This window comes from Bradyrhizobium sp. CCBAU 45394 (genome assembly GCF_028128655.1).
GTDB lineage: Bacteria > Pseudomonadota > Alphaproteobacteria > Rhizobiales > Xanthobacteraceae > Bradyrhizobium > Bradyrhizobium diazoefficiens.
The window spans coordinates 56,556-114,226 of record NZ_LBIX01000163.1; the positions used below are offsets into that span (position 1 = coordinate 56,556).

At 64.4% G+C, this 57,671-nt stretch carries 50 protein-coding genes, 3 tRNA genes and 1 pseudogene (2 of these 54 cut by a window edge); 24 read left to right on the top strand and 30 right to left on the bottom strand.

The window, feature by feature from the left end; genetic code table 11:
* The 9 genes in view from nuoG to WN73_RS21000 are tightly spaced (at most 15 nt apart) and all read right to left on the bottom strand, a layout consistent with a single transcriptional unit that may run on beyond the window.
* Positions 1-1,695: the 5' portion of an NADH-quinone oxidoreductase subunit NuoG gene (gene nuoG, locus WN73_RS20960; protein WP_028171713.1), read on the bottom strand. Its footprint begins 381 nt before the window's first position; only the first 1,695 of its 2,076 coding nucleotides appear in the window; it begins with the start codon at positions 1,693-1,695; its stop codon lies beyond the left edge, outside the window.
* 5 nt (positions 1,696-1,700) lie between these two features.
* The gene (nuoF, locus tag WN73_RS20965; protein WP_011087678.1) at positions 1,701-3,026 is read right to left on the bottom strand and encodes an NADH-quinone oxidoreductase subunit NuoF; all 1,326 of its coding nucleotides are present in this window, start codon (positions 3,024-3,026) and stop codon (positions 1,701-1,703) included.
* A gap of 15 nt (positions 3,027-3,041) precedes the next feature.
* Positions 3,042-3,248 (bottom strand): hypothetical protein, encoded by a 207-nt coding sequence (locus WN73_RS20970; RefSeq protein WP_011087679.1) that lies wholly within the window; start codon positions 3,246-3,248, stop codon positions 3,042-3,044.
* Positions 3,248-3,859: an NADH-quinone oxidoreductase subunit NuoE gene (gene nuoE / locus WN73_RS20975; RefSeq protein WP_011087680.1), complete on the bottom strand. Its 612-nt coding sequence runs from the start codon at positions 3,857-3,859 to the stop codon at positions 3,248-3,250. Before nuoE ends, WN73_RS20970 begins: the two co-directional genes overlap by 1 nt.
* Before the next feature lie 10 nt (positions 3,860-3,869).
* Entirely contained in the window at positions 3,870-4,862 is a 993-nt protein-coding gene (locus tag WN73_RS20980) for an FkbM family methyltransferase (RefSeq protein ID WP_028171712.1), read from the bottom strand.
* The gene (locus tag WN73_RS20985) at positions 4,862-6,058 is read right to left on the bottom strand and encodes an NADH-quinone oxidoreductase subunit D (protein ID WP_011087682.1); all 1,197 of its coding nucleotides are present in this window, start codon (positions 6,056-6,058) and stop codon (positions 4,862-4,864) included. Before WN73_RS20985 ends, WN73_RS20980 begins: the two co-directional genes overlap by 1 nt.
* A 2-nt stretch (positions 6,059-6,060) precedes the next feature.
* Positions 6,061-6,672 (bottom strand): NADH-quinone oxidoreductase subunit C, encoded by a 612-nt coding sequence (locus WN73_RS20990; protein ID WP_011087683.1) that lies wholly within the window; start codon positions 6,670-6,672, stop codon positions 6,061-6,063.
* 11 nt (positions 6,673-6,683) lie between these two features.
* A complete protein-coding gene (locus tag WN73_RS20995) occupies positions 6,684-7,265 on the bottom strand; it encodes a NuoB/complex I 20 kDa subunit family protein (protein ID WP_370140497.1) in 582 nt (193 codons plus the stop codon).
* Entirely contained in the window at positions 7,262-7,627 is a 366-nt protein-coding gene (locus tag WN73_RS21000; RefSeq protein ID WP_008136158.1) for an NADH-quinone oxidoreductase subunit A, read from the bottom strand. Before WN73_RS21000 ends, WN73_RS20995 begins: the two co-directional genes overlap by 4 nt.
* Before the next feature lie 164 nt (positions 7,628-7,791).
* On the opposite strand from WN73_RS21000, the gene WN73_RS21005 reads away from it, so the two are divergent.
* Positions 7,792-7,986: a hypothetical protein gene (locus WN73_RS21005; protein WP_028171710.1), complete on the top strand. Its 195-nt coding sequence runs from the start codon at positions 7,792-7,794 to the stop codon at positions 7,984-7,986.
* Between the two features lie 344 nt (positions 7,987-8,330).
* Here the strand turns inward: WN73_RS21005 and WN73_RS21010 are convergent, their stop codons facing one another.
* Complete coding sequence (locus tag WN73_RS21010) at positions 8,331-10,586, bottom strand: TonB-dependent siderophore receptor (RefSeq protein ID WP_028171708.1); 2,256 nt, start codon at positions 10,584-10,586, stop codon at positions 8,331-8,333.
* Positions 10,587-10,763: 177 nt separating this feature from the next.
* A complete protein-coding gene (locus WN73_RS21015; protein WP_028171707.1) occupies positions 10,764-11,273 on the bottom strand; it encodes a MarR family winged helix-turn-helix transcriptional regulator in 510 nt (169 codons plus the stop codon).
* Between the two features lie 216 nt (positions 11,274-11,489).
* On the opposite strand from WN73_RS21015, the gene WN73_RS21020 reads away from it, so the two are divergent.
* The 3 genes from WN73_RS21020 (at position 11,490) to WN73_RS21030 (ending at position 14,387) form a co-directional block, all read left to right on the top strand.
* A complete protein-coding gene (locus tag WN73_RS21020) occupies positions 11,490-12,680 on the top strand; it encodes an aromatic ring-hydroxylating dioxygenase subunit alpha (RefSeq protein ID WP_028171706.1) in 1,191 nt (396 codons plus the stop codon).
* Between the two features lie 63 nt (positions 12,681-12,743).
* Positions 12,744-14,039 carry a spinster family MFS transporter gene (locus WN73_RS21025; RefSeq protein WP_028171705.1) on the top strand — a complete coding sequence of 432 codons (1,296 nt, stop codon included), beginning with the start codon at positions 12,744-12,746 and terminating at the stop codon, positions 14,037-14,039.
* Between the two features lie 144 nt (positions 14,040-14,183).
* Positions 14,184-14,387, top strand: coding sequence for a hypothetical protein (locus WN73_RS21030; RefSeq protein WP_028171704.1), 204 nt, complete (start codon positions 14,184-14,186; stop codon positions 14,385-14,387).
* 145 nt (positions 14,388-14,532) lie between these two features.
* Here the strand turns inward: WN73_RS21030 and WN73_RS21035 are convergent, their stop codons facing one another.
* Together WN73_RS21035 and WN73_RS21040 are read right to left on the bottom strand one after the other, a co-directional pair.
* Entirely contained in the window at positions 14,533-15,375 is an 843-nt protein-coding gene (locus WN73_RS21035; protein WP_231166492.1) for an FkbM family methyltransferase, read from the bottom strand.
* A 219-nt stretch (positions 15,376-15,594) separates the two neighbouring features.
* Positions 15,595-15,671, bottom strand: a tRNA-Asp gene (locus WN73_RS21040).
* Positions 15,672-15,905: 234 nt separating this feature from the next.
* Between WN73_RS21040 and WN73_RS21045 the strand changes: the two are divergent.
* Positions 15,906-16,191 (top strand): annotated as a pseudogene (locus WN73_RS21045) (HU family DNA-binding protein).
* Positions 16,192-16,295: 104 nt separating this feature from the next.
* Positions 16,296-17,546 (top strand): peptidase T, encoded by a 1,251-nt coding sequence (gene pepT, locus WN73_RS21050; RefSeq protein WP_028171701.1) that lies wholly within the window; start codon positions 16,296-16,298, stop codon positions 17,544-17,546.
* 176 nt (positions 17,547-17,722) lie between these two features.
* Here the strand turns inward: pepT and WN73_RS21055 are convergent, their stop codons facing one another.
* Positions 17,723-18,439: a cation transporter gene (locus WN73_RS21055; protein WP_370204440.1), complete on the bottom strand. Its 717-nt coding sequence runs from the start codon at positions 18,437-18,439 to the stop codon at positions 17,723-17,725.
* Positions 18,440-18,672: 233 nt separating this feature from the next.
* On the opposite strand from WN73_RS21055, the gene WN73_RS21060 reads away from it, so the two are divergent.
* The 11 genes from WN73_RS21060 (at position 18,673) to WN73_RS21110 (ending at position 32,819) form a co-directional block, all read left to right on the top strand.
* On the top strand, positions 18,673-19,230 hold the full coding sequence (locus tag WN73_RS21060) for a sigma-70 family RNA polymerase sigma factor (RefSeq protein WP_028171699.1): 558 nt from the start codon (positions 18,673-18,675) through the stop codon (positions 19,228-19,230).
* Positions 19,227-19,868: an NrsF family protein gene (locus tag WN73_RS21065; RefSeq protein WP_011087694.1), complete on the top strand. Its 642-nt coding sequence runs from the start codon at positions 19,227-19,229 to the stop codon at positions 19,866-19,868. The genes WN73_RS21060 and WN73_RS21065 overlap by 4 nt, the downstream gene beginning before the upstream one ends.
* 485 nt (positions 19,869-20,353) lie before the next feature.
* The gene (locus WN73_RS21070; RefSeq protein ID WP_028171698.1) at positions 20,354-20,713 is read left to right on the top strand and encodes a hypothetical protein; all 360 of its coding nucleotides are present in this window, start codon (positions 20,354-20,356) and stop codon (positions 20,711-20,713) included.
* A gap of 121 nt (positions 20,714-20,834) precedes the next feature.
* A complete protein-coding gene (locus WN73_RS21075; RefSeq protein WP_028171697.1) occupies positions 20,835-21,233 on the top strand; it encodes a FixH family protein in 399 nt (132 codons plus the stop codon).
* A complete protein-coding gene (locus WN73_RS21080; RefSeq protein WP_028171696.1) occupies positions 21,230-22,666 on the top strand; it encodes an efflux RND transporter periplasmic adaptor subunit in 1,437 nt (478 codons plus the stop codon). The genes WN73_RS21075 and WN73_RS21080 overlap by 4 nt, the downstream gene beginning before the upstream one ends.
* Positions 22,663-25,821: an efflux RND transporter permease subunit gene (locus tag WN73_RS21085; protein ID WP_028171695.1), complete on the top strand. Its 3,159-nt coding sequence runs from the start codon at positions 22,663-22,665 to the stop codon at positions 25,819-25,821. The genes WN73_RS21080 and WN73_RS21085 overlap by 4 nt, the downstream gene beginning before the upstream one ends.
* A gap of 151 nt (positions 25,822-25,972) precedes the next feature.
* Positions 25,973-26,338 (top strand): hypothetical protein, encoded by a 366-nt coding sequence (locus WN73_RS21090; RefSeq protein ID WP_028171694.1) that lies wholly within the window; start codon positions 25,973-25,975, stop codon positions 26,336-26,338.
* 56 nt (positions 26,339-26,394) lie between these two features.
* Entirely contained in the window at positions 26,395-27,669 is a 1,275-nt protein-coding gene (gene ihpA, locus WN73_RS21095) for a divalent metal ion exporter subunit IhpA (protein WP_028171693.1), read from the top strand.
* A complete protein-coding gene (gene ihpB / locus WN73_RS21100; protein WP_028171692.1) occupies positions 27,666-28,643 on the top strand; it encodes a divalent metal ion exporter adaptor subunit IhpB in 978 nt (325 codons plus the stop codon). Before ihpA ends, ihpB begins: the two co-directional genes overlap by 4 nt.
* On the top strand, positions 28,636-31,848 hold the full coding sequence (gene ihpC / locus WN73_RS21105) for a divalent metal ion exporter subunit IhpC (RefSeq protein ID WP_028171691.1): 3,213 nt from the start codon (positions 28,636-28,638) through the stop codon (positions 31,846-31,848). The genes ihpB and ihpC overlap by 8 nt, the downstream gene beginning before the upstream one ends.
* A gap of 2 nt (positions 31,849-31,850) precedes the next feature.
* Positions 31,851-32,819 carry a cation diffusion facilitator family transporter gene (locus tag WN73_RS21110; RefSeq protein WP_028171690.1) on the top strand — a complete coding sequence of 323 codons (969 nt, stop codon included), beginning with the start codon at positions 31,851-31,853 and terminating at the stop codon, positions 32,817-32,819.
* A 51-nt stretch (positions 32,820-32,870) separates the two neighbouring features.
* Here the strand turns inward: WN73_RS21110 and WN73_RS21115 are convergent, their stop codons facing one another.
* The 9 genes from WN73_RS21115 to WN73_RS21155 form a co-directional block, all read right to left on the bottom strand.
* Positions 32,871-33,731: a class I SAM-dependent methyltransferase gene (locus tag WN73_RS21115; RefSeq protein WP_028171689.1), complete on the bottom strand. Its 861-nt coding sequence runs from the start codon at positions 33,729-33,731 to the stop codon at positions 32,871-32,873.
* Between the two features lie 111 nt (positions 33,732-33,842).
* On the bottom strand, positions 33,843-35,798 hold the full coding sequence (locus WN73_RS21120) for an acyltransferase family protein (RefSeq protein WP_271554622.1): 1,956 nt from the start codon (positions 35,796-35,798) through the stop codon (positions 33,843-33,845).
* Positions 35,799-35,981: 183 nt separating this feature from the next.
* A tRNA-Val gene (locus WN73_RS21125) sits at positions 35,982-36,058 on the bottom strand.
* Between the two features lie 49 nt (positions 36,059-36,107).
* Positions 36,108-36,512 carry a GFA family protein gene (locus WN73_RS21130; protein ID WP_011087706.1) on the bottom strand — a complete coding sequence of 135 codons (405 nt, stop codon included), beginning with the start codon at positions 36,510-36,512 and terminating at the stop codon, positions 36,108-36,110.
* A gap of 70 nt (positions 36,513-36,582) precedes the next feature.
* Entirely contained in the window at positions 36,583-39,006 is a 2,424-nt protein-coding gene (gene lon / locus WN73_RS21135) for an endopeptidase La (protein WP_011087707.1), read from the bottom strand.
* Positions 39,007-39,330: 324 nt separating this feature from the next.
* Positions 39,331-40,602, bottom strand: a complete 1,272-nt coding sequence (gene clpX, locus WN73_RS21140; protein ID WP_008547851.1) for an ATP-dependent Clp protease ATP-binding subunit ClpX — start codon at positions 40,600-40,602, stop codon at positions 39,331-39,333.
* A 448-nt stretch (positions 40,603-41,050) separates the two neighbouring features.
* Positions 41,051-41,686 (bottom strand): ATP-dependent Clp protease proteolytic subunit, encoded by a 636-nt coding sequence (locus tag WN73_RS21145; protein WP_011087708.1) that lies wholly within the window; start codon positions 41,684-41,686, stop codon positions 41,051-41,053.
* Positions 41,687-41,976: 290 nt separating this feature from the next.
* Positions 41,977-43,338 carry a trigger factor gene (gene tig, locus WN73_RS21150; protein ID WP_028171688.1) on the bottom strand — a complete coding sequence of 454 codons (1,362 nt, stop codon included), beginning with the start codon at positions 43,336-43,338 and terminating at the stop codon, positions 41,977-41,979.
* A 177-nt stretch (positions 43,339-43,515) separates the two neighbouring features.
* Positions 43,516-43,600, bottom strand: a tRNA-Leu gene (locus tag WN73_RS21155).
* A 154-nt stretch (positions 43,601-43,754) separates the two neighbouring features.
* Here WN73_RS21155 and WN73_RS21160 point away from each other — a divergent pair.
* Complete coding sequence (locus tag WN73_RS21160) at positions 43,755-45,059, top strand: multicopper oxidase domain-containing protein (protein WP_271554624.1); 1,305 nt, start codon at positions 43,755-43,757, stop codon at positions 45,057-45,059.
* Positions 45,060-45,167: 108 nt separating this feature from the next.
* Here WN73_RS21160 and WN73_RS21165 read toward each other — a convergent pair whose 3' ends face one another.
* Complete coding sequence (locus tag WN73_RS21165) at positions 45,168-46,667, bottom strand: NAD(P)H-hydrate dehydratase (RefSeq protein ID WP_271554625.1); 1,500 nt, start codon at positions 46,665-46,667, stop codon at positions 45,168-45,170.
* Positions 46,668-47,047: 380 nt separating this feature from the next.
* On the opposite strand from WN73_RS21165, the gene WN73_RS21170 reads away from it, so the two are divergent.
* Together WN73_RS21170 and glnA are read left to right on the top strand one after the other, a co-directional pair.
* Complete coding sequence (locus tag WN73_RS21170; RefSeq protein ID WP_007603495.1) at positions 47,048-47,386, top strand: P-II family nitrogen regulator; 339 nt, start codon at positions 47,048-47,050, stop codon at positions 47,384-47,386.
* Between the two features lie 153 nt (positions 47,387-47,539).
* Positions 47,540-48,949 (top strand): type I glutamate--ammonia ligase, encoded by a 1,410-nt coding sequence (gene glnA, locus WN73_RS21175; protein ID WP_011087712.1) that lies wholly within the window; start codon positions 47,540-47,542, stop codon positions 48,947-48,949.
* 82 nt (positions 48,950-49,031) lie between these two features.
* Here glnA and WN73_RS21180 read toward each other — a convergent pair whose 3' ends face one another.
* The 4 genes from WN73_RS21180 to WN73_RS21195 all read right to left on the bottom strand — a co-directional run bounded on the left by WN73_RS21180 (position 49,032) and on the right by WN73_RS21195 (position 52,854).
* Positions 49,032-50,120, bottom strand: coding sequence for an asparaginase (locus WN73_RS21180; RefSeq protein WP_236842067.1), 1,089 nt, complete (start codon positions 50,118-50,120; stop codon positions 49,032-49,034).
* A gap of 131 nt (positions 50,121-50,251) precedes the next feature.
* Positions 50,252-51,013 (bottom strand): slipin family protein, encoded by a 762-nt coding sequence (locus WN73_RS21185; RefSeq protein ID WP_271554626.1) that lies wholly within the window; start codon positions 51,011-51,013, stop codon positions 50,252-50,254.
* The gene (locus WN73_RS21190) at positions 51,010-52,416 is read right to left on the bottom strand and encodes an NfeD family protein (RefSeq protein ID WP_271554628.1); all 1,407 of its coding nucleotides are present in this window, start codon (positions 52,414-52,416) and stop codon (positions 51,010-51,012) included. The genes WN73_RS21185 and WN73_RS21190 overlap by 4 nt, the downstream gene beginning before the upstream one ends.
* Positions 52,417-52,596: 180 nt before the next feature.
* A complete protein-coding gene (locus tag WN73_RS21195; RefSeq protein ID WP_011087716.1) occupies positions 52,597-52,854 on the bottom strand; it encodes a tautomerase family protein in 258 nt (85 codons plus the stop codon).
* Positions 52,855-53,006: 152 nt separating this feature from the next.
* Here WN73_RS21195 and WN73_RS21200 point away from each other — a divergent pair, with 152 nt between their 5' ends.
* The 3 genes from WN73_RS21200 to WN73_RS21210 all read left to right on the top strand — a co-directional run bounded on the left by WN73_RS21200 (position 53,007) and on the right by WN73_RS21210 (position 55,394).
* On the top strand, positions 53,007-53,984 hold the full coding sequence (locus WN73_RS21200) for a GlxA family transcriptional regulator (RefSeq protein WP_060912441.1): 978 nt from the start codon (positions 53,007-53,009) through the stop codon (positions 53,982-53,984).
* Between the two features lie 288 nt (positions 53,985-54,272).
* A complete protein-coding gene (locus WN73_RS21205) occupies positions 54,273-54,830 on the top strand; it encodes a cytochrome b (RefSeq protein WP_028171681.1) in 558 nt (185 codons plus the stop codon).
* Between the two features lie 153 nt (positions 54,831-54,983).
* Positions 54,984-55,394 (top strand): EF-hand domain-containing protein, encoded by a 411-nt coding sequence (locus WN73_RS21210; protein WP_271554634.1) that lies wholly within the window; start codon positions 54,984-54,986, stop codon positions 55,392-55,394.
* A gap of 92 nt (positions 55,395-55,486) precedes the next feature.
* Here the strand turns inward: WN73_RS21210 and WN73_RS21215 are convergent, their stop codons facing one another.
* Positions 55,487-56,260, bottom strand: coding sequence for a gamma-glutamyl-gamma-aminobutyrate hydrolase family protein (locus WN73_RS21215; protein ID WP_271554635.1), 774 nt, complete (start codon positions 56,258-56,260; stop codon positions 55,487-55,489).
* Between the two features lie 250 nt (positions 56,261-56,510).
* Here WN73_RS21215 and WN73_RS21220 point away from each other — a divergent pair, with 250 nt between their 5' ends.
* Positions 56,511-57,644, top strand: a complete 1,134-nt coding sequence (locus tag WN73_RS21220) for an AI-2E family transporter (protein ID WP_038966312.1) — start codon at positions 56,511-56,513, stop codon at positions 57,642-57,644.
* Positions 57,645-57,650: 6 nt separating this feature from the next.
* Here WN73_RS21220 and WN73_RS21225 read toward each other — a convergent pair whose 3' ends face one another.
* Positions 57,651-57,671, bottom strand: the 3' portion of a protein-coding gene (locus WN73_RS21225; protein ID WP_025036647.1) for an antibiotic biosynthesis monooxygenase family protein. 276 nt of this gene lie beyond the right edge of the window; 21 of the gene's 297 nt are visible here — the last part of the coding sequence; its start codon lies off the right edge, out of view; it ends in the stop codon at positions 57,651-57,653.

Consider the following 57,671-nt stretch of genomic DNA (forward strand, 5'->3'; position numbering starts at 1 on the left):
CTTCTCGGTGTAGGCGGCTGCCGGCAGGATCACGTCGGCGCGGTGCGCGCCGCGGTCGCCATGGGTGCCGATATAGACGACGAAGGTGCCGTCCGGCGCCTTGATCTCGTCGGCGCCGAGCAGGAACAGCAGGTCGAGCGTGCCGAAGGTCGTCATCTGCGCGGCGTTCAGGCCACCGGCCGCGGCGGAGAAGCCGATGTCGAGCGCGCCGACGCGCGAGGCGGTCTCGTGCAGCACGCCGAAACCGTTCCAGCCGTCCTTGACCGCGCCGACATCCATCGCGAGCTTGGCGGCGGCGGCCAGAATGGCGGCACCGTCGTGACGCGAGGCTGCGCCCGCGCCGACCAGGATGATCGGGTTCTTGGCGTTCTTCAGCACATCCATGAAGGAGTGCTTGCCGGCCGCGAGCTCGCCGAGCGTCTCGGTGCCTGCGCCGAGATGGTCGTAGTCATAGGTCAGGTCGGCCTTGGCGCCGATCACGCCGACCTTGAAGCCGCCGGAGCGCCAGCGCTTGCGGATGCGGGCGTTGAACACGGCCGCCTCCTTGCGCGGATTGGCGCCGATGATGAGCAGCGCATCCGCCTGCTCGACACCGACAAGCGTCGGATTGAAGATGTAGGAGCCGCGGCCGAGCGCGGGATCGAAGGCGTCGCCGCCCTGCACCGCGAGGTTGCTCGAGCCGTATTTGGCGAGCAGGTCCTTCAGCGCGAACATCTCCTCGACGCCGGCGAGGTCGCCGGCGATCGCGCCGATGCGCTTGCCGTCGCTGCGCGCCGCTTTCGCGGCGATCGCGGCAAAGGCCTCAGTCCAGCTCGCCGCGCGCAGCTTGCCGGCCTCGCGGATGTAGGGCCGGTCGAGGCGCTGGGTGCGCAGGCCATCGACGATGTGACGGGTCTTGTCGGAGATCCACTCCTCGTTCACGGCCTCGTTGATGCGCGGCAGCACGCGCATCACCTCGCGGCCGCGGGTGTCGACGCGGATCGCCGATCCGACACCGTCCATGACGTCGATCGACTGCGTCTTGCCGAGCTCCCACGGACGGGCCGCAAAGGCATAGGGCTTCGAGGTCAGCGCGCCGACCGGGCAGATGTCGACGAGGTTACCCTGCAATTCGGACGTCAGCGCGTGCTGGAGATAGGTCGTGATCTCCATGTCTTCGCCGCGGCCGGTGGCGCCCATCTCAGGCGCGCCGGCGACTTCCGCCGAGAAGCGGACGCAGCGCGTGCACTGGATGCAGCGGTTCATCGAGGTCTTGACCAGTGCGCCGAGATATTTGTCCTCGACGGCGCGCTTGTTCTCGGCGAAGCGGCTGGTGTCGACACCATAGCCCATCGCCTGGTCCTGCAGGTCGCACTCGCCGCCCTGGTCGCAGATCGGGCAGTCCAGCGGATGGTTGATGAGAAGGAATTCCATCACGCCTTCGCGTGCCTTCTTCACCATCGGCGAACGGGTGGAGATTTCCGGCGGCTCGCCCTTGGGGCCCGGACGGCAATCGCGCACGCCCCAGGCGCAGCTCGCGACCGGCTTCGGGCCGCCCTTCACTTCGACGAGGCACATCCGGCAATTGCCGGCGATCGACAGCCGCTCGTGATAGCAGAAGCGCGGAATCTCGGCGCCAGCCGCCTCGCACGCCTGAAGCAGCGTGTACTCGGCCGGAACATCGATCTCTTTGCCGTCGATGATGAGCTTGGTCATGTCTCTTACTCCGCCGCGACCATGTTCACGGGATCGCGGACGCCGATATCGTCGATGTCGGACTTATGCGAATACTGGTCGATGCGCGCTTCGATCTCATGACGGAAATGCGCGATCAGGCCCTGGATCGGCCAGGCGGCTGCGTCGCCGAGCGCGCAGATGGTGTGGCCTTCGACCTGCTTGGTGACTTCCAGCAGCATGTCGATCTCGCGCTTGTGGGCGCGGCCTTCGGCCATGCGGGTCAGGACGCGCCACATCCACCCCGTGCCCTCGCGGCACGGCGTGCACTGGCCACAGCTCTCATGCTTGTAGAAGTACGAGATGCGGGCGATGGCGCGGATCAAATCGGTGGACTTGTCCATCACGATCACGGCCGCGGTGCCGAGACCCGAGCGCAGCTTGCTCAGGCTGTCGAAATCCATCGGCGTATCGATGATCTGCTCGGCCGGCACCATGCGCACCGACGAGCCGCCGGGGATCACGGCCTTGAGGTTGTCCCAGCCGCCGCGGATGCCGCCGCAATGCTTCTCGATCAGCTCACGGAACGGAATGCCCATGGCTTCTTCGACGTTGCAGGGCCGCTCGACGTGGCCGGAGATGCAGAACAGCTTGGTGCCGACATTGTTCGGACGGCCGATGCCGGCGAACCACGCCGCGCCACGGCGCAGGATATCCGGCGCCACCGCGATCGACTCGACGTTGTTGACGGTGGTCGGGCAGCCGAACAGGCCGACATTCGCAGGGAACGGCGGCTTCAGCCGCGGCTGGCCCTTCTTGCCCTCGAGGCTTTCGAGCAGCGCGGTCTCCTCGCCGCAGATATAGGCGCCGGCGCCGTGCGCAACGTAGATGTCGAACGGCCAGCCGTTGACATTGTCCTTGCCGACCAGCTTGGCCTCATAGGCCTGGTCGATCGCGGCCTGGAGGTGCTCGCGTTCGCGGATGAACTCGCCGCGGACATAGATGTAGCAGGCATGCGCGTTCATTGCGCAGCTGGCGATCAGGCAGCCCTCGATCAGGAGATGCGGGTCGTGCCGCATGATCTCGCGATCCTTGCAGGTGCCGGGCTCGGATTCGTCGGCGTTGACGACGAGATAGCTCGGCCGGCCGTCGGTCGATTCCTTCGGCATGAAGGACCATTTCAGGCCGGTCGGGAAGCCCGCGCCGCCGCGGCCGCGCAGGCCCGAGGCCTTCATCTCGTTGATGATCCAGTCGCGGCCCTTGTCGATGATGTTCTTCGTACCATCCCAGGCGCCGCGGCGCCGCGCACCCTCGAGCCCCCAGTCATGGAGGCCGTAGAGGTTCTTGAAGATGCGGTCCTTGTCCTCGAGCATATCAGTGCTTTCCGATCAACGATTGGACTGCTTGTAGGCAAGTCCGGCGGCGCAGACGGCGAAGGTCAGCGCCCAGAGCAGGCTGGATTCTAGCGACGCGTTCAGGCTGAAACGCTGCAGCAGGAAGATGAAAATGGCCGCGACGGCGGCATGCATCGCGATGAAGCCCCACTTCTTCATGGCACCGCTCCCCTCCACTGCCGGCGACGAGAGATCACGCATCAGGTGATCTCCTTCAGCGTGGTCGGCCCGGTGATCGGCGCCGAGAACTGGCGGCCGTTCTGCGGACCGGGCTTCGGCGGATTGCCGGAGGCAAAGCCGTCGAGCACCTTGCCAAAGCTCTCCTTGGTCAGGTCCTCATAGGTGTCCTTGCCGATCAGCACCATCGGTGCATTGACGCAGGCGCCGAGACACTCGACCTCTTCCCAGCTGAAATTGCCGTCCTTGGAGAGATGGAAGGGCTCGTGATGGATGCGGTGCTCACAGACGTGGATCAGGTCCTCGGCGCCACGCAGGCGGCATGGCGTGGTGCCGCAGACCTGGACGTGGGCCTTCTTGCCGACGGGGGCGAGCTGGAACATCGTGTAGAAGGTCGCGACCTCGAGCACGCGGATATAGGGCATGTCGAGCATGTCGGCGATGACGCGGATGGCGGCTTCCGACACCCAGCCGTCGTGCTGCTCCTGCGCGCGCCAGAGGATCGCGATGACCGCGGAGGCCTGGCGCCCGGCCGGATATTTCGCGATCTGCTGCTTGGCGAACGCAAGGTTCTCCTCCGTGAACGCAAAGCTCGCGGGCTGGACTTCCTTCGGTGCTAATCGGCGGACGGACATCTCTTATCTCTCACTGCATGCGGCGCGCGGTGTTGGCACTCAGGGTCTTGGCATTCAGGGACTTGGCATTCAGGGCATCGATCCTGTCCTGCCAGAATGCGCTTGCGGTGCCGAAAACGTTGTAGCCGACGTGGGTCGAGACCTTGATGCGGTCGAGGATCGACAGCTCCTTCACGGTCTCCATCCGGTTGCTGCGCGGATCGAACACGATCAGCGTCAGCGGGGTCTGTTCGAGGATAAAGCGCGACACCGCGTGGCTGCGGTCGCTGCCGTGCTCCTCGCACATGATGACGCTGTCGGTCTCAAGCAGCCGGGCGCCGCCCTTGATCGCCTCGATCTCGACACCCTCGACGTCGAGCTTGATCAGGTACTTGCCGCTGGCCTCGACCTTGCCGTCGTCGATCAGATTGTCGAGCGCGATCACGGGCACGTCCTCGCCACCCGCCGACGGATCGCCGGCGATGCTGAAGGCTTCGTGCTTCGTGCCGGACAGCCGCGCAGTACCGCGGGCAGCGCCGATCGCGCATTTCATGGTTTCGAAGCGGCCACCGTTGATGCGGGCGTTGTTGGCAAGCTTCGGATAGTTCTGGCCCGACGGCTCGATCGCGATCGCCTTGTGCGAGCCGAACGGCCTGCTCGACACCAGCACCGACCAGTAGCCGTAGTTGGCACCGCAATCGAGCAGCGTGTAGTCGACGTCGATGGAGTCGGCGAACAGGAGCTCCAGCTCGTCCTCATAGATATAGGAACGGTTGAGCAGCTTGCTCCAATAGCCGTCGCCATACGGGAACTCGAACACGGCGTCGGGATTGAGCTTGATCGCGATATTGCGTTCGGGCAGCGTTTTCCGCAGCAGGTTCGCGCAGGCGATATAGCCCATATGCGAGAAGTGCGACGAGATCTTCGAGCCCGTCACCAGCGCCAAGGCAGCCGCCCGCTCCCACAGGTTGGCCCCTTCAAGGGCCCCCGAGGCGCGGTCAAACTGGATTGGCGCCTGCGCCATCACCGATCGACCTCTCCGAACACGATGTCGAGCGAACCCAGGATCGCCGAGACGTCGGCGAGCAGATGGCCGCGGCAGATGTGATCCATCGCCTGGAGATGGGCGAAGCCCGGCGCGCGGATCTTGCACTTGTAGGGCTTGTTGGTGCCGTCGGCGACGAGATAGACGCCGAACTCGCCCTTGGGCGCCTCGACCGCGGCATAGACCTCGCCGGCCGGCACGTGAACGCCTTCGGTGTAGAGCTTGAAGTGATGGATCAGCGCTTCCATCGAGCGCTTCATCTCGCCACGGCGCGGCGGCGCGACCTTGTTGTCCTCGACGACGACGGGGCCCTTGCCCTCAGGCGCGTTCAGCTTCTGGATGCACTGCCTCATGATGCGCACGGACTGGCGCATCTCTTCCATGCGGATCAGGTAGCGGTCGTAGCAGTCGCCGTTCTTGCCGATCGGAATGTCGAAATCCATCTCGGCGTAGCACTCATAGGGCTGCGACTTGCGCAGGTCCCAGGCCGCGCCGGAGCCGCGCACCATCACGCCCGAGAAACCCCACTCCCAGGCTTCCTTCAGCGGCACCACGCCGATATCGACATTGCGCTGCTTGAAGATGCGGTTGGCGGTGAGCAGGCGGTCGAGGTCGTCCACCACCTTCAGGAACGGATCGCACCAGGCCTCGATGTCGTCGACCAGCTTCTGCGGCAGGTCCTGATGCACGCCGCCGACGCGGAAGAAGGCCGCATGCATGCGGCTGCCCGAGGCGCGCTCGTAGAACACCATCAGCTTCTCGCGCTCTTCGAAACCCCACAGCGGCGGGGTCAGCGCGCCGACGTCCATCGCCTGCGTGGTGACGTTGAGCAGATGCGACAGGATGCGGCCGATCTCGCAATAGAGCACGCGGATCAGCTGGCCGCGGCGCGGCACCTCGATGCCGAGCAGCTTTTCCGCGGCGAGGCAGAAGGCGTGCTCCTGGTTCATCGGCGCGACATAGTCGAGACGGTCGAAGTACGGGATCGCCTGAAGATAGGTCTTCTGCTCGATCAGCTTCTCGGTGCCGCGGTGAAGCAGGCCGATATGCGGGTCGACGCGCGCGACGATTTCGCCGTCCAATTCGAGCACGAGACGCAACACACCGTGGGCCGCCGGATGCTGCGGCCCAAAGTTGATGGTGAAGTTGCGGAGATTTTCAGGTTGCTCGTTCATGATCAGGCCTTCGGTCCCGCCTTCTCGTCACCGGGAAGCGGATAGTCCGCCCCTTCCCACGGCGAGAGGAAATCGAACTTGCGGAATTCCTGGTTGAGCCTGACAGGCTCGTACACCACCCGCTTCTCCTGGTCGTCGTAGCGGACCTCGACGAAGCCGGTGGTCGGAAAGTCCTTGCGCAGCGGATGGCCCTCGAAACCGTAGTCGGTGAGGATGCGGCGCATGTCGGGATGGCCGACGAAGAACACGCCATAGAGGTCGTAGGCCTCGCGCTCGAACCAGTCGGCGCCGGGGAACACGTCGATCAGCGACGGCACCTGCGTGGTCTCGTCGGCCTGGGCCTTGAGCCGGATCCGCGTGTTCAGGGTCGGCGACATCAGATGGTAGACGACGTCGAAGCGCTTCTCGCGCGACGGGTAGTCCACCGCCGTGATGTCGGTGAAGTTGACGAAGCGGCAGTTCGGGTCGTCGCGGAGGTACTTGACCACCTCGACGATCCTGGCGGCCTCGACATCCACCGTGAGCTGGTTGAAGGCCACCGAATGACCGGTAGCCGCGCCCGGAAGCGCGCTAACGATCGTTTGCCCAAGGGCGTCGAGCTTGCCATCGTCCATGACGTAAAACCTTAGCGTTCGATGGTGCCGGTGCGCCGGATCTTCTTCTGAAGCAGCAGCACGCCGTAGAGCAGCGCTTCCGCCGTGGGCGGGCAGCCCGGCACGTAGATGTCGATCGGCACGATGCGGTCGCAGCCGCGCACGACCGAGTAGGAATAGTGGTAGTAGCCGCCGCCATTGGCGCACGAACCCATCGAGATGACGTAGCGCGGCTCGGGCATCTGGTCGTAGACCTTGCGCAGCGCCGGCGCCATCTTGTTGGTGAGTGTGCCCGCGACGATCATCACGTCGGACTGGCGCGGCGAGGCACGCGGCGCGAAGCCGAAACGCTCGACGTCGTAGCGCGGCATCGACACCTGCATCATCTCGACCGCGCAGCAGGCGAGACCGAAGGTCATCCACATCAGCGAGCCGGTGCGCGCCCAGGTGATGAGGTCGTCGGTCGCGGCGACGAAGAAGCCCTTGTCGGACAGCTCCGAATTGACCTCGAGGAAGAACGGATCATTGGCCCCGACCGGCTTGCCGGTCGACGGATCCAGAATGCCCTTGGGGGCCGGCGCGAGAACCGGACCTGTGGACGGTGCTGGGTTCAATCCCATTCCAGTGCCCCTTTCTTCCATTCATAGGCGAACCCGACCGTCAGCACGGCGAGGAACACCACCATGGACCAGAAGCCGGTCGCGCCAAGCTTGCCGAACGCCACCGCCCAGGGAAACAGGAACGCCACCTCGAGATCGAAGATGATGAAGAGGATGGCGACCAGGTAGAAGCGGACGTCGAACTTCATGCGGGCGTCGTCGAAGGCGTTGAAACCGCACTCATACGCCGACAGCTTTTCGGGGTCCGGCTGCTGGAACGCCACGATGAAAGGCGCGATCAGCAGCACAAGGCCGATGAGGCCCGCTACCCCTATGAAGACGACGAGTGGAAGATAGTTCTGTAGAATGCCGCTCATTGGCGAGCCCTTTTTCCCGCGACGTCGGGGGAGCCGCGGATTCGTCCCGATTTGGAATTATTCTGAGCCTTAGCGCAGTGCACCAATGGGCGCAAGACACGCTCTTTTTAGGCCCTTTGCCGCCCCCAGAACGGAGAAAATCCCGGAATCACCCCGCGGCTGGTATGGAGCAGATCGCCAAGCCCAGCAAGGGCGACCGCAGTTTTGTGCAGCGGCCGTACCGAGATTGCGGTGCACAGAGCAAGGCAGCGCTGGCCGCATGGCATCCGGTCAAAATGCCCGGGTTTTCCGTGCGGCAGCGCACCCGGACCCAGGCAATGACCGTCGCGGAGGCCCTTACCGTCACCCAGGCGACATAGTGCTGGCGGCCGCGGCGGCAAGAGGACAGGTGCAGCAAGGACACGTATCAGGCGCGGATGGTCGGACGAGCCATGCATCGCGACGGGACCGGGGCTCGTCTGGCGAATGCGTCGGCGCAGACCCCGCCTCGGATCGACCGCGAGCGCGGCGTCGGCGACTTGCAGGACCGTCGCACGCGCCGCGCTCGCATGAGCTCCGGGCCGGGGGGCATAGCCCGGGAGCTCATCGATCTCCCGCTGGAAGATCAGCGGTCGTCCGGTCAGCAGAACAAGGGCATGGTCGAGCTCAGGCCGGTCGGGACCTCGATATGTGCAGCGTCAACATGCCGTGCGCTCGCCCGCCCTCACCACTTGTAGGAGACGCTGGCGGTCACGCGCCGGCGATCGCCGTAGAAGCACGACGTGGCCGAGGCACAGCTCGCGACATAGATCTTGTCGGTCAGGTTGATCACGTTGAGTGCCGTGCGCCAGTTCTGCCATTCGTAGTGGAGCGCGAGGTCGCCGAGCACGACCGCGGGAACTTCAAGCGTGTTGGCGGTGTCGGCCCAGGAGGAGCCGATGTAGCGCACGCCGCCGCCGAAGCCGAAGCCCTCGAGCGGTCCGTCCCTAAAGGTGTAGTCCGCCCAGCCCGACACCAGCAGCTCCGGCGTGTTGGTCGGCGTCTTGCCGACCAACGACGGATCGAGATCCTTGCTGTTGAACAGGTGATAAGCCGTGAAGGCGCCGATCAGCTTCAGCTCCTTGGTGGCGTTCGCTACCGCTTCGAGCTCGATGCCACGCGAGGTCACCTCGCCGGTCTGGTTCTGCAAGACCGGAACACTGCCCGGCAGTGTCGTCGCCACATTTTGACGGACCAGATCGAAGGCAGATACGGTGAAATAGCCGTCAAAGCCCTTCGGCGCGATCTTCACACCGATTTCGGCCTGCTTGCCGGTCTCCGGCAGGAACAGCTGGTTCTGTGCGTTGAGGCCGATGATCGGATTGTAGCTCGTCGAATAGGAGACGTAGGGCGCGATGCCGTTGTCGAAATTGTAGATCAGGCCGGCGCGCCCGCTGAACCTGCTGTCATCGCGGCTGCTGACCGTAGCCCCCGTGTCGCGGGCGTCTTGCGTGGTCGCGACCCAGTCATTGCGGCCGCTCAAGACCAGCGTAAAATTGCCGAGCTTCATCTGGTCCTGGATGTAGGTGCCGGCCTGCTTCTGCGTGATCTGGAAGTTGCGGAACGGCGTGGTCGGCAACGGGGTTTCCGCCTGACCGTAGACCGGATTGAAGATGTTGATCGAGGACACGCCGAACCCGAAGGCCTGATAGTCATCGATCTGATAACCCTTCAGGTCGACCCCGAACAGCATCGTGTGCTTCACCGGACCGGTGTCGAAGCGATATTCGAGCTGGTTGTCGAGATCGCCCTGGTTGGCGGTGTTCTTCGCATACCAATTGTAGCGGTTGAGCGTGGCGGTTGCCTGATTGCCGTAGTCGTTGCCGACATAGCCACGATAGGTCACGTCGACATGGGCAAACCGCGCATTCTGCCGGAATGTCAGATCGTCGGTGAGATTGCGCTCGAACTGGTAGCCGAGCATCTCCTGCTCGCGCGTGAACTTGTCGACGCTGGGATCGCCGGCAAAGAAGCTGGTCGGGATCTTGCCGAACGAGGCATTGGTGACCGTCCCGACATAGGGCAGGAAGTTGATGCCGCGGGTTTCCTGCCGGGAAGCGGATGCCAGCACCGTAAACGTCGTGTCGGCATCCGGCTTCCAGGTCACGGACGGTGCGATGAAGTAGTTGTTGTCGGGCGTGAAATTGACCTGCGTCGGGCCGTTCTGGACCTGGCCGACGACGCGGTAGAACAGCTTGCCGTTCTGCGCTTGCGTCGCGACCGGCCCGCCGACATCGAAGCCGACATAGGCGTTGCCGAAATTGTTGACGCCGGTCTCGACATAGCGGATCGGCTCGGCCGGCGGCAGCTTGCTGATGACGTTGACGATGCCGCTCGGGCTCGATCCGCCGTAGAGCACCGCTGACGGGCCGCGCAGCACCTCGACGCGCTCCATGTTCGGCGTCTGGAGCTTCCAGCTCGCATAGGACGTGTAGAACAGCTGCATGCCGTCGAGGAACAGCCCGACGTCGTCGGACTTGAAGCCGCGGATCAGCCACCAATCGTTGCGCGTATCCGCGCCGAAGGTCCCTGCCCGCACGCCGGCGGTGTAGCGCAGCACCTCGTCGAGCTTGTTCGCCTTCTGGTCGCGGATCTGCTCCGCACTGATGACGGACACCGACTGCGGCGTCTCCATGATCGGCGTGTCGGTTTTGGTGCCTGACGAACTGCGACCGGCGACGTAGCCGCGCACGGGGCCGCGCGGCGTCTCGACGAAGCCGACATTGCGCTGCGGCTGCGGTTTGCTTCTATTCACTGCCTGCATCGACCGTCGCGGCGCGCTACGCACGGTAGACACGGGTGCGCGGCGGCGCGCCTCGGGCGCCGTGACGGTCACCGACGGCAGGTTCTGAGCGCCACTCTGTGTAGAGGATTGTGCGAGCGATGCTTGCGGCACCAGGACCCAAGCCGACGCGGTCGCCAACACGGCCGACCGCAGCATTCCAAGACTGTTCAACGCGCCACCCCGAAGCTGCATGTTTGAAGCGACATGCCGTCGTGTCCCGACACGGCATGCGTTTGCAGCGACGCTTATGTGAGGGTGCGCGATTTCCCTAATTGAAAAGGTCTTAGAGAGACTCTTAGAAGCGATCCAACATTTCCAGGGATTGCTGAGACATCAACGCGAATTCTTTTCGGCCTCGAGCATCTCGGTGGCAATCGCCGTGAGCTGATCGACCTGGCGCAGCAGCGTGTCGAACTCGGCTTCGCTCAGCGATTCAAGCAGGCGCCGATTGCGGTCCTGCGCGCCTTCGACGATCACGTCATGCGCGGCGAGCCCCGCCGCGGTGAGCGAGACCAGCACCTCGCGACTGTCCTTCGGGTTGGCCGATTTCGCGATCAGCTTGCGCGAGACGAGTTCCGCAAGCGCGCGGCTGATCTGTCCCTTGTCCTGGCCGACCGCTTCGGCGAGCCGCGCGACGCTCATCGGCGGCCGCCGGCCGAGCGAGGCGACCAGACCGAACTCGACCGAGGACAATCCAGCGAGGCGCTTGTAGCGCAGGATGGCGCCGCGCTTGAGCAGATTGGCCAACACCATCAGCCGCGACGACAGCATCACGGTGATCGGCGCCGCCTCGCTCTCGCCCGCCTCGGGCGTCGTCCACCCATCCCTCGGTGTCTGGTTCATCGTTCACCTGTGCCAAGAAAGCGGTGACCTGCCAAGTCCAAGTCCGAAGCAAGTGCCGGGCTCAAGTCCCAAGCTTGAGGCAGGCCGCCTCCTACCTCATCCGAATGCGACCAGGCGGCACTTGGAAGATCGTTGACATTGTCATCGAATTATTTTTCACTGCGACAAAGGCACAAAAAAGGCCTGGCCAGCACGGCCCACAGCGGGAGGACCAGCATGACGATCACCCAGCGGGATCGCGATCTCGGCACGGCCTATGCGATGAAACCGGCGCAGACGCGCACCGAGCTAACCTCGGTCGTGCGCGGCACGCCAATGGGCGAACTGCTCCGCCGTTACTGGCACCCGGTCGGGCTCATCGGTGATGCCACCGACACCCCGAAGAAGGTGCGGGCGCTGGGCGAGGATCTGGTGCTATTCCGCGACAAGCATGGCCGCGCCGGCCTCTTGCACGCGCGATGCTGCCATCGCGGCACCACGCTCTATTATGGCAAGGTCGAGGAGGACGGCATCCGCTGCTGCTATCACGGCTGGAAGTTCGACACCGAGGGCCACTGCCTGGAGCAGCCCTGCGAGCCCGACGGCGGCCAGTTCAAGGACAAGGTGCGCCAGCCCTGGTACCCGGTCGAAGAGCGCTACGGACTGATCTTCGCCTATATGGGCCCGGCCGAGAAACGCCCGGTGCTGCCGCGCTATGAGTGCCTCGAAAACATGGACGACGGCGAGTTCGTCGAGGCCGACGATTCCTCGATCGGCGGCGGCGGACCGGCAGTCATTCCCTGCAACTGGCTGCAGCATTTCGAGAACGTGGTCGATCCCTATCACGTGCCGGTGCTGCACGGCTCGTTCTCGGGCCCGCAATTCACTGACATGATGGCCTCGATGCCGGAGGTGAAGTTCGACAAGACGCCGCGCGGGATCGCCGTGCGTTCGATCCGCAGGCAGGATGACGGCAAGGTGTTCTATCGCGTCACCGAAGCCGCCCTCCCCACCTTGCGCGTCGTGCCCAATCCGCGCGTGGCGCAGTTCGCCCGCGTCGAGTCGATCGGCTGGACACTGCCGATCGACGACACCTCGTTCCGCATCTACGTTGCCGGCCGCGTCAAGGCATCAGGCGACATCGGCCGGATGCGCTCCAAGTTCAACGGAAAATTCTGGTGGGACATGACCGAGGCCGAGCACCAGCAATTCCCGGGTGATTACGAAGCCCAGGTCGGCCAGGGCGAAGTGACCGTTCACTCCGAGGAGCATTTCGGCCAGAGCGACCGCGGCATCCTGATGATCCGGCGCATGCTGAGCGAGCAACTAGAGGCGATGGAGGCAGATCGCGACCCGATCGGCGTGTCGTTCGATGTGGGCGCGGCGCCGGTCGAATTCGAAGCGGGGAATTACATCCGCGACGCGTGAAGCGGCCAGCTCCAATAAGGGCTGGACCGACAACGACAACAAAGACAAAATTGGGGGGATGCGATGGTCGATGTGACGTCACAAGTGTCGGTGCAAACGACTGCCGCGGCAAAGCCCTCGGCGCGGCGCTATTACGTGCTGGGGCTGCTCACCGTCATCTACGCGCTGAACTTCCTCGACCGCACGATCTTCAACGTCCTGATCGAGCCGATCAAGAAGGAGTTTGCCCTCAGCGACACCATGATGGGCCTGCTCGCAGGCTTCGGCTTCGCGCTGTTCTACTCCCTGCTCGGCATCCCCATCGCGCGCGCCGCCGACCGGCTCAACCGGCGCAACATCGTGGCCGTGGCCTTCGCGTTCTGGAGCGCGATGACGGCGCTGTGCGGCGCGGCCTCGAGCGTGACCTCGCTGGCGCTGGCGCGCATCGGCGTCGGCATCGGCGAATCCGCGGGCTCGCCCGCCTCGCAGTCGATCGTCGCCGATCTCTTTGCCAAGAACGAACGCCCGCGCGCGCTCGGCATCTACGCCATCGGCACCTATCTCGGCGTCTTCCTCGGCTATTTCGTCGGCGGCTACGTCAACCAGCACTATGGCTGGCGGATGGCGTTCTACGTCGCCGGCCTGCCGGGCATCCTGCTCGCGGCTATCCTGTGGCTGACGATCTCGGAGCCGAAGCGCGGCGCGATGCAGGAGAGCTTCGTGCCCGAGCCGCTCGGCCCGACGCTGCGCTTCCTCGCCTCGCAGCGGAGCTTCATCATCGTGCTGATCGGCTTCTGCCTCACCACCTACACCAACTACGCGACCGCGGCCTGGATCCCGCCGTTCCTCGCGCGCGTGCACCACCTGTCGAGCGCCGAGATCGGCACCTATGCCGGCACCTTCAAGGGGCTCGCCGGAATGGCCGGCACCCTGCTCGGCGGCTTCGTGGTGGCGCAAGTGAGCCGCCGCGACGACCGCTGGAAGCTCTGGGCGCCCGCGATCACCTCAGGCCTCGCCGGTCCGGTGTTCGCGCTGTGCATGCTGACGCAGGATTTCGCGATGATGGTCGCGATGCTGGCGCTGACCTCGTTCCTGGTCGGCTTCCATCTCGGGCCGATCTTCGCGATCGCGCAGACCGTGGCAAAGCCGAGCATGCGGGCGCTGGCCTCCGCGCTGATCGCGCTCACCGCCACCTGCTTCGGCCAGGGCGTCGGCCCGCTGGTCGTGGGCATGGTCAACGATGCCCTGAGGGGCAGCTATGGTGCGGACGCCGTGCGTTATTCCCTGCTCTCGGCGGCGGTCACGACCACGTTGGGCGCCCTGCTGTTCGTCTGGGCGGCCTGCACCATCCGGGACGATATCGGCCGGGCCGCCGCCTGAGGGCGCCGCCTCGCCGCAAGCCCGGCGAAACCAACCCGGCTTATTAATGAAACCATTTTGCGGAACCCGCGAAACCATCCGGAAACAGATGGTCCTTAAGACATGAGCCCATAGACGGCGGCAAAAGCCCGTCGGGAGGCTCAGATGAACCACTCAATTCACTCTGCTGATCGTGCGACCCACCTGAAGATCGTGGTGGTGGCGCTGGTTGCCGGCATTGCAGTGGCCGGTTTCGGGATTGCTGCCCGTACCAACGCCGATTACGGCCAGACCGCCCAGTCCACCCAGATGATCAAGGCCGGCAAGCCTGTGGCGATCACCAGCGCGGGCACGTCGGAGATTCGCTGACGGCGAAAAGGTTCGATTTGACCCCCAACCGGCCGCCCTCGGGCGGCCTTTTGATTTTCAGCCGTCGACTGAAGGTGGCCTGCCAAGCCTTTGAAATGTCAGGGGTGTATTCTATAGCTCGACGAGCCGGCAGACTGCGCCAAAGTCAGTCGGCCCGGTAGCTGCCGCAGCAATGCTTGAATTTCTGCCCCGAGCCGCAGGGACAGGGATCATTCCGGCCGGCATCGGCCTGCCCGTAGCGCAGCCGGTTCAATATCTTGCTGTTCTGTTCGAGGATCATCTTGCGGCGCGCCTCCTGCACCTCGATGACCGCCGCATTGTCGCCGGTATCCCAGAACGCCTGCGGCTTCAGGTGGGCGAGCTTGCCGCTGACATAGACGGGGTAAAACCAGCCGAGCGTTCCGTCGCGCAGGCGCTGCAGCGTCGTCAGGTCGTAGAGGAAGAAACCTGCCTCCAGCAGCGTCGCGTTGATGTCCTGGAAGTCGTCGATGTCGGCCTCGCACACGACGACGCTGCAATTTTCGAGCACGTAACGCGCGCCCTTCAGCGCGGCCTTTTCGGCGCCCTGCACGTCGAGCTTGAGCAGGAACGGCGGCTCGAGCGACAGTTCCTTGACCAGCGCATCGAGTGTCGTCGCCGGCACCTTGACCTTGCTCTTGATCAGGTCGTTGAGCCGCGCCCAGTAGAGATCGCCCGCCGGGCGCACGGACGACCAGTAGGGATGCACCGACTCGGTGATCTCGATCTCACCCTCATGGTCGGTGACGGCGCAGATCCGATAGTGCCCGCCAAGCACCTCCTTGATGGCCTTCAGGGAGTTCTCATAGATCCGGTTGGCATCAATGTTGAGCGGCACCGCACCACCGAGCCGTGACAGGTGGTTAAGAACGAAATGCCCATCGGCACAGCCAAGGTCGATCACGGCCCCGTACCGCACGCCCTTGGCGAACAAATTTTGCAGCGTTGCGCTGAAATCGGCTGCCTGCATTGGATTGATCCGAATGAGAGCGGTTTGACCGGTCGTCGGCGGTCTGGCGGGTTGCACAATGTGTTGCACACCGCTTGTTGCGGGCAAGATCGGAAACACGAAAAAATCGAAAATAACGACCACCCGCTCGCCGAGCGTCGCATACGCGCTTTGCTCCGCTGGCGGTTTGCCAGGGAGGGTTTCTATTCAGCGATTAAGTTATTGATTTCCGCCATAAAATGGCGCGAGAGACGGGGCTCGAACCCGCGACCTCCGGCGTGACAGGCCGGCGCTCTAACCAACTGAGCTACTCCCGCGTGGCGCACAGATGTCCGCGGAACGAGGGGGGACTTAAAGGCCGGGCTTGGTGAAGTCAAGGACGTTGCATCCACAGCCTGAAGGAGCGGATATCCGCCGGTGGCGCGCAGGAACGTGACCCGGCCGCGCCGGGCGGCGTAGTCAGTCCGGTCCCGAATCGTCTACGCCTCCGGGAACCTGCGGGGTCCGGGGGCGGTCTCCCCAGCCACCGGCAAGAATCGAGGAGGCCAGACATGGCGAAGAAGGCAGCCGCTCCCGCCACCATCACCCTCAAGCACCTCGCCGCCGACATCGCGGAAAGCCAGGACCTGTCGAAGAAGCAAGCCGAGGCCGTCCTCACCGACATGGTCGAGCTGATCGCCAAGCACCTGAAGAAGGGCGACCGCGTCCGGATCGTGGGGCTGGGCATCCTCCAGGTCCGCAAGCGCGCGGCCCGCACCGGCCGCAATCCCGCCACAGGCGAGCCCATCCACATCAAGGCCAGCAAGAAGGGTCAAGGAACTGAAAGAGGCGATCTGAGGTGACTGTTCGTTAAGCCTGATCGAAGCTCGTTCCGGCCGCAACGTGGCCCGCTTTTCTGATATACCGCCTGCTCCCCCTGACCCCCGGCGGTTTGACCAGAAATGTCCTCACTCATCTTCACGCATACCGTGACCGAGCGCTTCCTGCGCTACGTCACCATCGACACCCAGTCCGATCCGGAATCCCCCAGCTCGCCCTCGACCGAGAAGCAGAAAGACCTCGGCCGCGTCCTCGTCACCGAGCTGAAGGCCATGGGCGTCGCCGACGCCCATCTCGACGACTACGGCTACGTTTACGCAACGATCCCGGCCAACACCGACAAGAAGGTGCCGGTGATCTGCTTCTGCTCGCACATGGACACCTCGCCCGACGTCACCGGCAAGGACGTGAAGCCGCAGCTCGTGAAGAACTATCGCGGCGGCGACATCACCCTGCCGGGCGATACCAGCCAGGTGATCCGCTTCGCCGAGCATCCCGCGCTGAAGAACCAGATCGGCAACGACATCATCACCACCGACGGCACCACGCTGCTGGGCGCCGACAACAAGGCCGGCGTCGCCGAGATCATGGATGCCGCGCATTTCTTCATCAACAACCCCGATGCGAAGCACGGCACCCTCAAGATCCTGTTCACGCCGGACGAGGAAATCGGCCGCGGCGTCGACAATGTCGACATCAAGAAGCTCGGCGCCGATTTCGGCTACACCATGGATGGCGAGACCGCGGGCTCCGTCGAGGACGAGACCTTCTCGGCCGACGGCGCCACCATCACCATCAACGGCGTCAGCGCCCATCCGGGCTATGCCAAGGGCAAGATGGAGCACGCGATCAAGATCGCAGCCGCCATCGTCGAGCGACTCCCGAAGGAAGGCTGTTCGCCCGAGACGACGTCAGGCAAGCAGGGCTTCCTGCATCCGATCGGCATCGACGGTGCGCTGGAGCAGGCGACGCTCTCCTTCATCGTGCGCGACTTCACCGAGGAAGGGCTGAAGGAGAAGGAGGTCCTGCTCGAGAACATCGTCAAGGATGTGATGAAGGACTATCCGCGCTCGACCTACAAGTTCGAGGTCAAGGAGCAGTACCGCAACATGAAGCAGGTGATCGACCGTCACCCGCACATTCTCGAATACGCCATCGAGGCGATCCGCCGCGCCGGCCTGCGCCCGATGCGCACCGCGATCCGCGGCGGCACCGACGGCTCGCGCCTGTCCTTCATGGGCCTGCCCTGCCCCAACATCTTCGCGGGCGAGCACGCGTTCCATTCGCGCCTGGAATGGGTCAGCCGGCAGGACATGGAAAAGGCGGTGCAGACGATCGTGCACCTCGCCATGATCTGGGAGGAGAAAGCGTAGGCGCGCGGCTAATCTCGGCGCGCGAAATAATTCCAAGCCCTAGGGAACGAGCCGGCGCGGGGCGCGTTGGCGATCCAAGTCCCAAGGACGAAGATTGTGAGCACAAAGGCCTCAGCCGGTCAGCCCCGGGCTGGGGCCTTTTCGCGTCTCGATTGCGCCCGGGACCAGCCTGCCCCTCAGGCGGTCGCAGCAGCTTGGCCGCCGCGATACTCCGCCCACGCTTGCCGCAGGATTTGCAAAGATGAGGTGAGGAAGATTCCCGCCATCACGGCGGCAACAGCGAGATCAGGCCATGCCGTTCCGGTACCGAATACGCCAACGGCAGCAATCATCACGATGACGTTGCCGACCGCGTCATTGCGCGAGCAGAGCCATACCGACCGCACGTTGGCGTCGCCGTCCTTGTGGCGCGCGAGCAAGAGAACCGAGGTCAGATTCGCCGCCAGCGCGGCCAGGCTCATCGCTCCCATCAGCTCCGCGCGAGGAAGCCCCAGGATCAGGGTCTGATAGACCGTTGATCCGAACACCCAGGCTGCCATCGCACTGAGCGACAACCCCTTGAACAGTGCGGCGGTGGCCCGTGTCTTGAGGCTCGCGCCGATGACCGAAAGGCTCAAGCCGTAGGTGACTGTATCGGCCAGGAAGTCGAGAGCATCGGCCTTGAGAGCCTGCGAGCCGGCCAAGTGGCCCGCCACCATTTCGCTCACGAACATCGCCGCGTTGATGGCGATGACGGTCCACAATATGCGCTTGTATCGTGGATCAAGCCCGTCGAAGACCGGAACGCCTGCCGAGCAGCAGTCGGCGCAGCCCGACGTGGCGACCTCCTCCATCCGGGGTTTGGCGGCCTTCTCGCAGCACGCGTCGTGTGAGCAGCAGGACTCTTCAGGCATTCCAGGCTCCCTCCGGCGTCCCATTTTACCATGCGCCTGTAACGATGGCGATCTTCCAGGCGCGGTTCCACAATTGCCTCGGCCTCTAGTCCCTACGAACGAAGTCATGTCAATCCGCGTTGCGGACCACTCGATCGACCCCTCGCACCGTTTGCCTTGGAGGAGGAAAATGAGAATCTTGCGAACTGACTGTAACCAAGTCGGCAATACGAGCGAACTATAGCCATGTGGGTATGACGACCACGGAAACCGAGCTCAAGGCACTCATGCTTGCCAGCCAGGATGGCGATGCTGCGGCGCATCGCATGCTGCTTGAGCGGCTGAGCCGCCATTTGCGCGCCTATTACAAGGGCAAGTTCGCGAAAATAGGCCGAGGCGTGGCGGAGGCCGAGGATCTGGTTCAGGAGGCCGTGCTGGCGATTCACCTCCAGCGACACACCTACGATCCGCAGGAGCTGTTAACGCCCTGGGTGCACGCGATCGCGCGCTACAAGCTGATCGATTTTCTCCGCCGAAACCGGGCCTCGGTTACCGACGTGCCGATCGACGAGGCGGGCGACGTCATTGCCAATGACGATAACCTCAGTGCCGAGAGCAGCTTCGATCTCAGGCGGTTGCTCAAACACCTGCCGGAAAAGATGCAATGCGCGATCGAGGCCGTGAAACTCGACGGGCTGAGCGTCGCTGAAGCGGCACAGCGCTGCCACATCTCGGAATCGGGCGTGAAGGTCAATATTCACCGCGGGCTAAAGACCCTGGCGGCGTTGATCGCACAGAGGACGCAAACATGAAGACGGACGAGCTGATCAGCGCGCTCAGCGCGGGTGTCGAACCGGTCAACCGGCGACAGGTCAACCGCAGCGTCGGCACTGCGCTTGTGGTTGGAATGGCCGTTGCAATCGGAGTCACGTTCTTGGCACTCGGTGTCCGCACCGACCTGACCACGCCACGCACCCTGATTTTTCTGTTCCTGAAGATCGCATTCGCGTTCGGCACCACAGGCGCGGCGGCGGTCTATCTGGCACGGCTGGCGCGGCCTGGCGGGGAACGAAGGGTATCCCCGGGCCTCGCCGCACTGCCCTTTGTGGCGATCCTCCTGCTTGCCGGCATCAGCCTTGGGCAGGCGCCGAGTTCACACTGGGACAGGATGGTGATGGGCGATCAATGGCTCGAATGCCTCATCTCGATTCCGATCATCGCGATTGTACCGTTTGCCGTCGTCATCTGGGCTGTGCGACAGGCAGCTCCGACCAATCTGGTCCGTACCGGCGCCTTCAGCGGGCTCGTCGCAGGTGGCATGAGCGCGATGGCCTATGCGCTTCACTGCACCGACGACTCGCTGCCCTTCGTCGCGCTCTGGTATGGCGGTACGATCGTGCTGTGCACCCTCGCAGGCGCATTGTTGGGACCCCGACTGCTGCGCTGGTGAGAGGCTGCACTCACGTCGGCGTGAGCCTGTAACCGTGTCGCGGATGGCTCCGAACTCCTCAGAAGAAGCGCAACAGAGGCGCTTCCGCGAAAATCATGGAGCCGGAACTATGTTGACGAAGAGCCTTCTCGCACTCACGCTTCTCTTGGCCGTCTCGGTCAGCGCCCATGCGGGCTCGACCATTTCCGACAGGAGCTATTGGCCGAATGAGGCCAGGCAAACCTCGCAATCCAGAACGTTTGTCCTACCTCAAGGCCCGTATTCCGCGTTGGCCTATGATCGACAAGCTCCTGAGCTGCCCGCCACCGCACCGGCGGGCGGCGCATCCGGATGGCGTTATCAGGGAGGCCCCAAATCCCACTAGGATTGCGCAATAACATGGTACTCCGCGATCGCTCGAAACGGTTAACCACCAGCGCTCCCTGCTCTCACACTTGTGAACCGGGGGACTTTCCAGTGTTGCCACCGTGTGAGAGTGTCGCGCAATGATGGCTTGTCGCATCCTCAGGCTAGTGCTCGCGGTCCTCGTGACCGCGGGGCTGATGGTTGCGCCGCTGGTGACACCAGCAGCGGCGGAGCCCCTGATGGCTAGCGACATGCAGATGACCGGCGCACAGGACATGTCGGCGGACATGCCGTGCTGCCCCGACGAGCAGAACAGCAAGCAATGCCAGGACTGCCCGCTCCTCGCGATCTGCATGCTGAAGGCGTTGCAGGCAGGACCTGTCGTCGCGACCGCCATCCGCTATGCGCGTCCTCTCGCGCTGCTTCGGCCGCTCGATGATGCCATCGGCGACGGCCTCACCCGCCCACCTCCGGATCATCCCCCTCGATCGATCGTCTGACAGGCGCTCCGCCGCCTGGTGAACATGCGTGCCGCAATCGGCGCGCATGGCTGCATACCGTCTTGCGACGCGTCACGTCGTTGCGTGCGACTCCATCAGACCCATCGAGGAAATTGAAATCATGACAACGTCCCACGTCGCGCGCGCCGCCATGGCCGCGCTGATCGCAACCGCGTTTGCGACCTCCGCACGCGCCGAAATCAAGAACTATGAATTCCAGCTCATGCAGCCGACCGTCAAGGCCGGCGCCGATCGCATCGTGACGGTACGGCTGGTCAACAAGACCTCCGGCAAGACCGTGCCGGATGCCGTGGTCTTCGCCAGCCGGCTCGACATGGCGCCCGACGGCATGCAGGAGATGGCCACCAAGGTCACGCCGATGCCGGGCACCGAGCCCGGCACCTACCGTTTCAAGGCCACCTTCGGCATGGCCGGGCGCTGGCAGCTCTCGCTTGGCGCCAAGGTGCAGGGCGAAAGCGGCACGGTCGAAAACAAGCTCGTCGTCACGGCCGAGCAATGAGCAAGAGCCGCCTCATCGGCACTGCCGCTGCGCTTGTCGCAGCGGTAGGCGCCGCGCTGTTTGCCGGCAGCTTTTTGCCGGCGAATGGCGATCCGATTTTGTTCGCAGCGAATGCGGCGGATACGGTCGCCCCGCTCTATTATCAGGATCCGGACGGCAAGCCGCTCTATTCGCCGACGCCGAAGAAGACCGAGGACGGCCGCGACTACGTCGCCGTACCGGCGCCGTCCGATGCCGACGAGCCTAAAGGCGAGCACAAGGCCGATCGCAAGATCAAATATTACCGCAACCCGATGGGCCTGCCCGACACCTCACCAGTGCCGAAGAAGGATTCGATGGGGATGGATTACATCGCCGTCTATGACGGCGACGACAGCGACGACGGTTCGGTCAAGCTGTCGCCCGGCAAAATCCAGCGCAGCGGCGTCAAATCGGAGCCTGCCGAACTACGGCGGCTGCGGACGCTGGTGCGCGCGCCCGGCACTATCCAGCTCGACGAACGCCGGATCTCGGTCATCGCCATGCGCGCCGAGAGTTTTGTGCAGAAGGTTGCCGACGTCACCACCGGAAGCCGCGTGACCAAGGGGCAGTCGCTGATGGAGATCTACAGTCCGGCCGTATCGTCCGCAGCGGCCGAATATCTCGCGACCATCACCTCGAAGACGACCGCGGGCATCGAACCCTACGGCCGGGGCTCGCGGCAGCGGCTGGTCAATCTCGATGTCCCCGAACCCGTCATCGCCGAGATGGAGAAGAGCCATGCGGTGCCGATCACCATCCAATGGTCGTCGCCGCGTGACGGCATCGTGCTCCAGCGCAACGCCATCGACGGCATGCGCGCCCAGCCCGGCGACATCCTGTTTCGCATCGCCGATATCTCGCTGGTGTGGGCCAATGTCGACGTCGCCGAGCGCGACCTCGGCGGCATTGCCGTCGGCCAGCCCGTGACGGTGCGGGCGCGCAGCTATCCCGGTCGGGATTTTGACGGCCGGATCAGCGTCATCTATCCGCAGCTGAACAAGGAAACGCGCACGGCGCGGATACGGATCGAACTCGCCAACGACGATCTCGCGCTGCTTCCCGACATGTATGTCGATGCCGCGATAGATACCGGCAATCCGGCGCCGGTGCTCAGCGTGGCCGAAAGCGCGGTGCTCGACACCGGCAGCCGGCAGGCCGTCCTGGTCGACAAGGGACAGGGCCGCTTCGAGCCGCGCGAGGTCAAGCTCGGGCGGCGGGGCGATGGGTATGTCGAGATCCGCGACGGGCTTGCCGAGGGCGACGTCATCGTCACCTCCGCCAACTTCCTGATCGATGCCGAGAGCAACCTCAAGGCGGCCCTCAAAGGACTCGCCGAAGGCGGCAACGTCCAAGGCACTAACGCGCAAGGCACTGATGCGCACGGCGGCCACGCGATGGGAGGCAAGCCATGATCGCGCGCATCATCGCCTGGTCGGCACGCAACCTGCTGCTGGTCCTGTTCGGCACCGGCTTTGCCGCCGCGGCCGGCCTCTATGCCTTGCTCCATCTGCCGCTGGACGCCATTCCAGACCTCTCCGACACCCAGGTCATCGTCTACACCGAATATCAGGGCCAGGCGCCCCAGGTGATCGAGGATCAGGTCACCTATCCCCTCACCACTGCGATGCTGACGGTGCCAAGGTCGAAGGTGGTGCGCGGCTTCTCCTTCTTCGGCGTCTCCTTCGTCTACGTCATCTTCGAGGACGGTACCGACATCTACTGGGCCCGTTCGCGCGTGCTCGAATTCCTCAACGGCGCCGCGTCGCGGCTGCCCGCCGGCGTCACGCCCACGATCGGGCCCGACGCCACCGGCGTCGGCTGGGTCTACCAATATGCGGTGATGTCCAAGGAATTGAATCTCGCCGAGACGCGGACGATCCAGGACTGGAATCTGAAGTTTGCGCTCGCCAAGGCGGAAGGCGTGGCGGAGATCGCGAGCATCGGCGGCTTCGTGCGGCAATACAACGTCATCCTCGATCCGCAGCGCATGCGCGACCTCGGCATCACCATGCAGAAGATGCGCGATGCCATCCGCGCCAGCAATGCCGACGTCGGCGGCCGCACCGTCGAGCTTTCCGAGTTCGAATATGTCATTCGCGGCAAGGGCTATCTGAAAAGCGTCGACGACATCGGCAACATCGTGCTGAAGACCGACAACGGAACGCCGGTCAAGCTGCGCGACGTCGCCCGCGTCGAGCTCGGACCGGACGAGCGGCGCGGCATCGCCGAGCTCAACGGCGAGGGCGAGGTGGCGAGCGGCATCGTGCTGCAGCGCTTCGGCATGAACGCACTCGACGTAATCGAGGGCGTCAAGAAGCGATTCAGGGAGATCGCAACCAGCCTGCCGAAATCGGTCGAGATCGTTCCGGTCTACGACCGCTCCAACCTGATCAAGGCCGCGATCGAGACGCTCCGGCATACGCTGCTCGAGGAGAGCATCGTGGTGGCGCTGGTCTGCATCGTGTTCCTGCTGCATGTCCGCAGCGCGCTGGTTGCCATCCTGATGCTCCCCGTCGGGGTGCTGATGGCGTTCGGGGCGATGAAGCTGCTCGGGATCGGCTCCAACATCATGAGCCTCGGCGGCATCGCGATCGCGATCGGCGCCATGATCGACGCGGCGATCGTCATGATCGAGAACGCGCACAAGCATCTCGAGCGCGCCGCGCCCGGCCATTCGCGGGTGGCGATCCTGATCGAGGCCGCCGCCGAGGTCGGCCCGGCGCTGTTCTTCAGCCTGCTGATCATCACCGTCTCGTTCATGCCGATCTTCACCCTGGAATCGCAGGAGGGCCGGCTGTTCAGCCCGCTCGCCTTCACCAAGACCTTCGCGATGGCGGCGGCGGCGCTGCTGTCGGTCACGCTGGTGCCGGCGCTGATGGTGATCTTCGTCCGCGGCAGGATCATCCCGGAGCACAAGAACCCGATCAACCGCTTCCTGATCTGGATCTACCGGCCGGTGATTTCGGGCGTGCTGCGGGCGCGGATCCCAGTGATCCTGCTCGCGCTTGGCGTGCTCGCCGCGTCGATCTGGCCGGCAGGCCGGCTCGGCTCCGAGTTCATGCCGAATCTCAACGAAGGCGCCCTGCTCTACATGCCGACGACGCTTCCCGGCATTTCCGTGACCAAGGCGGCCGAGCTGATGCAGACCCAGGACCGCATCATCCGCTCGTTTCCGGAAGTGGCCTCGGTCTACGGCAAGGCCGGTCGTGCGGCAACCGCGACAGATCCGGCGCCATCGGAGATGTTCGAGACCATCGTCGACCTCAAGCCGAAGGAGCAGTGGCGCGCCGGCGTGACGATCGACAGCCTGATCGCCGAGATGGACAAGGCGCTGCAGTTTCCGGGCGTCTCCAACGCCTGGACCATGCCGATCAAGGCGCGCATCGACATGCTCTCGACCGGCATCCGTACCCCCGTTGGCATCAAGGTCATGGGCAGCGATCTCGCCGGAATCGACAAGCTGGCCCGGCAGATCGAGCAGGTGCTCAAGGCGGTGCCCGGCACCTCCTCGGCCTATGCCGAGCGGAGCCTCGGCGGCTACTATCTCGAGATCACGCCGGACCGCGAGGCGCTGTCGCGTTACGGCATCATGGTGCAGGACGTGCAGGACACGATTGCGACCGCGCTCGGCGGCCAAACGGTGACGACGACCGTCGAGGGCCGGCAGCGCTTCACCGTCAACATGCGCTATCCGCGCGACCTGCGCGACAATCCGAAGGCGATCGCCAGCGACATCCTGGTGCCGATGCCGGGCGGCGGCGCCGTCCCGCTCGGCGAGGTCGCAAGCGTCACGCCGGCGCGCGGGCCGACCTCGATCCGGACCGAGAACGGCCAGCTCGCCACCTACATCTATGTCGACATCCGCGACCGTGACCTCGGCGGCTATGTCGCCGATGCGAGGGCCGCGGTGCAGGCGAGCGTCCAGTTCCCATCAGGCTATTACGTGGTCTGGAGCGGGCAATACGAATATCTGGAACGCGCCACCGCGCGGCTGAAGATCGTGGTGCCGGTGACGCTGCTGATCATCTTCCTGCTGCTCTACCTCAACTTCCGCTCGATCACCGAGACCATGATCGTGATGCTCTCCCTGCCCTTCGCCCTCGTCGGCGGCCTGTGGCTGATGTGGTGGCTCGGCTTCAACCTCTCGGTCGCGGTCGCGGTCGGCTTCATCGCGCTCGCGGGCGTGGCGGCCGAGACCGGCGTGGTGATGCTGATCTATCTCAACCACGCCCTTGCCGAAGCCGAAGCGCGCTGCGCGCGCGCCGGACGCGTCCTGACCCGCGACGATCTCGACAAGGCGATCATGGAGGGCGCGGTCGAGCGCGTCCGCCCGAAGATGATGACGGTGGTTGCGATCATGGCCGGCCTGCTGCCGATCATGTGGAGCAGCGGGACGGGCTCGGAGATCATGCAGCGGATCGCCGTGCCCATGATCGGCGGCATGATCTCGTCGACGCTGCTGACGCTGATCGTGATCCCCGCAATCTTCGGCCTGGTGAAGGGCTTCGGGCTGCGTACGGGCGATGGGGCTGTCGCGTCGGAGCAAATTCCGGAGGCCGCCGAATGAGCTCGTAATCCCCCGGAATGTTGCGCCCCGGTCGCGCTCGCATCAAGAGGTGCGGCTGCGACGTTGAGTTCCCCACACGTAACACTATTGCGGGTCGACACTGTTCCCGCTGCCATGCTAGGCCAGCCGAACCGACAGCGAGAGTGAATTCGTGGTCCTGAATCGCCGACCCTTCAGACGGAGCACCACGCGCCATTGGCGCAGGCTCGTGGCTGTGTTCGTCGCGGTCATGTATCTGCTCTCGGGCGCGCTCCACGGCGCCCACGACATCGATGTGACCAGCCCGTCCGGCGGCTCCGAGATCGCGGCGATGCTCGACCACGGCGCGGCCGGCCATGGCGATCATAAGGCGCTTGCCGGCCATCACTGCCACGGCTGCTTCTCCATCGCTGTCGTGCAACCGGTGCAGCCGGAAGCCGCGGCCGATGTGATGGCCGCGCCGGTCCCGCAGCGGCAGCCGGCGCTCGCCGGCATCGCGCCCGATACGGCATCCCCGCCCCCCAAGCACCTGACCTGAACGGATCAGCCGGGCGCCCCATCGCGCCCATCGGTTCTCCTTCACAGGTTCTGTTCATGTTTTGCAGGCGACTGGCTGCGCGCATCGCGTGCGCGCTGGCTATTCTCATCAGCCCACCCCTGGTGCTGACGTCACACGCCCAGACGCTGACCATGCGCGCGGCGCTCTCGCGCGCGCTGGCCGCGAGCCCGCGCCTGACGGCGGCGGAGCGCGACGTCGGCATCGCCACCGGTCAGCGCATCCAGGCCGGCGCGCTCCTCAATCCGGAACTGTCCTATGAACAGGACAATTCATTCGGGTCGGGCATCTATCGCGGCACGAAATCGGCCGAGACCACGCTCCAGATCAGCCAGGCCTTCGAGCTGTTCGGCAAGCGGGACGCCAGGATCGCGGCCGGACAGGCCGGCATCGAGGTCGCCGCGATCCAGCGCAAGGCCGTCAGGCTGGAAGTGCTGTCGGAGACGGCGATCGCCTTCCTCAGCGTGCTCGGCGCGCAGCGGCGGATCCAGATCCTGGACGAGCAGATCGCCGCGATCGACCGGCTGACGCCGCTGCTCCGCCGCCGCGTGGAAGCCGGCGCCTCCTCTCCGGCCGAGACCGGCCGCGCCGAGGTCGCCTCCGCCCTGGTGAAGGCCGACCGCGAGCGATTCAAGGCGACGCTGGCAAGCGCCCGGCGCGAGCTCGCGGTGCTGATGGGCGATCCCTCTGCGAAATTCGGCGAGGTCTCCGGCCGGCTCGACACCACGGGGCGCCCGCCGACGTTCCAGTCGGTGGTCGCCGCCATCGATGCCAATCCGCAATTGGTGCGCTGGACGGCGGTCTTTGCCCAGCGCAATGCCGAACTATTGATGGCGCGGCTCAAGCCCTATCCGGACGTGCGGATCGCGGCCGGCTGGCGCCATTTCAACGAAACCAATGACGATGCGGCGCGCCTCACCGTCTCGGTGCCGATACCCGTGTTCGACCAGAACCAGGGCAACATCCTCTCGGCGCAGGAAAGCCTCGCCAAGACCGGGGCCGAGCGCGAGGCCAACCGCAACACGCTGATCGTGATTGCCGGCCGTGCCTATGACTCGCTCCAGGGCTCGCTGCGCGAGCTCGCGGTGCTGCGCGAGATCGCCATCCCCAAGGCCACTGAGGCTGCGGAAGCGATCTCGCAAGGCTACGGCCAGGGCCGCTTCTCCCTGCTCGAAGTGCTCGACGCGCAAGCGAGCGTGACCCAGGCGCGGCTGCGCGAGCAGGAAGCGCTGCAGAATTTCCATGCCGGTGTGGCGACCATCGAAGGCCTCGTCGGCAATCCCTTTGCGCTGGCCCGGGAGGGCGCTCGATGAAGACATCCTCCACAATCCTCGTCGCGATCGTGACCGCAGCGCTCGGTGCCTATGGCTACGCCATGCTTGCAGCGCCCAAGGTCGCACCGACCGAACATGCCGCGGACAAGAAGCCGGAGAAACCAAACGACCACGTCGAGCAGGACGAGCATGGCGCCGACCGCATCCGCATCTCCGACGTCAAGCTCGCGGCCGCCGGCGTGACGCTGGCGGAAGCCGCGGGCGCCACGCTGACCGACACGCTGGCCTTCAACGGTATCCTGCGCGCCAATCAGGAAGCCGTGGTGCAGGTGACACCGCGCTTTCCGGGCGTCGCCAAGTCGATCCAGAAGCGCATCGGCGACAAGGTCGCCAGGGACGACCTGCTCGCCGCGATCGAGAGCAATCAGAGCCTCACGGTCTATGAGCTGAAGGCGCCGATCGCCGGCACCATCATCGAGCGGCAGATCTCGCTCGGCGAATACGCCTCCGAGCAGAAACCGGCCTTCGTCGTCGCCGACCTCTCCAGCATCTGGGTCGACCTGTCGATCTACCGGCAGGACCTCCGGCGCGTCCGCCTCAACGACGAGGTGCTGATCGACCCCGACGATGGCCGCGGCGAGATCAAGGGCGCGATCTCCTACATAGCGCCGATCGGCTCGAGCGAGACCCAGACCGCGCTGGCGCGCGTGGTGCTGCCAAATCCCGACGGCCGGCTCCGCCCCGGCCTGTTCGTCACGGCGCGGCTGATCCTCGCCGCACGCAATGTCGCAGTTGCCGTGCGGCGAAGTGCGATCCAGACGCTGGAGAACAAAACCATCGTGTTCGTCCGCGAGGACGGCGACAAGATCGAGGCACGTCCGGTCGAGCTCGGCGATTCCGATCCGAAATTCGTGGAGATCCGCGCAGGCCTTTTGGCCGGCGAGCGCTACGTCGCCGAGAACAGTTTTGTGGTCAAGGCGGAGATGGGCAAGGGAGACGCCGACCATGATTGACGCCCTCCTCGCCTTCTCCATTCGTCAACGATGGCTCGTCGTTCTGTTCGCGCTCGTCGCCGGCGGCTTCGGCGCCTGGAATTTCACCCGCCTGCCGATCGACGCGGTGCCCGACGTCACCAACGTCCAGGTCCAGATCAACACGCGCGCGCCGGGCCTGTCGCCGCTCGAAGCGGAGCAGCGCATCACCTTCCCGATCGAGACCGCGATGGGCGGCCTGCCCAGGCTCGACTACACCCGCTCGATCTCGCGCTACGGCCTGAGCCAGGTCACCGTCGTGTTCCAGGACGGCACCGACATCTACTTCGCGCGCCAGCTCGTCAACGAGCGCATCCAGCAGGCAAAGGACCTGCTGCCTGCAGGCACCGAGGTCGCGATGGGGCCGATCTCGACCGGGCTCGGCGAGATCTATGTCTACTCGGTCGAGGCCAAGGCCGGCGCGAAGTCACCGACCGGCGCCGAGTTCACGCCGACGGAACTGCGCACCATCCAGGACTGGATCATCAAGCCGCAACTGCGCACCATCCCCGGCGTGATCGAGGTCAACTCGATCGGCGGCTATGAGCGGCAATTCCACGTGCTGCCGATCCCCGGCCGGCTGATGGCCTACAAGCTCGGCTTCCGCGACATCATGACGGCGCTGGCCGCCAACAACGCCAATGTCGGCGCCGGCTATATCGAGCGCAACGGCGAGCAATATCTCGTCCGCGCACCCGGCCAAGTCGCCAATATCGAGGACATCAGGGACATCGTGATCGGCTCGCGCGGCGGCGTGCCGGTGCGCATCCGCGACGTCGCCGACGTCCAGGAAGGCCAGGACCTGCGCTCGGGCGCCGCGACCACCAACGGCAGCGAAACCGTCCTCGGCACCGCCATGCTGCTGATCGGCGAGAACAGCCGCACCGTAGCCCAGCGCGTCAAGGCGAGGCTCACGGAGATCGCGAAATCGCTTCCCGACGGCGTGATCGCGCGCGCCGTCTACGACCGCACGCATCTGGTGGAAGCGACCATCCAGACCGTCGAGAAGAACCTCGTCGAAGGCGCGGCGCTAGTGATCGCGGTGCTGTTCCTGATCCTCGGCAACATCCGCGCCGCACTGATCACGGCCTGCGTCATCCCGCTGTCGATGCTGTTCACGATATCAGGCATGGTCGAGAGCAAGGTCAGCGCCAATCTGATGAGCCTCGGCGCAATCGACTTCGGCATCATCGTCGACGGCGCGGTCATCATCGTCGAAAACTGCCTGCGGCTGCTCGCTGCCGAGCAGCACCGGCGCGGCCGGCTGCTGTCGCTCGAGGAACGGATGGAGACGATCCGCGCCGGCAGCAGCGAGGTCATCAAGCCGAGCCTGTTCGGCACGCTCATCATCGCCGTGGTCTATCTGCCGGTCCTGACCCTGACGGGGACCGAAGGCAAGATGTTCACGCCGATGGCCCTCACGGTGCTGATGGCGCTCGCGGGCGCGGCGCTGTTGTCGATCACCTTCGTCCCGGCCGCGGTGGCGATCTTCGTGACCGGCAGGGTCTCGGAGACGGAAAACCTCTTCATGCGGGCCGCCAAGCGGTTCTATGTGCCGCTGCTCGACCGCGCCATCCGCTACCGCGGCAGCGTCGCGTTTGGCGCCGTCCTGATCGTCGCCGGCAGCGTCTTCGCCGCGACACGCATGGGCGGCGAATTCATCCCGAGCCTCGACGAGGGCGACATCACCATCGAGACCATCCGGATTCCCGGCACCAGCCTGACCCAGAGCGTCGACATGCAGATTCGGCTGGAGAAGGCGGTCAAGCAAGTGCCGGAGGTCGCGACCATCTTCTCCAAGGTCGGTACCGCCGAGATCGCCAACGACCCGATGCCGCCGAACGCCGCCGACACCTATGTCACGCTCAAGCCGCGCGAGGAATGGCCCGATCCCGCCAAGCCGAAGAACGAGGTGATCGAGGAGATCGAACGCGCCGCCAACACCCTGCCCGGCACCGCCTATGGCATGACCCAGCCGATCCAGATGCGCTTCAACGAGCTCATCGCCGGCATCCGCAGCGACGTCGGCGTCAAGATCTTCGGCGACGATCTCGACGTGCTCGCCGGCATCGCCCAGCAGGTCAACGGCGTGGTCCGCGGCATCGAGGGCGCCGCCGACGTCAAGACCGAGCAGGTCGCGGGCCTGCCGATCCTCACCGTCAAGCTCGATCGCCAGGCGCTGTCGCGCTATGGCCTCAGCCTCAGCGAGGTGCAGAACCTCCTCGAGATCGCGATCGGCGGCAAGCCGGTCGGCAAGCTGTTCGAAGGCGATCGCCGCTTCGACATCGTGGTCCGGCTGCCGGAAAGCCTGCGTGCCGACCCCGACACGATCAAGTCGCTGCCGATCCCGCTGCCGCCGGGCGAAGACGTCGCGGCCGTCACGAAAACCGCCTGGCCGGGGACATCGGGAACGACGCCGCGCTACGTGCCCCTCTCTTCCGTTGCGGCAATCGAGATCGCGCCGGGTCCCAACCAGATCAGCCGCGAGAACGGCAAGCGCCGCGTCGTGGTGATGGCCAACGTTCGCGGGCGCGATTTGCGCTCCTTCGTCGCCGAGACGCAAGCCGCCGTCGCGGAGAAGGTCAAGCTGCCGCCGGGCTACTGGATCCGCTGGGGAGGCCAGTTCGAGCAGCTGGTCTCGGCCACCAAGCGGCTGACCATCGTGGTGCCGGTGGCGCTGCTGCTGGTGTTCCTGCTGCTGTTCATGGGCATGGGATCGGCGGCTGATGCGGCGCTGGTGTTCTCCGGCGTGCCGCTGGCTTTGACGGGCGGCGTCGCGGCGCTCTTGCTGCGCGGCATCCCGCTGTCCATCAGCGCCGGCGTCGGCTTCATCGCGCTGTCGGGCGTCGCCGTACTCAACGGCCTCGTCATCATCGCCTTCATCGAGCGGCTGCGCAGCGAGGGACGATCCGTTGCGGAGGCGGTGCGCGAGGGCGCGCTGACCCGGCTGCGCCCGGTGCTGATGACCGCGCTGGTCGCCTCGCTCGGCTTCGTGCCGATGGCGCTCGCCACCGGCGCCGGCGCCGAGGTGCAGCGGCCGCTCGCAACCGTGGTGATCGGCGGCATCATCTCCTCGACCGTGCTGACGCTCCTTGTGCTACCGGCGCTCTACATGCTGTTCCGGCGTGACGTGGCAAGCGAAACGCCTACAATGGCGGCTGATTTGGCAGCGTCCGGGGAGCGCTAGGTTTGGGCAGCCACGACCACCACGGCGATCACCATCATGACGATGCAGGTCACGGGCATGATCATGGTCGTGGTCTCGGCCACGCGCATGTCCATGCGCCCGCCAGTTTCGGCAAGGCCTTCGCGATCGGCATTTCGCTCAACACTGCGCTGGTCGTGGCCGAGGCGGTCTATGGCTATATCGGCAACTCCACCGCCCTGCTCGCGGACGCCGGACACAATCTCTCCGACGTGCTCGGCCTGGTCGTGGCGTGGGGCGCCGCAATCGCGGCGCGGCGCGCGCCGAGCGGACGCTTCACCTACGGCCTGCGTGCCTCGACCATCCTGGCGGCACTGGCCAATGCCGTGTTCCTGCTGGTCGCGACCGGCGCGATCGGCTGGGAGGCGATTTTACGCCTGCGCGAGCCGGAGCCGGTCGCGGGGGTGACCGTGATGGTGGTCGCCGGCATCGGCATCCTCGTCAACGGCTTCACCGCCATGCTGTTCGCGAGCGGTCGCAAGGACGACATCAACATCGAGGGCGCCTATCTGCACATGGCCGCCGACGCCGCCGTCTCGCTTGGCGTCGTCGTCTCGGCGGCGCTGATCATCTGGACCGGCTGGCTCTGGCTCGACCCCGTCACCAGCCTCGTCATCTGCGCCGCCATTCTCTGGAGCACGACCAGCCTGCTCCGCGGCTCCATCGACATGTCAATGGCGGCCGCCCCCAAGGGCACCGACCTCGCCGCGATCAGGGCGCTCCTGCTGGCGCGCCCGGGTGTGTCCGCGATCCACGATCTGCACGTCTGGCCGATCTCGACCACCGAGACGGCGCTGACCTGCCATCTCGTCATGCCCGCAGGTAGCGGCGATGCGTTCCTGATGGAGACCGCGCAGATGCTGAAGACATCCTTCCGCATCGGCCACACCACGCTTCAGGTGGAGACGCATCCGGATAATGGCTGTGCGCTGGCGCCGGATGACGTGGTGTGAAACGGCATTTGCTCAGCTTCAACTGCGCACAACCGCGTCGAGCAGCGAGCGCTACGACGCCTTCGCCGTCACGATCCAGATCGCGCCCTGAAGCGCCACCGACTGTCCCTTCAAGAACGGCGCGAGCGTCTTGCGGATCGAGGCCTTAGCGGCCTCATACGTCTCCGGCGGATGCCCTTGCAGCGCTCGGCTGGCGGGGCCGATCTGGAGCGAGCCCTCGACGGCGGCATCGAGGCCGCCGCCGATGGCGATATCCATCGCGAGATTGTGCGGCTCCGTCGCCACATCGACGAAGCCCGCCCCTTTCAGGATGCGCATCACGCGCTCTTCGGATGCGAAGGCGAACGGGCCCGGCTCCTCCGGCCCGACCGGCGGCATTTTGGGCACGTGCTTGTAGACCGCCATCAGCGGCGCCATCATCCACGGGTTCTCCTTCGGCTCGCGCCAGCAGGCGAAGGCGAGCCGCCCGGACGGCTTCAGCGCGCGACGAAGGTTGGTGAAGGACGCAATGGGATCGGCGAAGAACATCACGCCGAAGCGCGAGGCCAGGAGGTCAAAGCTCGCCGGCTCGAACGGATGCACCGTCGCATCCGCCAGCACGAAATCGAGCGGCAGGCCCTTTGGCGCCAGCGCACGCGCCTGCGACAACATGGGGTCGGAGACATCGAGGCCGAGCGCGAAGCCATCAGGCGCCACCGCCTTCGCAAATGCCACCGTCGTTGCGCCGGAGCCGCAGCCGACGTCGATCACGCGCTCGCCCGGCTTCGGCCCGGCGCGATCGATCAGGACATCCGCGATCGGCCCGAGCAGCCTCTCCTGCACCGCATGTCGATCGGCCCAGCGTTGCCCGCTGGGGCCGTTCCAATAGGCGATCTGGTCGACATTCTGCTCGTGTCCGCTGGGTTGCTGCATCGGGACCTCATCGCGCACTCACGCGCCGTTCAGCCCATATCACGAACCGAAGTTGCGGCCCATTCAAATTGAAGGTCGGACGGGCACCGCTTGGATGCTTGTGCCTGGAGCCTACGAATTCGGCCAGGGCAGTTGGGCCTTGAGCTTCTCGCCAAGCAACTCCTCGCCGCAGGCGCTCAGATGATCGGGATCGCTGAACGTCAGACAATCGCCGGTCAGCAGGAAATACTGATCGACCTTGAGCACGTCGTAGAATGACAGATACTTGAAGGTCTGTGGCCCTTCGGCGACTTCCTTGGCAATCTCGGCGTCCAGCGCCTTGAAATGATGGAGCGAGACGGGATTCATCCTGAACGCGTCCCTTGCGATTGACGGCGGATCGCGGAAGTTGACCCGTGCTTCGACAAAGGGACCGAGCCACACGATCTTCGCCAGCGGCGCGATCGTCCGCAGATAGTTGATCGTGAAGGCGACCTTCTCGTAATTGATGAGATATCCCGTCTTCCACTCGAACAGGTGGTGGTTTTCCGAATTGCCTTCCAGGTCGGTCAGAAGGTGAGCTCCCGACACGTTGAAGACGATCCCGCGCACGGAAGCTCCGTTGCGATCGAGGAAGCCCTTGAGCCTGGAATACGGACAGGCATCGCTGTCGTTCCACGCACGGCAGCCTTCGTCGACCAGACCGACGACGAACTCGCCGGGGCTCGCCTTGGCCACCGCATTGTAGACGTTCTCGCCGTGGGAATCGCCGACGACCATGGTGGCCGGGCCAAACTTCTCGGCACAGGATCGAAACCGCGCCTCGAACGCCTCGTCCGGACGGGGAGACCAGAACTGGCAGCCGCTGTCGATCAGCCGGGCCTTGATATCGCGCAAGCCATATTGCTTGATGAGCGCATAGGCCCGCTGGGTCGCCATGTCGTTGCGGGCGAGATAGCTGTTCTCGAGCCCGCCGGTGAAGATGCCGACCAGTCCGAGGCCGGCCAGTCCCGCGGAGGCAGCACCGCAATAGGCGAACACCTCGTTCCGGGTGAACCGCTTGCGGTCGCGCGCCGGGCGCTCGACCAGCACGTAGGTCAGGTAGGCCAGGAGCAGCGCAATCGCCGAAAGGCCGATGAAGACCGGGATATTGGCCTCATAGATCGCGCCGAGCCGCGCAAACGCAAACACGGGCTGATGCCAGAGATAGGCGCTGTAGCTGATCAGGCCGATGCCAACGAGGCCGCGCGTCGCAACGATGCGGCCCGATAGCGTATCGGGTCGCAGGAACACGATCGCCAGCGCCGTGCCGAGTGTCGGCGGCAACGTGTAAACGCCGGGATAGGGAATGTTGTGATAGGTGAAGATCGGAATCGCGATCAATGCAAGACCGAGCAACGCAAGCGGCTCGGCGAGCCGGCGCGGCAGGCGCCGCGCTTCGGTCTCGATGCGGCACAGCGGCAGCAGCGCACCGATCAAAAGCTCCCAATACCTTGCCGGCAGGAGGTAGAAGGTCGCTGCCGTCGCGTGACGCGATCCCCAAACAGCGAGAGCGAAGCTCAGTACAGCGGTCGCGACAAACAACGCGATGGCGTGACGTCGACCGAGCTTGAGCAACAAGAACAGCGCGATCGGAAAGACCAGATAGAACTGCTCTTCGACCGCAAGGCTCCAAGTATGGACGAGTGGCTTGAGCTCGGTCGGCCCGTCGAAATATCCGCTTTGCGACCAGAAGAAGAAGTTCGAAACGAAACCGCAGACCGAGAGCAGGCTCCTGGCGAACTCCTCGAGATCGCGCGGGCTCAGCGAATAGATGGCGAACGGAATGCACGCAAGGCAGACCAGGAACAAAGGCGGCAAAATGCGCCGGGCGCGCCGCTCGTAGAAGCCGACGAAGCTGAAGCCGCCATTTTCATATTCGTCGAGGATGATCGACGTGATCAGATAGCCGCTGATCACGAAGAAGACGTCGACTCCGACAAAGCCGCCCGAGAATCCGGGAACCCCGGCATGATAGAGAATGACAGGCAGGACCGCGATCGCTCGCAGGCCGTCGATCTCCGGTCGGTAGGGCAGCTTGGTCGGCATATGGCCGGCGTCGGATCCAGGTGGTGCTTGGCAGGGCAGCCGCTCTACGCGTCCCAGTTCGGGCCGATATGCCCGACGCGAAGACCGGCCGCAAGCACAAGATGCAGCCGGAACCGATGGCCGTCGGCTCGGTGCTGCCCGCTCGGCCCGTTCCAATTGACGAGGCAGTACCGAAAAACGCGTTGGTGGGCGGTCACGGATTCGAACCGCGGACCCTCTCGGTGTAAACGAGATGCTCTAACCAGCTGAGCTAACCGCCCCTCGCCGCCTCTTTATCCCTACCCGCCCTCGGTGAGCAAGTACGGAACATCAATCCTGCGGCCTCCCCGGCAGCCCCGGCACGGCGTCGATCCACACTGCCGCCGACTGGCACCAGATCTGTCGGCTGGGCCTCAGAGCGTCGCGCTGGCGGATGCTGCCCCAGCGGATGCCCCAGTCGTCGGCCTGGTCGCCCTCGCCGCTGGTGAACAGCGGGGAACCACAGTCGGCGCAAAAATGCTGGAAGCGCATCCGGCCGTTGTCGCCGCGCTTGCCGTAGATTTTTGGCGTGCCGCCGGTGAGCTTGACGTCGCCGGCGGAACAGATCGCGGTGACCCGGAACGGTGATCCCGTCAGCGTCTGGCAGTCCTGGCAATGGCAGACCGAGACCGCCTCGGGGTCGATCTCGGCTTCAAAGGTGATCTGCCCGCAATGGCATTGCCCGTCGATCTGCATCGCCCTCGTTCCCTTGCATCAAAGCAAAAACGGCGCCCGAAGGCGCCGTTTTATCATCTTTCGCTGGAGCTCAGTGAGCGGTCAGGCCACCGGCGGCTTCGTCGCCGTCCGGCTTCACCGTCACCTTGGTGTCCTCTTCCCAGACGATCGGCACCGGCTTCTTCACCAACGCCCTGGCGACGACGTCGTCGAGACGGGAGACCGGGATGATCTCCATGCCGCCCTTGATCGCATCGGAAATCTCCGTGAGATCCTTGGCGTTGTCCTCGGGGATCAGCACCGTCTTGATGCCGCCGCGGGCAGCAGCCAGCAGCTTCTCCTTCAGACCGCCGATCGGCAGCACGCGGCCGCGCAGCGTGATCTCGCCGGTCATCGCGACATCGTGGCGGACCGGGATGCCGGTCATGACCGAGATGATCGCGGTGGCCATCGCCACGCCCGCCGACGGACCGTCCTTCGGCGTCGCGCCTTCCGGCACGTGCACGTGGATGTCGCGCCGGTCGAACAGCGGCGGCTCGATCCCGTAGACGATCGCGCGCGAGCGGACGTAGGACGCCGCCGCCGAGATCGATTCCTTCATCACGTCGCGCAGGTTGCCCGTGACCGTCATCTTGCCCTTGCCCGGCATCATGACGCCTTCGATGGTCAGCAGCTCGCCGCCGACATCGGTCCAGGCAAGGCCGGTGACGATGCCGACCTGCGGCTCGCTCTCGATCTCGCCGAAGCGGTACTTCGGCACACCCAGAAGCTCTTCGAGCGACTTCTCGGTGACCTTGACCGACTTCTTCTTGGAGATCATCAGCTCCTTCACCGCCTTGCGGGCGAGTGTGGAGAGCTCACGCTCCAGGTTACGCACGCCCGCTTCGCGGGTGTAGCGGCGGATCAGCAGCAGCAGCGCGTCGTCGTCGATCGAGAACTCCTTGGAGTCCAGGCCGTGCTTGGACACCGCGTTCGGGATCAGGTGCTTGCGCGCGATCTCGACCTTCTCGTTCTCGGTGTAGCCCGCGATCCGGATGATCTCCATGCGGTCCATCAACGGTCCCGGAATATTGAGCGTATTCGCGGTCGTGATGAACATCACGTTGGACAGATCGTAGTCGACCTCGAGATAGTGGTCGTTGAAGGTCCCGTTCTGCTCGGGGTCGAGGACCTCGAGCAAAGCCGAGGACGGATCACCGCGGAAGTCGGCGCCCATCTTGTCGATCTCGTCCAGCAGGAACAGCGGATTGGACGACTTGGCTTTCCGCATCGACTGGATGATCTTGCCGGGCATCGAGCCGATATAGGTGCGGCGGTGACCGCGGATCTCGGCCTCGTCGCGCACGCCGCCGAGCGAGACGCGCACGAACTCGCGTCCGGTCGCCTTCGCGATCGACTTGCCGAGCGAGGTCTTGCCGACGCCGGGAGGTCCGACGAGGCACAGGATCGGTCCCGTCAGCTTGTTGGCGCGCGACTGCACCGCGAGATACTCGACGATACGTTCCTTGACCTTCTCCAGACCGTAGTGATCGGAGTCCAGGATAGCCTGCGCCGATTCCAGGTCCTTCTTGACCTTGGACTTCTTGTTCCACGGGATCGACAGCAGCCAATCCAGGTAGTTGCGCACGACGGTCGCTTCCGCGGACATCGGCGACATCTGGCGCAGCTTCTTCAATTCGTGCTGCGCCTTCTCGCGCGCTTCCTTGGAGAGCTTGGTCTTGGAGATCTTCTCTTCGAGATCGGCGAGCTCGTCGCGACCGTCGTCGTCGCCGAGTTCCTTCTGGATCGCCTTCATCTGCTCGTTGAGATAATACTCGCGCTGGGTCTTCTCCATCTGGCGCTTGACGCGCGAGCGGATGCGCTTCTCGACCTGAAGCACCGAGATCTCGCTCTCCATCAGGCCCAGCACCTTTTCGAGGCGCGTGGTGACCGACAGCGTCTCCAGGATGCCCTGGCGATCCGCGATCTTGACGGCGAGATGGGAGGCGACCGTGTCGGCGAGCTTGGCGAAATCGGTGATCGCCTGCACCACGCCGACGACCTCGGCCGAGATCTTCTTGTTGAGCTTCACATAGCTCTCGAAGTCGGACACGACCGAGCGTGCCAGCGCTTCCGCCTCGACCGACTTCGCATCGGTATCGGCGAGCGCAATCGCGGTCGCTTCATAGTAGTCGGCGCGATCGGTGTATTTCTGCACGCGCGCACGCTCGAGCCCTTCGACCAGCACCTTCACGGTGCCGTCGGGAAGCTTCAAGAGCTGGAGCACGCTGGCAAGCGTACCGGTCTCGTAAATCGCATCGGGCGCCGGATCATCGTCGGACGCGTTCTTCTGCGTCGCGAGCATGATCAGCGCGTCGTTCTTCATCACCTCTTCGAGCGCGCGGATCGACTTCTCGCGGCCGACGAAGAGCGGCACGATCATGTGCGGGAAGACGACGATGTCGCGCAAGGGAAGCACGGGATAAGCGTGCGTTTCGCCATGGACGATGGTTGGCCTGGGTTTTGGATTAGTCATGGCCTTTTCCTTTTGCTTTGCCCCCTTGCACGCAGCCCGCCATGCTCATGCGCAACCGCCACAAGGTGCCGAGGTGATCCACAAAACCAGTCTACCATTCCAAGGTTGGACCGGGCTTGCCGGATCGGAACTGAGGCGAATCTTGAAGAGAATTCACGCTCGCCGCCGACATTAGGTGGCTATCGACCGGGGGGGTGTCAAGTCATTGAAAAACGCGCGCCATCAGGCGCTTACGCACACGGGTAAGCGACGCTAACTCGGCTGCGGAGATACATTCCGCAGCCGTCACTTCTCAGGACGATTGGAGCGTTCCAGCGCCGCAAATCAGGCGCTGGCGTTCTCGACGGCGCGATCGGATCGATCGGCGTAGATGTAGAGCGGACGGGCCGTGCCTTCCACGACTTCGCGGGAAATCACGACTTCTTCCACACCTTCCAGACCCGGCAGGTCGAACATGGTCTCGAGCAGGATCGCCTCGAGGATCGAACGCAGGCCACGGGCGCCGGTCTTGCGCTCGATCGCCTTGCGGGCGACCGCGCCAAGCGCCTCGTCGGCAAAGGTCAGCTCGATGTTCTCCATCTCGAACAGGCGCTGGTACTGCTTCACAAGCGCGTTCTTCGGCTCGGTCAGGATCTTCTTCAGCGAGGTCTCGTCCAGATCCTCGAGCGTCGCCACGACAGGCAGACGGCCGACGAACTCGGGGATGAGACCATACTTCAGGAGATCCTCAGGCTCGACGTGACGGAAGATCTCGCCGGTACGGCGGTCCTCCGGCGCGAGCACCTGGGCGCCGAAGCCGATCGAGGTCGACCGTCCGCGTGCCGAGATGATCTTCTCGAGGCCGGCGAAGGCGCCGCCGCAGATGAACAGGATGTTGGTGGTATCCACCTGCAGGAACTCCTGCTGCGGATGCTTGCGGCCGCCCTGCGGCGGGACCGAAGCCACCGTGCCTTCCATGATCTTCAAGAGCGCCTGCTGCACGCCCTCACCCGACACGTCGCGCGTGATCGAGGGATTGTCGGACTTGCGGCTGATCTTGTCGATTTCGTCGATGTAGACGATGCCGCGCTGGGCGCGCTCGACATTGTAGTCGGCGGCCTGGAGCAGCTTCAGGATGATGTTCTCGACGTCCTCACCGACATAGCCGGCTTCGGTCAGCGTCGTTGCGTCCGCCATCGTGAAGGGCACGTCCAGGATGCGGGCGAGCGTCTGCGCGAGCAGCGTCTTGCCCGAACCGGTCGGACCGATCAGCAGGATGTTCGACTTCGCGAGCTCGACGTCGTTGTGCTTGGTCTGGTGGTTGAGGCGCTTGTAGTGGTTGTGCACCGCGACCGACAGGACCTTCTTCGCGTGGCTCTGGCCGATCACGTAATCGTCCAGCACCTTGCAGATTTCCTTCGGCGTCGGAATGCCGTCGCGCGACTTGACCAGCGAGGACTTGTTCTCCTCGCGGATGATGTCCATGCAAAGCTCGACGCACTCGTCGCAGATGAAGACCGTGGGACCCGCGATCAGTTTGCGGACTTCGTGCTGGCTCTTGCCGCAGAACGAGCAATATAGCGTGTTCTTGGAGTCGCTCGTGCCGACCTTACTCATTCATGTCTCCGTCCGCGGTTCGATCCCGTTCCGCTCGATCGCTCCATCCCGACACACCGGTCGGTATGAAGTTCAAATAGAGCAAATTCCGTACCAAAAAAGACCCTACGCGCTACATCCCGTGCGAATCACGGTCACTCGATTCTCCCGCGATCATAGCGGATCATTCGTAGCCAACCATGCTGTCACCCGACTATCAAGAATTCGCTAATCGGGGGTCGCCGGCTACCCGTGACAATACCGTGATTTCAGGTCTTGGCACGGGCGAAGTGATCGAAATCACCCCGGCGTTGCTGGATTGCCACGAAAAACAAGCACGAAAGCGGAACTTTCTGCTTGTCGCAGGGCGCAAAACAGCGTTTTGCAGTGCGCACACGAGTCCTAAACGTGAACGCTCCCCTGAAGGTACCCGGGCGCCCCCGAGGGACGCCGCTACCGACCGGTAGTGCTACTGGGTCTTCGCCGCCGCCGGCTCTTCGGCGCGCTTGTCGATGACCCTGTCGACCAGGCCGAACTCCTTGGCGTCGTTGGCGGTCAGGAACTTGTCGCGTTCCAGCGCGTCCTCGATCGTCTTGTAGGTCTGGCCGGTATGCTTCACGTAGATCTCGTTCAGCCGCTTCTTCAGGTTCAGGATCTCCTGCGCGTGCAGCATGATGTCGGTGGCCTGGCCCTGGAAGCCGCCGGAGGGCTGATGCACCATGATGCGCGCGTTCGGCAGCGAGAAGCGCATGTCCTTCTCGCCGGCGGCGAGCAGAAGCGAGCCCATCGAGGCCGCCTGCCCCGTGCACAGCGTCGAGACCGGCGGGCGGATGAACTGCATGGTGTCGTAAATCGCAAGGCCCGACGTCACCACGCCGCCCGGCGAGTTGATGTACATCGAGATTTCCTTCTTCGGATTTTCCGCTTCGAGGAACAACAGCTGCGCGACGACCAGCGTCGACATGCCGTCCTCGACCGGACCGGTCAGGAAAATGATGCGCTCTTTCAGCAGGCGCGAGAAAATGTCGTAGGCGCGCTCGCCACGGTTGGTCTGCTCGACCACCATGGGCACGAGGTTCATGTAGGTTTCAACCGGATCGCGCATGAGTCACCTAGGGTTTTCGGAGGCGGACATCGCCACTCTTGGCTGCCAGTCTGGCTGGATTTGCCGGAAGGCCGATGGACGCCCGTGATGCAGGAAGTTGGTAGCGGTAGAAGTTTGGGTACAGGGTGTACCGACAGATATAGCCCAATTCGCGCCAGACAAGTGCGGAGCGAATTAAGGCTTAATCCGCCGGGCACTTGAAGCTGATTCTCGCAAGAAGGCCCAGCCAGCCACATGGCTAGCCGGGCCCTTCCGCTGATCATCCTTAATAGAAGACTGTCTCAAAGCCTTCAGGCCGCGGTCTTTTCCGCCTCATCGTCCTTGTAGAGGTCCTCGCGCGAAACCTTCTTCTCAGTCACGTTGGCGAGCTCGAGGATGAAGTCGACGACCTTGTCCTCATAGATCGGCGCACGAAGCTGGGCCAGCGCCTGGGCGTTGCTGCGGTAATAGTCCCAGACTTCCTTCTCGCGGCCGGGCATCTGGCGGGCCCGCTCGATCACGGCGCGGCCGACCTCGTCGTCGGTCACGGTGATCTTGTTCTTCTCGCCGATCTCGGAGAGCACGAGGCCGAGGCGCACGCGGCGGTCGGCGATCTTGCGGTACTCTTCCTTGGCGGCATCTTCGGTGGTGTCCTCGTCGGCAAAGGTCTTGCCGGCCGAGTCCATCTCGGCCTTGACCGAGTTCCACATCAGATTGAACTCCTCGTCGACGAGCGAGGGCGGCGCCTCGAAGCGATGCGCCTCGTCGAGACGGTCGAGCAGCGCGCGCTTGACGCGCTGGCGCGTCGCACCGGCGAACTCGGCAACCAGACGCTCGCGCGCGGCTTCCTTCAGCTTGTCCAGCGATTCGAGGCCGAGCGTCTTGGCGAACTCGTCATCGATCGCAATGTCCTGCGGCGCTTCGATCGAGGTCGCGGTGGTCTCGAACTCGGCCGGCTGGCCGGCGAGCTTGTCGTTCATGTAGTTCTTGGGGAACGACACTTTCAGCGTGCGCGTCTCGCCCGCGCCGATGCCGGTGAGCTGCTCCTCGAAGCCGGGGATGAAGGTGTTGGAGCCGATGACGACCTGGATGCCCTCGCCGGTGCCGCCCTCGAAGACTTCGCCGTTGATGGTGCCCTTGAAGTTGATGGTGACGCGGTCGCCCGACCCGGCCTTGGCGCCGTCGGCCTTCGCGGCATAGCCGCGGTTGGTGTCGGCGATGCGCTTGATCGCCTCGTCGACGTCGGCGTCGGTAACGTCAGCCACGGGCTTCTCGACCTGGAAAGTCTTGAAGTCGGCGAGCGCGATCGACGGCACCACCTCGATCGCGACGGTGTAGGTCAGATCGGTCTTGCCGCTCAGCAGCTCCTCGACCTCGGCCTGCTCGGACGGCATGGTGATCTTCGGCTCGGTCGCGAGGCGGAAGCCGCGCTCGGAGAACAGCTGCGTGTTGGTGTCGCGGATGGTCTGGTCGATGGTCTCGGCCATCACCGAGCGGCCATAGACCTTCTTCAGATGAGCGACCGGCACCTTGCCGGGACGGAAGCCGTTGATGCGGACCTTGTCCTTGAGGTCGACGAGCTTGGCGCCGGCCTTGGCGTCGAGATCAGACGCGGGAACGCTGATCTTGAACTCGTGCTTCAAACCTTCCGAGAGGGTTTCTGTGACCTGCATGGCGTCCAATCTTCTTCTCGTTCGGCCCCGGCACGCATGCGTCGGGACGCTGTCATTAATCGATCCAACGCGAGGCAAACGCCTCAACGCCGGTGGTTCATCAGAGCCCTGCTCCAGACGGAAAACATCCGCACGAAGCGAGGCCCTTCGGTAATCCGTGCAAACGCTGAAAGCGCTTGGTGCGGGCGGAGGGACTCGAACCCCCACAACTTTCGTCACTGGAACCTAAATCCAGCGCGTCTACCAGTTCCGCCACGCCCGCGTGAATTTGCATCAAGACCGGCCGCGATGCCGCGGGCGGCCGGGCTTATAGCATGCGCCTGACTGTTCGCAGCAAAAAAATGGCCTGATGGAGGCAGGCTTCAAGTAGGCACGATGGCTGGACTTATCCAGCGCGGCGTGGTCCGGATCGGGCCATGAAACCGCGGATCTTTCACCCGAGCCGACGCGAGGTTCTGGTTGGCCTCGGAGCCTCGGCTGCGGGGCTGATGGCCGGCGGCGCAGGTCCGTCCGTGACCGCCCAGATCGCCCTTCAGGCGAGGCCGGCAACGCTGGCTCTGAAGCCGGGGCAGCCGCCCACACCAATCTGGGAGCTGGCCGCCGTAAGCCATACCAGGGGCGTCCATCTCAAGCGCGGCGACCGCTGCGAGGTGGTGTTCCGCAACGACCTGCCTGTGCCGCTTGCCCCAGTCTGGTACGGCCTCAACGGCCCGGCTGCGGCGGACCCGCTGCGAGGACGCGCGCCGACGGCGCCGGATGCGACTGAAACTTCAATTATTTCAATATCAAACGCCGGAACCCTGCTGACCGACTTTCGCCTCTTCGAGGACGGCCTGAAGCAGCCGGCGCGCCCGCTTCCGATCATCGCGGAGGAGACGAGCCGCATCGCCGTCGATCGTGACGAAGTCCTGCTGATCGAGGAATGGCGCCTGCGGCCGGATGGGACCGCGCTGCCCCCGGGCCGCGACCCCAAGGACACGGCCCCGCTCTACACGATCAACGGGCAGACTTCATGCGAGCTCTCAGCCGCCGCCAATGAGCGGCTGCGGCTGCGCTTTATCAATGGCTCCCAACGCACTGTCCTCGCAATCAAATTGGAGAATCACGAGGTCCGCGTGATGGCCCTGGACGGACAGCCGGCCGAGCCGTTCCCGGCGCGCAACGGCGCGTTGGTGTTGGCCCCGGGCGGACGGGCCGACGCCTTTGTGGACGCAGCCACACCGGCCCAATTTCTGCTGCATGACGGCAAGGAGGCCCGCCCGATCGGAAACCTCTCGATCTCCGGCAGACTGGAGCGGCGCGCGCCGCTGTTGCCACCGCAGCCGCTCCCTGCGAATGCCCTGCCCGACCAGCTCGATCTCAAAGGCGCCCTGCGGTTCGATGTCGCGCTCGGTGCACCCGATACCGGTTGGACGCGGCCTGCGGATTTCTCCACCTCCTCGGCGCCCGCCTTCCGCGCCAGGACCGGCCGCACCGTCGTGCTGACCCTCAAGAACCCCGCCCCGATCACGACTGTCTTCCACCTGCACGGCCATCCCTTCCGCCTGCTCGACAAGCTCGACGACGGCTGGAAGCCCTACTGGCTCGACACGCTCGCGATCGAGTCCGGCCAGACCCAGCGCATCGCGTTCGCGGCGACCTCGCCCGGACGATGGCTGATCGAATCCGTCGTGACCGACTGGGCCGCGCCGCGGCTGGTGCGCTGGTACGCGGTGGAGTGAGGTTTCGTAGGATGGGTAGAGCGCAGCGAAACCCATCGCCATCACGCCGAGGTTTGAGATGATGGGTTTCGCTGCGCTCTACCCATCCTACCCGCCGGAGCGAGCAGCTCAGTACTCGATCCCCAGCGCGTTATAAATCCGCCGGTGCACGGCCGGCAGGGTCTCGGTCAGGTCCTCCGCGATCAGCCCCGGCCCCGCCTCGCTTGCCGCCTCGCCATGCATCCACACGCCGATGCTGGCGGCTTCGAAGGCCGGCACGCCCTGCGCCAGGAGCCCCGCGATGATGCCGGAGAGCACGTCGCCCGCACCCGCCGTGGCGAGCCAGGGCGGCGCATTGGCGGCGATGGTGGCGCGGCCGTCCGGCGCGGCGATGGTGGTATCCGGCCCCTTCAGCAGCACCACGGCGCCGGAGCGTTCGGCGGCGGCGCGGACGCGCTCGAGCTTGGAACGGCCGGGGTGCTTGTTGCTGAGATCGGAGAACAGGCGCGGAAACTCGCCCTCGTGCGGCGTCAGCACCACCGCATTGTCGTGCGAGGCCTTGATCGATTCGAACAGGCGCTCGGGATTCGCGGCAAAGCTCGTCAATGCATCAGCGTCCAGCACCAGATGCCGCTGCGCGCCAAGCGCGGTGTGGACGAAATCGCAGGTGCGATCGCCAACGCCTGTACCGGGGCCGATGATGCAGGTGTTGTAGCGCTTGTCGCCGAGCAGCTCGCCGAACTCGATCGCGGTGTCGACGGGGCGAACCATCACCGCGGTCAGCGCGGCCGCATTGATCGCGAGCGCATCGCGCGGGCTCGCGAGCGTCACCAGGCCCGCGCCGGACCGCAACGCGCCGCGCGCGGCGAGCCGCGCCGCGCCGGTCGCGGCGGCATCGCCCGAGACCGCCAGCACATGCCCGCGTGCGTATTTGTGGCCGTCGATCCGCGGCACCGGAAAGGCCGCGCCCCAGAAATCCGGGTCGTTCTCGAAGGTCTGCGGCCTGATCTCGTCAAGCACCTGTGCGTCGATACCGATATCGGCAACGCGCACGCGGCCGCAATGCATCCGCCCCGGCAGCAGCAGGTGCGCCGGCTTCTTGCGGAAGAACGTGACGGTCTCGGTGGCGTTGACCGCGGCGCCCAGCACGGCGGCACTGGTGCCGTTGATGCCGCTCGGCAGATCGACCGCGAGCACCAAGGCACCATTGGCGTTGACGGCCTCGATCATCGCGCGCGCCTCGCCGTCAACGGGGCGGCTGAGACCCGCACCGAACAGCGCGTCGATGATCAGCGCGGGCTTTCCGATCGCCTGCGGATTGAACGGGAGCACCGGGTGCTTCCAGCCGCGTGCGGCGGAGGCCGCGTCGCCCTGGAGCTGGTCGCGCTCGCACATCAGGATCACCGAGACCTCGCGGCCCTGGGCGGCGAGCTCGGCGGCTGCGACAAAACCGTCGCCGCCATTGTTGCCGGGGCCGGCCACGATCAGGATCGGCCCCTCCTCCACCAGCGCGTTGGCGGCCTCCGCGACCGCCTGGCCCGCGCTCAGCATCAGCTTGAAGCCGGGCGTGCCGGCCGCGATCGAGAGCTGGTCGGCGCGCTGCATTTCGGCGTTGGTCAGAACTTCCATGCCACTTCCCTGTACAAACGCCTCTTCAACAGGCATCTTCGGTGCCGATCCGACCGCCGGAACGCCGATTTGCCCACAGATTGAACCGTTTGCCTATTTCGTAGTCTTCGGTATTTTGGGCCGGTCGGCTCCACCTATCAGAGATGCTCGTTAAAAGGCTGATAACGCTCCAATAATCAGGGCATTTGCAACTTGGCATAGACCCTGCTTTCGAGGAAGCCGCTTCGGTTCGTCGTGCTCACTGACATCTATCAGGGTGTGGCCGGCCGTTGGTGCCGGGCTGGTCAGGGATCCCGGCATAGCGAAGACAAGATCGTGCGTGAGAAAAGCGCATCCTGACGAAGACGTTGCTATTTGATCGAAATGCCGGGAGGCGCGCAGTGAAGAAAATCGAAGCCATCATCAAGCCGTTCAAGCTCGACGAGGTGAAGGAAGCGCTTCAGGAAGTCGGCCTTCAGGGCATCACCGTCACCGAGGCCAAGGGCTTTGGCCGGCAGAAGGGACACGCCGAGCTTTACCGCGGCGCAGAATACATCGTCGACTTCCTGCCCAAGGTGAAGATCGAGATCGTGATCGGCGACGATCTGGTCGAGCGCGCCATCGACGCGATCCGCCGCGCTGCGCAGACCGGTCGCATCGGTGACGGCAAGATTTTCGTCTCCAACATCGAAGAGGCGATCCGCATCCGAACCGGCGAATCCGGGCTGGACGCTATCTGAGCCGGGTGCTATCCCGCATTTTGCGACACTCTGACAAGAAATAAGGCTGCTTCGGCGGCCCGAATTCGTTTGTGCGGTCGCGCGCGAACTCGCCAAAAGCGAGAATAATCCTGCTCATCTGGAAACCGACCCGCAGAGCCAAAAGGGGTATGCATGAAGACCGCCAAAGACGTCCTGAAATCGATCAAGGACAACGACGTCAAGTACGTCGACCTGCGCTTCACCGATCCGCGCGGCAAGTGGCAGCATGTGACGTTCGACGTCAGCATGATCGATGAAGACATATTTGCCGAAGGGACGATGTTCGACGGCTCCTCGATCGCCGGCTGGAAGGCGATCAACGAGTCCGACATGTGCCTGATGCCGGATCCGGTGACCGCGACGATCGATCCGTTCTTCGCCGAGACTACCATGGTCATCACCTGCGACGTGCTCGAGCCGACCACCGGCGAGCCCTACAACCGCGACCCCCGCGGCATCGCCAAGAAGGCGGAAGCCATGGTGAAGTCGATGGGCGTGGGCGACACCGTCTTCGTCGGCCCCGAAGCCGAGTTCTTCGTGTTCGACGACGTGCGCTTCTCCTCCAGCCCCTACAACACCGGCTTCAGGCTCGACTCCTCGGAGCTGCCGACCAACACCGATACGGAATATGAAGGCGGCAATCTCGGCCACCGCGTCCGCACCAAGGGCGGCTACTTCCCCGTCCCGCCGCAGGACTCGGTGCAGGACATGCGCTCGGAAATGCTCGGCGCCATGGCCAAGATGGGCGTCAAGGTCGAGAAGCATCACCACGAGGTCGCCTCCGCCCAGCACGAGCTCGGCATGAAGTTCGACACGCTGACGCTGATGGCCGACCATCTGCAGATCTACAAATACTGCATCCACCAGGTCGCCCACATCTACGGCAAGACCGCCACCTTCATGCCGAAGCCGGTCTATGGCGACAACGGCTCGGGCATGCACGTGCACCAGTCGATCTGGAAGGACGGCAAGCCGGTGTTCGCCGGCAACAAATATGCCGACCTGTCGGAGACCTGCCTCCACTACATCGGCGGCATCATCAAGCACGCCAAGGCGATCAACGCCTTCACCAACCCCTCGACCAACTCCTACAAGCGTCTGGTCCCGGGCTATGAGGCTCCCGTGCTGCTCGCCTATTCCGCGCGCAACCGGTCGGCCTCCTGCCGCATCCCCTACACCGCTTCGCCGAAGGCCAAGCGTGTCGAGGTGCGCTTCCCGGATCCGCTCGCCAATCCCTATCTCGGCTTCGCCGCGATGCTGATGGCCGGCCTCGACGGCATCAAGAACAAGATCGATCCGGGTCCGGCGATGGACAAGGACCTCTACGACCTGCCGAAGGAAGAGCTGAAGCAGATCCCGACGGTGTGCGGCAGCTTGCGCGAGGCGCTCGAGAACCTCGACAAGGACCGCGCCTTCCTCAAGGCCGGCGGCGTGTTCGACGACGACTTCATCGACAGCTACATCGAGCTGAAGATGACCGAAGTCGAGCGCTTCGAAATGACCCCGCACCCGGTCGAGTTCGACATGTACTATTCGGGCTAAGCGGCCCGAACTGTCTGCGACAAGCAAAAGGCGCTCCGCGAGGGGCGCCTTTTCGTTTTGGGGCGCCTCGTCGCCGATCCAGTCACCATGTCGCTGTAAAAGCCCGCTGCAGCTCGGCCGGAGCCGTGACGCCGCTCGCGATTAGCAATTGGGTGAGAACCCGTGCCTTCTGGGGATTGAGGTCCTCGGACACGACGAAGCCGTTCTTGTCATCGTCGACCTCGACATTGCGGGTGACGAAGCCAGACCGAACCCGCGTGGAACGGACGACGAGGATCCCTTTCTTCGCGGCCGCTTCGAGCGCATCGAGCGCCGGCTTCGACGTATTGCCGTCACCGACACCGGCCAGCACGATGCCTTTGGCGCCGTGGGAAATGGCGTCCTCGATCGGAACGGCGTCCATGTTGGCATGCGAGTAGACGATCTCGACCCGCGGCAATTGCTCGCCTGCCGGGAGCTGATAGGCCGCGCGCTTGAGACCGGCAGCCTGGGCCATGAAACGGATGCCGCCCGCGGTGTCGACATAGCCGATCGGCCCGCCGTTGGGAGAATTGAACGTCTCGATGCTCGTGGTGTTGGTCTTGGTGACCGAGCGTGCTCCCTCGATCTTGTCGTTCAGCACGGCCATGACGCCGCGACCGCGGGATCGGGGATCGGCGGCCACCTGGACCGCTTCGTACAGATTGCCGGGGCCATCCGCGCTGACGGCTGAAGCCGGACGCATCGAGCCGACGATGACCACCGGCTTGTCGCCACGCACCACATTGTCGAGAAAGAACGCCGTCTCCTCGAGCGTATCCGTGCCGTGGGTCACGATGACGCCGTCGGCCTCGTTCTTGTCGAAGGCCTCCTGAATGCGACGGGCCAGCGCAAACCAGACCTTGTCGTTCATGTCCTGGGATCCGATCGACGAAATCTGTTCGGCGTTCAGCTTTGCCAGCTTGTCCAGACCCGGCACCGACTGCATCAATTGCTCGCCCGTGATCTGGCCCGATTTGTACGCACCGGTCGCACGCGCGTCAGCCTGGCCTGCGATGGTGCCTCCCGTCGCAAGCACGAGAATGCGCGGCAGGCCTCCGGCCGAAGCGTCCTTGCCCGGCTCCGCAGCGTGCGCCGCTGCGCCGATGCCGCCGGACCAGAGCGCAAAAGACAGCAGTGGAATGGCAAGCATGGATGTTCGACGTTGGCGACAGCTGGCTGGGCTGGCGGTAGGCTTCGTCATCGAATTGTCCTCCCGTTCAAGTAGGGATCGACATTCGATACGCCCATTGAGGCCGAAGATGGGTCAGCCTGCTGCTTTCCCTATGGGTTGTCCCGCCGCGGCATAAAATGATCGAGCAAACCCGTCGGTAGCGGAAAGACGACGGTCGACGACCGTTCGCCCGCGATGTCGTGCAGGGCCGCGAAGTAACGTAGCTGCATCGCCTGCGGCTCCTGCGCGAGAATCCGGCCGGCCTCGACGAGCTTTTCGGCGGCCTGCTGCTCGCCCATCGCGTTGATCACCTTGGCGCGCCGCAACCGTTCCGCTTCGGCCTGCTTGGCGATCGCGCGCACCATGGTTTCGTTGAGATCGACGTCCTTGATCTCGATCCCGGTGACCTTGATGCCCCAGACGTCGGTCTGCTTGTCGAGGATCTCCTGGATGTCGGCGTTCAACCTGTCGCGTTCGGCAAGCATCTCGTCGAGCTCGTGCTTGCCGAGCACCGAGCGTAACGTGGTCTGCGCGAGCTGGCTGGTGGCGGCCATGTAATCGCCGACCTTGATGATGGCCCGCTCGGGGTCGACGATGCGGAAATACAGAACGGCGTTGACCTTGACGGAGACGTTGTCCCGCGAAATCACGTCCTGGGGCGGGACGACCTGCACCATCACCCGTAGATCGACCTTTACCAATTGCTGCACGACCGGAATGAGGATGATGAGGCCCGGGCCCTTCACGCCGGTAAAGCGACCGAGCGTAAAGACGACGCCACGCTCGTATTCACGCAGGATTCGAATAGCCTGGGAGAGGAACATGATGACAAGCAACGCGAGCGCCGCATAGGTCAGATATTCCAGCATCATGATGGATCTCCCTCGCCTGTTCGGGCTGGTGCGCGCCGTATCAGCAGCGTCAGGTCGACGACGTTTGCGACTTCGACCGTCTCTCCGGGCTTGAACGTTTCGGCGCCGCGCGCCTGCCAGCGCTCGCCATGGGCGAAGACATGACCTTCGCTCCCACGCCAGTCGAGAACCTCGGCGGGCAAGCCTCGCATGGCCTGCGCGCCGACCCGTTCAGGAGCGTTGGCGGCACGCCGCAGCGAACCAAGCACGACGAGCGCAAAGCCGGTGAACACAGTTGCAGCGATGCCGATTACCCACCACGACAGGTGGTAGCCGGGCGCCTCGACCCTGAAAAGCATCAGCGCTCCCAGCACGAAAGCGACGATCCCTCCGAGACCGATCACCACCGTCGGATTGAAGGCTTCGACAGTGAGAAGCACTATGCCGACCAGCATCAGGGCAAGCCCGGCATAGTTGATTGGCAGCAAATTGAGCGCATAGAGGCCGATCAACAGGCAGATCGCGCCGACGACTCCCGGAGCGACGGCTCCGGGAGACATGAACTCGAAGATCAGGCCGTAGATGCCGACCATCAGGAGAATGAACGCCACATTCGGATCGGTGATGACCGCCAGGAAGCGGGATATCCATCCGGGGTCGATGGCTTCAACGACCGCATCCTTCGTCGCGAGGCGTTGCGTTTTGCCGCCTGCAACCTCCACCACGCGGCCATCGAGTTGCCTCAGCAATTCGGCCTGATCGCGCGCGACGAGATCGATGGCATGGGCCTCTAGCGCGCCGTTGGCAGAGAGAGTGGCGGCCTCACGGACCGCTTTCTCCGCCCAGTCCACATTGCGGTTGCGCAGCTCCGCAAGGCTACGGATGAATGCAACCGCATCATTGGTCACCTTTGCCGTCATCGCATCCTTGGGCTGATCCTTCTCGCCCTGCTGGTCACCGTCCTTCTTGTCCTTGCCGCCCTTGTCCGGTGTACCGCTCGGCAGACCCGGCAGCGGTCCGCCAATCTGCACCGGCGTTGCTGCACCAATATTGGTGCCCGGTGCCATCGCCGCGATGTGGGTCGCATAAAGGATATAGGTCCCCGCGCTCGCCGCGTGGGCGCCGGAGGGAGCGACGTAACCGACGACAGGGACGGGCGAGGCCAGCACATCCGCGATGATCTCGCGCATGCTGGAATTGAGTCCGCCGGGAGTGTTGATTCTCAGAAGCACGACCTCGGCGCGCCGTTCGCTTGCGTGGGCCAAGGCCTCCTTCACGTAACTGGCCGACGCGGGGCCAATGGCCCCGTCGATCGAAACAATCAGTGCAAGACGGCCGTTCTCCTCTGCTGAACTGGGAAGGAGGCAGCAGATCAAAGCCACGACGCCAATCGCCGTAACGAGGGCCGCCTTCATGGTCTGCACGGCAGGGCTCCCTTGCAGAGCATATGGTGTTCGTCTCTTGAACCTCAATGCAGCCGTGTGCAGGCCCTTGTCTGATTGTGCGATGCAATGGAAATCGCCCCGCGGATCGGTTGAGCAGGGCGGTGGCGGACCATGCCTTGGGGACCATGCCTTGGGCTGATCCGCCCGCGCACTTGGCGGCTACGGCCTCGCGATCCGCACCCCGTCCGCTCCGATCGCGCCGAACGTACTCGCGATGATCTCGCTCGTCGGCTGCATGCCGCCGAGCGACCAGTGCGAAGGCTCCTGCTCCTCGATCCTGACCCAGACGTTGCGGCGGAAGTCCGGACTGCCCTGCCCTTCGACCTCGACCAGGAGGTCGGTGACGCGTTCGAGCAGCGTTTTCTTCTGTGCGGCATCCAGGATGCCGCGGACGGTGGATATGGTGACGTAAGGCATGTCTCTCTCCAATCATGTCGTGTGACGACAGAGCGAATTTGGACCCGGTGCCCCGGGCAGGGCAGTGGCGGATCAGCCAGAGATCGGGCAATTTCCGCCACGCATCGCTGGCGCCGATCGGTTAGGGTCGCCAGTGGCTGGCAGGAGATCCCATGAAGCTCGCAGTTCTGGCGCTGGAAGGTTGCATGCATTCGGCGATCTCAGGCGTCGCCGACGTCCTGTCGCTCGCCAATCACGTCATGCAGCAGAGCGGCGAAAAATCCCGCTTCACCTGGAAGACGCTGTCGCTCGACGGCAAGGCGGTGCGCGCCGGCGGCGGCCAGACGGTCGCAGTCGACGGCGCGATCGGCAAGCGCGCCGGCTTCGACGCGATCCTCGTCCCCGGCAACCTCGTCGATCACGTCACGGCCGAGCGCCTGCGGCCGCAATACGTCCGTGCCGGCGCCTGGCTGCGGCAACAGCACGCCAACGGCCGGCTGATCGGCGCCTTTTGCAGCGGCGTCTTCCTGCTTGCGGGAGCGGGCCTGCTCGACAACCGCCGCGCCACCATCACCTGGTGGCTGCAAAGCGAGCTTCGGCAGCGCCATCCCGCGATCGACCTCGCCCCGGACGCCGTCATCACCAGCGCGGACCGCGTCGTCTGCGCCGCCGGCCCGATGTCGTGGGTCGACCTCCTGCTCAGGCTGATCGAGATGGTCGACGGCAAGCAGATCGCAAAACTGTGCGCGGACTACGTCGTCATCGACACCGCACAGCGCACCCAATCGATCTTCATGCCCGTGGGCTACCTGCTCTCGCAGGACCCGCTGCTGACCAGGGCCGACCTGCTGGTTCGTCGCACCGGCAAGAGCCCGATGACGGTCAAGCGCCTTGCCGGCGCGCTCGGCCTCAGCGAGCGCACGCTGAACCGGAAGTTTCAGGAGCTCACGCACGAGCCGCCACAAGCCTTCATCATGCGCCGCCGCGTCGAGCACGCGCGCACGCTGCTGGAGACGACGACGCAGCCGATCAAGACCATCGCGCGCACGACAGGGTATGAAGACGAGAGCAGCTTTCGCAAGGCGTTCCGCAAGCTGACGTTGATGTCGCCGCAAGCCTATCGCGCGCGGCGGATGGAGCGGGCGGCGTAACCGCTGACCAAGAGTGTTCGACCCAGCTTAGCGCCTTGTTCGCCCGGCAAATCCACCACTGCGGCGATAGTGCTCTTAACTCTGCTCCAGCCGACGCCGCGAGCAGATCGCGGCCGAGCAATACCGTAATACGCAGTAATCGAACTCGTCTCAGAAAGATGCAGCCATCCTCGCGCTAGAAACAGGTCGCGCCATGAGGTGGATCAACGAGTTGGCGCGACTTTTCTGATGTAATGATGTTTGAAGAGTTGACCCGCGCCACCGGATCGAAGCCGAAGGGAGGCGACATTGACGAGTTCCCCTGACCGATACGGTACTGTTCCCCAGTTCCTCCACTGGGCGACGGTAGTTCTGGTGATCGTTGCGTGGACGCTCGGCATATTTGGCGATGACTTGCCCAAGGGTGGCGCGCGCGAGACAGGCCTGCTTGTTCATGTTTCCGCCGGCCTGTTGATCTTGGCCGCATTGATCATGCGGCTGGTGTGGAGGGCGGCCGTTCCGCCGCCGCCTCCCGAGCCAAACGAATTCCGCAGATGGCTTGGCGCCTTCGCCGACCCATCCGCCCGTCTTTTTCATTATACGCTCTACGCCTTGCTCGTTGTCGTTCCGGTCGCTGGGATCGTTACGCAGTTTGCGCGTGGCGAGGCGTTGCCGCTGCTCGGCATCTACGAAATATCATCGCCATGGATACGAGATAGAGCCTTCGCGCATTCGGTCAAGGAGATCCACGAAATTGCGGCCCACGCGCTTGTATTCGTCGCGTTCTTTCATGCTGGCGCAGCTCTGATCCATCATATCGTTTTTCGCGACAATACGCTGAACCGCATGCTACCTCGCGGCAAATGATGGCGTACCACGGGTACCGCAACATCCTCGGCGAGTGATGCAACGATCGAGGCGGCGGCGAACCAACGTGCTATTTCTGGACCTTTGTGGCGCCGCATGAACCGTGGTGGATCGGCATCGTTGTGATTTCGGATCAACGTCGGAGGAACAGCCATGCGACGTCCAACCATTGCTGCAGCGCTGTTGTTTGCTGCCCTGAACCATCCCGCGTTCGCTCAGACGGCATCTGATCACGAGGGCCATCATCCGGGATCGGACCAAGCAGCGGCACCCGCGCAAACGACGCCCCCCGCAAGCCCGTCCGGAGAGCGACAAGGCATGATGGGTGGTGGAGACATGATGGGTCGCGCGATGAAGGGGCGCAGCACGATGGGCGTGGACGCGATGGGGCCTCCCATAATGTTCCGCATGATGTTTGCGCTTATGGACTCCGACGGCGACGGAGCCATCTCGTCGGCGGAGTTTCAGGCAGCCCACGAGCGAATTTTCAAGGCAATGGACAGCAATAAGGATGGCAAACTCACGCCGGAAGAGATGCAAGCGTTCCTACAAACCAGAAGATAGGCTGACTATCCGCCAAACGAGCTATCCCCCAGGAGGACCTCCGAACGGGGGTCCCGGATCGGCGCTTCGCTTGTCCGGGACACGAACGTGATCTACGCCGTCGCGCGCTGCCGCTCCACCAGCGCTGCGCCAAACGCCTCGAACAGCTTCCGGTTGATCGGATTGCGCTGAGGATCGTATTCGGCGTGCCATTGCACGCCGAGCGCGAAGGTCGGGGCTTCCGCGATGCGGATGGCCTCGATGGTGCCATCCTCGGCGACACCTTCGATCAGCACGCGCTTGCCGGGATCGAGGATGCCCTGGCCGTGCAGAGAATTGACCCGGATCTTCTCACAGCCCAGCAGCCGTGCGAACGCCCCGCCCGGCGTGAGGTCGACATCATGGCGGTCGGCGAACACCACGGTCGGATCGGGGTGGATCTCGCCGTTCTCGAGCCGGGGCATGCGATGGTTCATGCGGCCCGGGATCTCGCGGATCTCGGGGTGCAGCGAGCCGCCGAAGGCGACGTTCATCTCCTGGAGGCCGCGGCAGATGCCGAACAGCGGGATGCCGCGCGCAACGCAGGCGACGGAAAGCGCCAGCGCCACCTCGTCGCGGTGGATGTCGTAGGGCTCGTGCTTCTCGCAAGGGTCTACGTTGAAGCGGGTCGGATGGACGTTGGCGCGGGCGCCCGTTAGGACGATGCCGTCGACGGTATCGAGCAGCGCACCGATGTCGGTGACGTCGGGCGAGCCCGCAAACATCACCGGCAGGCCGCCGGAGACCTCGGCCACCGCACGCAAATTGCGCTCGCCGACCATCTGGACCTGAAATCGATTTTCGACGCGATGGGCGTTCCCGATCACGCCGACGACCGGCTTTCTCATCTTCCGTTTCCGACCTCCCCCGTAAGAAGATTCTCCAAACATGCCCTTCCGATGGAACAAATTCAACCGAAGGGATTGCGGGACGGCAATGCTATTTTCGCGCCTTTGGCGCCGCGTCGGCCCACTTTCGCGCCCCGGCGTCGGCCAAAGCAGGCCCGCCGAGGCGTCAAACCGGTGCATAGCCTCGGCTTGATCCCAGGTAAGATTTGGCGAAAGAGTGCGCTCTGCGGCCTTCCCAAAAGGAGACGACGTGACAATTTCCCGAGATGAACGACCCCGGACCCGCAGCGACCTGGCCTGGGCCATCTCGGTCGGCGGCATCAGCGTCGTGCTGGTCACGGCGCTGCTCGCCTTCACCTGGTATTTTGCCGCCACCCTGCTCCTGATCTTCACCGGCATGCTGCTCGGCGTCGGCCTCAACGCGCTGACCAATGCACTCGGCCGCCGCGTGCACCTGCCGCACACAATGCGGCTTGCGATCGTCTGCATCGCGCTGGCCCTGATGCTCGCGGGCGTCGCCTATCTCGGCGGCGCCACCATCGCCGAACAGGCCTCGCTGCTCAGCAAGACCATCAGGTCGCAGATCACCAACGTGAAGTCCTTTCTCGACACCCACGGTATCGACACCAGCTTCTTCGATTTCGGCAACGCCGCACCCGCCGCCTCCACCGATGCAGGGTCGACGCCCACCCCAAACACGGCCCCGCGCGGCAATTTGCCGGGTGCAGGCGCCCTCGCGTCCAGCGGCGGGGCGATCGTGAGCCAGACCTTCAAGCTGCTGCTTGGCACCATCAGCGCCGTCGGCAACATCTTCATCGTGCTGTTTCTCGGGCTGGCCTTCGCTGCCCAGCCCAGCGTCTATCACGACGGCCTGCTGTTCCTCGTGCCGGCCAGGCACCGCACGCGGGCTACGCTCATCGTCGACCGCATCAGCGAGACGCTGGAGCGCTGGCTGATCGCGCAGATCATCGTCATGCTGGCAGTCGGCGTGGTGACCTGGATCGGGCTGGCCATCATCGGTATCCCCGGGTCGTTCATCCTGGGAATCCAGGCCGGCCTCCTCGCCTTCATCCCAACCGTCGGCGCCATCATCGCCGGCGTCGTCGTGGTGCTGGCGAGTCTCGCCTCGGGCTGGATCCCGGCGCTATCCGCACTGATCCTGTTTCTCGGCGTGCATGCGATGGAGAGCTACGTGCTGACGCCGCTGCTCCAGCGGCAGGCGCTGGACATTCCGCCGGCCACGCTGTTCGCGTTCCAGATCCTGCTCGGCGTCGTCTTTGGAATCTGGGGCCTGGCGCTGGCGCTGCCACTGGTCGCCATCGCCAAGGTCATGATCGACCATTTCAAGACCTATGAGGCGCCGCCCCTGGCAGAGGCGGCTTGAGGTGGCTCAGGTCGTCAGCACAGTCTC

Bases quoted from the DNA above. Each gene is read 5' to 3' on its own strand.
- WN73_RS21000 (WP_008136158.1), bottom strand. From the start codon at position 7,627: ATGAGCGGCATTCTACAGAACTATCTTCCACTCGTCGTCTTCATAGGG.
- WN73_RS21015 (WP_028171707.1), bottom strand. From the start codon at position 11,273: ATGAACCAGACACCGAGGGATGGGTGGACGACGCCCGAGGCGGGCGAG.
- nuoF (WP_011087678.1), bottom strand. From the start codon at position 3,026: ATGCTCGAGGACAAGGACCGCATCTTCAAGAACCTCTACGGCCTCCAT.
- glnA (WP_011087712.1), top strand. From the start codon at position 47,540: ATGAAGACCGCCAAAGACGTCCTGAAATCGATCAAGGACAACGACGTC.
- WN73_RS21055 (WP_370204440.1), bottom strand. From the start codon at position 18,439: ATGCCTGAAGAGTCCTGCTGCTCACACGACGCGTGCTGCGAGAAGGCC.
- pepT (WP_028171701.1), top strand. From the start codon at position 16,296: ATGTCCTCACTCATCTTCACGCATACCGTGACCGAGCGCTTCCTGCGC.
- WN73_RS21145 (WP_011087708.1), bottom strand. From the start codon at position 41,686: ATGCGCGATCCGGTTGAAACCTACATGAACCTCGTGCCCATGGTGGTC.
- WN73_RS21065 (WP_011087694.1), top strand. From the start codon at position 19,227: ATGAAGACGGACGAGCTGATCAGCGCGCTCAGCGCGGGTGTCGAACCG.
- WN73_RS21160 (WP_271554624.1), top strand. From the start codon at position 43,755: ATGAAACCGCGGATCTTTCACCCGAGCCGACGCGAGGTTCTGGTTGGC.
- WN73_RS21075 (WP_028171697.1), top strand. From the start codon at position 20,835: ATGACAACGTCCCACGTCGCGCGCGCCGCCATGGCCGCGCTGATCGCA.
- WN73_RS21010 (WP_028171708.1), bottom strand. From the start codon at position 10,586: ATGCTGCGGTCGGCCGTGTTGGCGACCGCGTCGGCTTGGGTCCTGGTG.
- WN73_RS20990 (WP_011087683.1), bottom strand. From the start codon at position 6,672: ATGGACGATGGCAAGCTCGACGCCCTTGGGCAAACGATCGTTAGCGCG.
- WN73_RS21195 (WP_011087716.1), bottom strand. From the start codon at position 52,854: ATGCCTTACGTCACCATATCCACCGTCCGCGGCATCCTGGATGCCGCA.
- WN73_RS21005 (WP_028171710.1), top strand. From the start codon at position 7,792: ATGGAGCAGATCGCCAAGCCCAGCAAGGGCGACCGCAGTTTTGTGCAG.
- WN73_RS21200 (WP_060912441.1), top strand. From the start codon at position 53,007: ATGAAGCTCGCAGTTCTGGCGCTGGAAGGTTGCATGCATTCGGCGATC.
- WN73_RS21120 (WP_271554622.1), bottom strand. From the start codon at position 35,798: ATGCCGACCAAGCTGCCCTACCGACCGGAGATCGACGGCCTGCGAGCG.
- WN73_RS21060 (WP_028171699.1), top strand. From the start codon at position 18,673: ATGACGACCACGGAAACCGAGCTCAAGGCACTCATGCTTGCCAGCCAG.
- WN73_RS21070 (WP_028171698.1), top strand. From the start codon at position 20,354: ATGATGGCTTGTCGCATCCTCAGGCTAGTGCTCGCGGTCCTCGTGACC.
- lon (WP_011087707.1), bottom strand. From the start codon at position 39,006: ATGACTAATCCAAAACCCAGGCCAACCATCGTCCATGGCGAAACGCAC.
- ihpC (WP_028171691.1), top strand. From the start codon at position 28,636: ATGATTGACGCCCTCCTCGCCTTCTCCATTCGTCAACGATGGCTCGTC.
- WN73_RS21165 (WP_271554625.1), bottom strand. From the start codon at position 46,667: ATGGAAGTTCTGACCAACGCCGAAATGCAGCGCGCCGACCAGCTCTCG.
- WN73_RS21180 (WP_236842067.1), bottom strand. From the start codon at position 50,120: ATGCTTGCCATTCCACTGCTGTCTTTTGCGCTCTGGTCCGGCGGCATC.
- clpX (WP_008547851.1), bottom strand. From the start codon at position 40,602: ATGAGTAAGGTCGGCACGAGCGACTCCAAGAACACGCTATATTGCTCG.
- WN73_RS21035 (WP_231166492.1), bottom strand. From the start codon at position 15,375: ATGCAGGCAGCCGATTTCAGCGCAACGCTGCAAAATTTGTTCGCCAAG.
- WN73_RS21115 (WP_028171689.1), bottom strand. From the start codon at position 33,731: ATGCAGCAACCCAGCGGACACGAGCAGAATGTCGACCAGATCGCCTAT.
- WN73_RS21215 (WP_271554635.1), bottom strand. From the start codon at position 56,260: ATGAGAAAGCCGGTCGTCGGCGTGATCGGGAACGCCCATCGCGTCGAA.
- WN73_RS20970 (WP_011087679.1), bottom strand. From the start codon at position 3,248: ATGCGTGATCTCTCGTCGCCGGCAGTGGAGGGGAGCGGTGCCATGAAG.
- ihpA (WP_028171693.1), top strand. From the start codon at position 26,395: ATGTTTTGCAGGCGACTGGCTGCGCGCATCGCGTGCGCGCTGGCTATT.
- WN73_RS21080 (WP_028171696.1), top strand. From the start codon at position 21,230: ATGAGCAAGAGCCGCCTCATCGGCACTGCCGCTGCGCTTGTCGCAGCG.
- WN73_RS20985 (WP_011087682.1), bottom strand. From the start codon at position 6,058: ATGAACGAGCAACCTGAAAATCTCCGCAACTTCACCATCAACTTTGGG.
- nuoE (WP_011087680.1), bottom strand. From the start codon at position 3,859: ATGTCCGTCCGCCGATTAGCACCGAAGGAAGTCCAGCCCGCGAGCTTT.
- WN73_RS21085 (WP_028171695.1), top strand. From the start codon at position 22,663: ATGATCGCGCGCATCATCGCCTGGTCGGCACGCAACCTGCTGCTGGTC.
- WN73_RS21185 (WP_271554626.1), bottom strand. From the start codon at position 51,013: ATGATGCTGGAATATCTGACCTATGCGGCGCTCGCGTTGCTTGTCATC.
- WN73_RS21210 (WP_271554634.1), top strand. From the start codon at position 54,984: ATGCGACGTCCAACCATTGCTGCAGCGCTGTTGTTTGCTGCCCTGAAC.
- WN73_RS20980 (WP_028171712.1), bottom strand. From the start codon at position 4,862: ATGGCGCAGGCGCCAATCCAGTTTGACCGCGCCTCGGGGGCCCTTGAA.
- WN73_RS21020 (WP_028171706.1), top strand. From the start codon at position 11,490: ATGACGATCACCCAGCGGGATCGCGATCTCGGCACGGCCTATGCGATG.
- tig (WP_028171688.1), bottom strand. From the start codon at position 43,338: ATGCAGGTCACAGAAACCCTCTCGGAAGGTTTGAAGCACGAGTTCAAG.
- WN73_RS21025 (WP_028171705.1), top strand. From the start codon at position 12,744: ATGGTCGATGTGACGTCACAAGTGTCGGTGCAAACGACTGCCGCGGCA.
- WN73_RS21030 (WP_028171704.1), top strand. From the start codon at position 14,184: ATGAACCACTCAATTCACTCTGCTGATCGTGCGACCCACCTGAAGATC.
- WN73_RS21130 (WP_011087706.1), bottom strand. From the start codon at position 36,512: ATGCAGATCGACGGGCAATGCCATTGCGGGCAGATCACCTTTGAAGCC.
- ihpB (WP_028171692.1), top strand. From the start codon at position 27,666: ATGAAGACATCCTCCACAATCCTCGTCGCGATCGTGACCGCAGCGCTC.